We start from the raw sequence: 57671 nt of genomic DNA on the forward strand, positions 1-57671 counted from the left end.
AAAAACTGCCATCCCGGTCGCGTGGGATATCCAGCCGCAGCGGACCATCTCCGGTCAAAACGGTTTTTCCACTCTTGCCATTGCGCTGATTAGTTTCATCCTCCGGGCGCTGCGCGCCCGGGGGATAGCCCAAGTGGTGGCCGAGTTCAGCGGTCAAGGCTCGTTCAATCAGGGCCTTCTTGAACGCTGCCGAGGCGTCCTCGATGGCTTCCGCTGTCATCAGCCCCTCACCAAACTGCTCAAGCAGCTCTTTGGGGATTTTGGGCAGGTCACGCAGGGGTTTCTTTTTGGTTGGCATACATGCACCTCTTACTCATGTTATGCCCGAACACAAAATTTCTGACACTCCCCTTGCTCCCGCGCCACGGTTTTTTGCGCGGTGGGCTACTGCACCAACTGATTGATCTCGATGATCGGCAACAGCACCGCCATGACGATCACCAGCACCACACCGCCCATGACCACGATCATCAGTGGCTCCAGCAGCGCAGTCATCCCCATGGCCCGGCGTTCGATGTCTCGGGACAGGGTTTGCGCGGCGCGTTCGAGCATCGGTGGCAGGCAGCCGGTTTTCTCGCCGCTGGCGATCAGGTGGATCAGCACCGGCGGGAAGACTTTTTCCACCCGCAGCGCCGCCGCCAGGTTGACCCCTTCGCGGACCTTGGCGGTGGCCTCGCTGACGCTCTGGCTCAGGCGGTCGTTGGACAGGGTCTGGCGTGCGGCTTCGAGCGCTCGCAGCAACGGCACCCCGGCTCCGCCGAGAATCGCCAGGGTCGAGGCAAAGCGCGCGGTGTTGAGGCCCAGTACGAAACGTCCGATCAGCGGCAGGCGCAACACCCGCGCGTGCCAGTTCAGCCGCGCCGCCGGTTTGCGCAAGTACATGCGCCAACTCCAGAACCCACCGGCCAACACGCCAAAACACAACCAGCCCCAGGCCCGAATGAAATCACTGGCGGTGAGCATCGCCACGGTCAGCGCGGGCAGGTCCTGGCGGGCCTGGGAAAATGCACTGACCACCTGGGGCACCACGTAGCTGAGCAGGAAAATCACGATGGCGACCGACACCAGCCCCACCACCCCGGGGTAGATGAACGCCGTGAGGATCTTGCCCCGCAGGTTGTTGCGCTCTTCGATGTAGTCCGCCAATCGCTCCATCACCTGGGCCAGATCGCCGGACTCTTCACCGGCGGCAATCAACGCCCGATAGATTTCCGGAAAATCCCGGGGGCGTGCCGCCAGGGCTTCGGCCAGGCGCATGCCGCTGCGCACATCGGCGCGCACCGCGCTCAAGGTCTGGGCGATGTGCTTGCGCTCGGCCTGTTCCACCGTGGCGCTCAACGCGGCTTCCAACGGCAGGCTCGCGCCCAGCAGGCTCGCCAGTTGCCGGGTGGCCCAGGCCAGGTCGTTGTCCGAGAGTTTGGCGCTGAACAATCCACCGCCGTTGGCCGGTGTCGTGTTGCGCTCGACCTGCACCTGCAATGCCGTCAGCCCGCGACTGCGCAACAGGTTGAAGGCCGCCCCCTGGCTGTCGGCTTCCAAGTGTCCGGATTCGATCTTGCCCTGGGCGTCGGCGGCCTCGAAACGGTATCGATTCATCAGGCGTCCCGTGTCACGCGCAGGATTTCTTCAGGGGCTGTGGTGCCACTGCGCACCCAGCGCTCGCCATCCTCGCGCATGCTGAACATGCCGGCCTGGCGAGCGGCGGCGCGCAGTGCCTGCTCCCCTGCCCCCTGGTGAATCAGCGTGCGGATGTCATCGTCGATGCAGAACAGTTCATGGATCCCGGTACGCCCGCTGTAGCCGGTCTGGTTGCAGCTCGGGCACCCCACCGGGCGCCAGGTGCCGGGCGTGGCCGGATCCGGCTGCTTGCACTGCGGGCAGAGCCTGCGCACCAGTCGTTGGGCGAGCACGCCGAGCATCGACGAGGCCAGCAGGAACGGCTCGACCCCCATGTCGATCAGGCGGTTGATGGCCGACACCGCGTCGTTGGTGTGCAGCGTCGCCAGCACCAGGTGACCGGTGAGGGACGCCTGCACGGCGATTTGTGCGGTTTCCAGGTCGCGGATTTCGCCGATCATGATGATGTCCGGGTCCTGGCGCAGGATCGCCCGCAACGCCAGGGCGAAGGTCATGTCGATCTTGGCGTTGACCTGGATCTGGCTGATGCCCGGCAGGTCATATTCCACCGGGTCCTCCACCGTGAGAATGTTGTGGACGCTGGCGTCCAGCCGGGCCAGGGCGGCGTAGAGGCTGGTGGTCTTGCCGCTGCCCGTGGGGCCGGTGACCAGGACGATGCCGTGGGGCTGGCGGATCAGGTGATCGAGCTTGCCCAGTACATCCGGGTCCATCCCCAACGTTTCCAGTTGCAGGCGGCCGGCCTGTTTGTCCAGCAACCGCATCACCACCCGCTCGCCGTGACCGGTGGGCACCGTCGAGACGCGGATATCGATCGGTCGACCGGCGACGCGCAAGGCGATGCGGCCGTCCTGGGGCAGGCGTTTTTCGGCGATGTCGAGCTGGGCCATGATCTTGATCCGCGACACCAGCGCACCGTGCAGGGCCTTGCGCGGCGAAACCACATCGCGCAGGGTGCCGTCGACGCGATAGCGCACCACCGAATGGCTCTCGTAGGGTTCGATGTGGATGTCGCTGGCCTCATCCCGTGCGGCCTGGGTCAACAAGGCATTGATCATGCGAATCACCGGCGCGCCGTCCTGGGTGTCCAGCAGGTCGGTGATCTCGGGGATGTCCTGCATCAGCCGGTCGAGGTCGACTTCGTTCTCCGCCGCGCCCACGACGGCGGCAGCACTACCAGTGTCGGCATAGGCACTGTTGAGCAGCCCATCGAGTTCCTCGTCGCGCACCCGCTCCAGCCGCACTTCGCCGAACTGACGGCGCACTTCACTGATGGACCAGCCCGGCGTGGACGGGCACACCATCAGCACCGCACCGTCCTCGGCCTGCCGCAACACCAGGCGCTGGGCCTTGGCCCAGGCGTATGGGAGGGTGTTCATGCCGACACCTCGGCCCCAAGAAACACACATCCCCCCTGTGGGAGCGAGCTTGCTCGCGATAGCGGTGGGTCAGTTGCAATGAGGTTGAGTGAACTGCCGTCATCGCGAGCAAGCTCGCTCCCACAGTGTCTTGGGCTGGCCTCAGCTTTGTGCATGCCGCTGATGTTCATTAGCGAGTGCCTCCTTCGACCGGCACCGCCTTGATCACCGCCCTGGGCATCTGCGGCCCAGCAGGCGGCGTCCCCGGGATCGCCCTCGCCGAGACTGGCAGTTGCGGGGCCTGCATGTCCGGCATTGCCCAGCTGCGATCCGGTTGCAGCAAGCCCTGGGCGCGGCGCATGAAGTCGTAGCGGTTGAGGGTAATGCCGCGTCCCGCCGCCGTGTCGCGGATGATATAGGGCCGCAGGAACACCATCAGGTTGGTCTTGGTGATCTGCCGCCGTTCGTTGCGAAACAGCGCGCCGATCCCGGGAATGGTCGACAGCCACGGCACCGCGTCGTTGCTCTGGCTGTAGCCATCCTGCAGCAGCCCGCCAAGGACCATGATCTGCCCGTCGTCGAGCAGGATGCTGGTGTCGATGGCGCGCTTGTTGGTGACGATACCCGTGGTGCTCGAAGCGCGATTATCGACGCTGCTGACCTCCTGATAGATGTCGAGCTTGACCGTCCCGCCTTCGGAAATCTGCGGCCGGACATTGAGCTTCAAACCCACCTCCTCGCGGGTCACGGTCTGGAACGGGTTGTTGCTGGTGCCGCCCCCGCCCGTGACGTAGCTGCCGCTGACGAAGGGAATGGTCTGGCCGACGAAAATGCTCGCCGCTTCGTTGTCCAGGGTCAGCAGGTTCGGCGTCGACAGCACATTGGTGCCGCCCTTGCTCTTCAAGGCCCGGGCCAGGACCTTGAGGTCGAGGATCTTGCCGATGCCGGGAATGTCCACGGTGCCGTTGACCAAACCCAGGTTCAGCCCCTGGGGCAAGACATCGATGCTGGTCTTGCCGTTGAGGTTGAGCCCCGTGCCGCCGAGATTGACCCCGCCAATCACGCCGCTGCCACCGAGGTTGCCGGTCTGCCATTGCACGCCGAATTCGCTGGCGTCGTCCTCGCCGACCTCGACGATCAGGCTCTCGATCACCACTTGGGCGCGACGCTGGTCCAGCAGGTCGATGACTTCCCGCAGGTTGCGGTACAGCGGGTCCGGCGCGGAGATCAGCAAGGTGTTGGTGGTGGCGTCGGCCTGGATGGTGACACCGCCGGCGCTGAAAGCGGTGCTCTGTTCGTTTTTTGTCGAAGCGGGGGTTGTCCCGTTGCTGCCCTGGGCGTAGCCGTTGCCGCTGGTCGACGCACTGCCGCTGGTGGTGCTGCTGGTGCCATCGCCACTGCTGCCCTGCCCACTCTGTCCGTTGGTATTGGCGCCCATGCCACTGAGCACCGAGCGCGAGTTGTCGTTGCCCTCGCCTTCGCTTTCCCCGGTGAGCAAACCGCGCAGGGCCTGGGCCAGTTTGCCGGCCTGGGCGTTGCGCAGGTAGACCACGTGCAGGTTGCTCGGGTTGTTCTGAGCGTTGTCGAGCTTGTAGATCAGGTTGCGCGCCAGCTCTGTGCGCTCGGGGCTGCCAGCGCGGATGATGATGGAATTGGAGCGAGGGTCGCCAATCACGTTGATCTTCTGGGTCTGGTCGCCGCCCTGGGTTTCCAGCAGGTCAGAGACCATTTGCGCGATATCGACGGCGATGCCGTTGTGGATCGGCACCACATCGGTGTCGATGGCACTCGGGGTGTCGATGCCTTCGATGAGCTGCGCCACCCGCGACAGGTTTTCGGCGTAATCGGTGACGACAATGGTGTTGTTGCCCGGGTAGGCATTGATCGGATTGTTCGGCGACACGATCGGGCGCAGCACCGGGATCAGGTTCACCGCGTTTTCGTATTGCAGGCGGAAGGTGCGCGTCAGCATGCCGTTGCCGGCCGGTTTGTCGGCACTGTAGATCGGCCCACCCAACAGCTTGGCATCGGCCTCCGGCACCACCTGGGCCACGCCGCCCACGTCTACCACGCTGAAGCCTTGCATGCGCAGCGCGGCCAGCAGCATGTCGTAGGCCTGATGGGCCGGGACCTGGCCTTCGGAAACCAGCGTCAGGTTGCCCTTGACCCGCGGGTCCACCAGGAATTGTTGGCCGGTGGAACGGGACAAGGCCCGCACCACCGCCTGGATATCCGCCTCGACGAAATTCAGCGTCACCGGTTGATCCCCCAGGAGCGTGCGCGCCGGCGCATTGCTGCGGGGTTCTCGGGCACGGGCGGTGAGATCGACCTGATGCCGTACCGCGGGCTTGCGTTCACGCAGGTCCTGGGCCCGCTGGCGATCGAGCAATGCATCGCCGCTGCGCTGGGTACTCCCCAACGGAATACCCAGCTCGCTGTCCACCAGCAACGGTGGCTGCGACGCGGGCGGCGTGCTGTTGCACGCACTCAACGCCAGCAACAACAGCGGCGCGGCCTTGCGCCAATGACGTGGGTATCGGGCCCCTTTCATGAAGCTTCCTTAGCGCTTTGCGCCTGGTCCATGCGGACGGTTCCGGACAGTGTGCCGGCGCTGTTATCGAGGTTGTCGTGGTTATCGGGATTGGCAAGGGCGGTGCGCTGCAAATGGGCTTCGATCACCTCCAAGGAGAATGGCCGTGGATTGCCCAGCAGCCAGTTGATGACCGCCTCCGCCGGAGCCTGGTCGAACGTGAGCTGCCAGGCGCCGGGGCGCTCGGTGCCGGGCGCTTGCAATTGGTAGTGCTGGCTCAAGCCGCTGGCGTCCAGGCTCTGGCGCAAGGCGGCTTCAAGGGGCAGGCCTTGCGCGGGCCCGGCGACGTCACGCAACAGCACTTCGAGGGCCTCGGTCTGCGATCGCAGCTTCGGGGTTTCGGCTTGCCAGTAGGAGATGGTCTTGAGCGGTGGCTGGATCAGCGCGAGCCAGACCAGAAAGCCGCTCAACACCAGCGCGGCCAGGGCCACGGCGGCTTGTTCGCGTACGGCAAGTCCCTGCCAGAACGTGCGCAAACGCGTGCTAAAGGTTTGCCAACGGACCCGCGCCAGTGCCAGGGAGTGCTTATTCATCGTCGGCGTCCGGGGTTTCGTCGGCGTCCTGCGTACCCTGGCCGGCCGGGGCCACCCGCAGGCGCCAGCCCTGGTCGATGGCAGCGACGTCGATGCCGGCCTGGGCCAGGGGGATTTTCCAATCCTCTTCGGCGGCGGTTTTCTGCGCCTCGGCCACCACAGTCAAGCGCAACTCACCGTTCTCGAACACCAACGCCTGGACATTGCCGCTCATGAACGGCATGGCGCTGCCCGCCTGCTGCACCAGGCTGGCAAAGCGTTGGGCCGGGTCGGTCGCCGCACCGCTCTGGCGCGCGGCGATTTGCTGGCGTGCCTGCTGCAATGGGTTGAGGATCACCGGCAACTCAGGAAACGCCTGTTTCACCCGCTGGCTCATCTGCGCCTTGAGCCGTTGGCCCTGGGCCGCTTCGCGGGCGGCATAGAGGTTCAACCCGACCACCCACACCGCCAGCGCTGTCGCGCAGATCGCCACCGCCCGGCCCCAACCACCGCGCTTGACGGCGTTGCGTGCAAGGCCGACATGCAAACCCCAGCCCGGTGCAGGGCCCGTCCAGCGTTGGCCTTGCGCCAAGGTGTCGAGGGAAGATTGTGGCGGCGCGGCGCCGATCCAGTGCAGCCCAGCCCCCGTTTCCAGCAGCCACTCGTCCAACGCCTCCTCCTGCAACGGTTGCACCACGGCGTGTTGCAGGCCATGACGCACCAGCAGATGGTCGTCCTCGATGCAGGCCACCGGCCCCGACAGCACCGGCAAGGCGTAGGCCGCCGGGTAGAGGCCACGCAGTTTCATGCCGGCCTGGTGCACTAGCCGCCCGAGATTGGCGAGGGATTCACGGTCCAGCCAGGCGATCTGCACCTGCCCGCCCATGTCACGTGGGCCATGGGCCACCTGCATGTGTTCGCTGGCGCCGAGCATCAGGGCCTGGGCCGCGCACGTCACCGCTGCGCTGATCTTGGCCGCCGGTAACTGTGGCAACTCCAGGCGGGTCAACACGCTGTCGCGGGGATGAAGGAAACACTCCACCGAAAGGTTTTTACCGCCCTGGCCCAACGCCCGAAGACTGCTGCGGCCTTGCTCGCGGACCTGGCCCTGGCGATCCAGCCAGGCAAACGCCACCGGGCTGTCGAGGTCCAGGCTGCCCAGCGGCGCCAGGGCGATGCGCAAGCGCGTCATACGCCCACCCTCGACCAGATCACCTGGGGCAAGCGGTCCTCGGTGCGTTGCAGCAAAGCCTCCAGTTCGACCCGCCGCTGACCACTGCGCGCCTGCCCCCGCAGGCGGAACCAGTCGCTGGTGATGCCGACCTTGACGCTGGCGGTCTCCAGCTCCGGCATGCGCAGGCGATTGACGAAATCCCCGCGGTTGATAAACCAATGGCCGCCGTCACGCTCCCTGACCAGTGCCTCGGCCCGTTGCAGGGACAGCCCCGGCACGTAGGCGACCAGCACCGGGGCACTGGCAGTGTTGCCATTGAGCCAGGTGTTGGTGGGCAGAATCGTCACGTAAGGCGCCAGTGTGTCCAGTAACCGCGTGGTGACGCCTTTGACGCTGCGCAGGTCTTGCAAGGTGCGCAGCATCGGGCGCGTCGGGGCCAGCGGCGTGTTGTCGGCCTGGGGCGATGTTTCGCGCCCGCTGTTGAAGGTAGTGGCCTGTGGCGCCTGGTCCACCCGCTGCGGATTCAGCAGGCGCGGATAGGCCTCGACCACCCTGTCGACGATACGCGTGCGGACCGTCGCGGCCACGCCCAACTGCTGGCACAGGCGTTCGAAGGCGCGCACTTGCTCCTCGTCCACCCGCTCATTGGCGACGAGGTTGCGCAGGTTGAACTTGCCTTGCTCATCTTCCAACTGGCCTTCGAAGGGTGTGTCGATCTGGCCTGAACCCGGTATCACGATAGGTTTGGCCCAAGGTTGGCCGAAGCGCGTCAGTGGATCGCGCTGCCGGGCATCCCAGAGCAACTGGCGACTCAGTTGCAGGCCACCCTGCAACCGCGCCGAGCCCTGGACACGCAACTGCTCGGCTTCCAGGCTGCGAGTGAACAGGGTCTGGCGGGTCAGCATGCCACCGGCGATGACCGCCACCACGGCGGCGATCAGCAACGCACTGATCACCGCCATGCCGCGCTGCTTCGCCGCGAGGGGCGAATCCGTTCGCATCACGGCCCTTACAACTGCCAGGAGCCAATGTCGGCATTCACACCGTCGCCATCGGGCTGGCCGTCGGCCCCCAGGGAAAAGATATCGACTTCGCCGTTGGCACCGGGGTTGAGGTAGTTGTAGGGGCGGCCCCACGGGTCGTTGGGCAGGCGCTCGAGGTAGGAACGCCAGGTGCCGTTTTTCGCATCGGCCGGTTTCTCCACCAGCACCTTGAGGCCCTGGTTCATGCTGGGGTAACTGCCGTGGTCCAGGCGATACAGCTTCAAGGCTTGCATCAGGCCGCCAATGTCCTGTTTCGCCGCCGTTGCCCGCGCCTGGTCGGGGCGGTCGAGGACCTTGGGCACCACCATCGCCGCCAGGATGCCGAGGATCACCACCACGACCATGATTTCGATCAGGGTGAAACCCCGCTGCCCGCGAGGGCCTTGGGAACGGGCGTTGTAACGGGCGATCTGCATCTCGACGGTCCTTCGCTGGATTCGATTCGAGGCGCAGTGTTGCAAGAAAATATGTCAGTGATATTGAAATTGCTCAGGAGCTTGCGTCGTCAATCGGTCACGAACGCCGGCTACCCTTCAAGACTGCCCTCGCACCCGAGCCCGCGCCATGCCACGCCCTGCTCCGCAAGCCGGCTTCACCCTGATCGAAGTGCTGGTGGCCCTGGCGATCATCGCCGTGGCCATGTCGGCCGCCGTGCGCGTGGCGGCGGTGATGACCCAGAGCAACGGCCTGCTGCGGGACAAATCCATCGCCCTGCTGGCCGCTCGCAGCCAACTGGCGCAGTTGCGCCTGGAAGGCCGTTTTGCCCAGGGTTCCAACGTGTTCGAGTGCGACCAGGGGCGCTTGCTGCTGCTTTGCGAACAGACCCTGCGCCCGGCGGAAAACGGCCGGCTGCTGCGGGTTGAACTGAGCGTGTCGGACCGCAGTCGTGAAGCACCGCCGTTGGCTCGGCTGGAGACGTTGGTCAGCCGGGAAAAACCTTGAGCGATGTGGATTAACACATCCTCTGTGGCGAGGGGTTTAACTGTGGGAGCAAGGCTTGCCCGCGATGCAGGCGCCTCATTTCCTCGGAGACTGTGCCGTCTTCATCGCGGGCAAGCCTTGCTCCCACAGCGAGGGTAAAACCACCGAGTCCGGCAACCGGGCCAGGACCAGTCGGGTCTGTTCGTTGCCACGTTCGATGACCACCGCCTGCGCCTCGATCGCCACCAACCGTACCCCCTGGGCCACGCGTTCACCCACCAGGAAACTGCGCGGCGGCCCGTCGTTGAGGCTGAGGATCGCCACGGCGGCATGGGTGCCGGCCATCACGCCGCTGACCTTGATGTCCACCGGTGCCGGCTGATTGGAGAACCATTGCAACGCCGGGTTATCGGAACGCTCGGCCATGCGCTGCGGGGCGACGTCCGGCGTGCGCGACTCGGCCGACGTGAGCAGCAGCGAAGACCAGGTCGCCACCCCGGCCAATGCTGCCAACAAGCCCACGACCTGGACGATTTGCGCCGGGGACACACGCTCGATAAACGCCATGGCCTGAATCTCCTTTTTTTGATTCCAGCTTGCAGCGTACGCGTCAATTCTCTCCGTTTTATTTCACATCCTTATCATCTTCACCGTGCAGGATGACGCTCACGCAAAGGAGCGCACATGAACCTCGGCAAGCAACGCGGGTTTACCCTGATCGAATTGATGGTGGTGCTGGTGATCATCGGCATCGCCAGTGCCGCCGTGAGCCTGAGCATCAAGCCGGACCCGTTGAAGTTGCTGCGCCAGGATGGCGAACGGCTGGTGCAACTGTTGCAACTGGCCCAGACCGAAGCACGCACCGACGGGCGGCCGATTACCTGGCGCTGGGATGCCAAGGGCTTTGGCTTCAGTCGCCGCGCGGACCGGGGCACCGGGGTCGATCGCTTCGAGGACGACCCGCAACTGCGTCGACGTCGCTGGCAGAGTCCGTCGATGGAGGTGCGGGTGGAACCCAGGCAGCGGGTCGTGTTGAATGCCGAATGGATCGGCGAACCCTTGCAGATCCGCTTGTCGGACGGCCAGAACAGCCTCACGGTGCAACGCAGCGCCGCCGGGCGGGTGCAACTCCAATGAACGCCCGGGAGAAAGGCTTCACTTTGCTGGAGGTGATGGTGGCGATCCTGCTGATGGCGGTGGTCAGCCTGATCGCCTGGCGCGGGCTGGACAGCGTGACCCGTGCCGACAGCCATTTGCAGGCCAGTACCGAGCAGACCGAAGCGCTGCTGCGGGTATTGAACCAACTGGAGCGCGACGTGGCCCTGCGCGCCAGCATCGAGCTGAGTGAACCGGTCAAACCCGGCGTCGACGACCAGCCCTCGACCGCACCGCCCGCCCTCACCGTGCGCAGCACCGAAGGTCGGGGCTTTCGCCTGGATGTGATCCGCGTGGCGGCGGCCCAGGAAGGCGAGCTGCAACGGGTGCGCTGGTGGCTCAAGGGCGACACGCTTTACCGCGCCCAAGGCCAGGCCCGCAACCGCTACCCCCTGCCCGCCCCCGGCCCGGGCGTGGCCGTGCTCAGTGACGTCAGCGACGCCGGCCTGCGCTACTGGGACACGGAAAAAGGCTGGCGCAAACTCAGCGGCAACCGCCAGGAAAACCCGACGGGCATCGAAGTCAGCCTGACTCGCCAGACACCTCAGGGGGCCGAAACCTATCGACAGGTGCTGGGGCCGCTGGATTAGCTCGCGATAGCGGTTGGATCTGTCAAGGATGATGTCGAATGTACCGGCCCCATCGCGAGCAAGCTCGCTCCCACAGGGTTACCGGGTGAGCTCAAGATTTGGGCCCTTGTGGGAGCGAGCTTGCTCGCGATGAGGCCCGCCAGGCAACGCCGGCCTCAGCTCAGCACCACCACTCCACCCGGCAATTCGGTGCATTTGGCGCCGTAGGCATCGCGGATCAACAGCGCCACGCCCGCCAACTGGTCGAGGCGAAACCGTGCCTGGACCTTGCGCTGGCCCAGTTCGCGGTTGAGCAGCAGCAACATGCCGGGACGGTAGCGGTTGATTTCATCGATGACGCTGGCCAGGGTCGCGTCGTTGAACACCAAGACCTGCTCACGCCAGGCAATGGCGGCCGACACATCGGCACGCTTGGGCGCGCCCACCTGGTGAGGCTCGTAAGTCAGTTGCATGCCCGGTTCCAGGCTAAACCGCTGGCCTTGCACCTCGACCTGCACCGCGCCCTCCAGGCAGGTCGCACAAACGCTCTGGTCGGTGTAACGGATATTGAAGCGTGCCCGGGCGGCGCTGATCCAGCCGGCGCCGGCCTGGACGCTGACCACCTGGGCACTGCGCCCCTGCACTTCAATTTCGCCACTGAGCAATTCCAACCCTTGTCCGCCATCGGCCAGCGCGCGGCGGCTGAGACGGGTCTGGGTGTTGAGCTCCAGGCTGACGCCCTCGACCCATTCCACTCGGCGCTGTTCGCCGACGTCGGTGATGTAGTCGGCCCCCAGCCCGGAAACACCGCCGGGCACCGTGGCGCGGATCAGCAGGAAAGCCGCCGATGCCGCGATGGCGCCACCCAATAACGCCCGACGGCCGAAATGCCGAGGCGCCTGCAACGCTACGGCGGCGGGTTGCAGCCCATGCCACAGCGCCTTGGCCTGTTCAAAGGCCTGCGCATGTTCGGGACTTTGCCCGCACCACAGGCGCAAGGCCCGGGCATCGGCCACGGTAGCGCGCCCCGAGGTCAGCAGGATCAGCCAATCTCGGGCCTCGCTGGCCAATCGGGCCTGGGGCGTGGCATCAGGGGAAGCGATGCTGAAGATGTTCAAGCGCACACACACTCATGAAAGGGTCGGGTCTCTACTCTCAAGACGGTTTTCCCGCGCCGGGACCGAACCGCTGAATGACTTTTCTTTCCAGGCGCAGGGCGCAATGCCCCAGCGCCGCCTTGATTTCCTTCTCCACCATGCGGGTGGAAATACCGAAGCGCTGGGAGATTTCCAGGTGCGGCGCTTCTTCCAGGCGCGCGGCGATAAAAATCCTGCGACGGCGCGCCGGCAATTCGTACAAGGCCTTGAGCAAGGTCTGCAACTCCTTCTGCCCACCGACCACCCGCGCCGGGTCCAGCGCCTCATCCGAGACTTGCAGCAATTCCTCGATTTCATCCCCTGTGAGCAAGCGCGCATCGGCCTGCCGACGGTCGGCGGCGATGTTCAGGGCCATGCGATACAGATAGGCACTGGGCTGGGCGATGTCCGGCGGGTCGACCATGCGATCGACCCGCAGGTAGGTTTCATGCAGCACATCGTTGGCCAGTTCCTCGGAGCCCAGGCGCCTGCGCAGGCGCACCCGGAAATCCTCATAGGAGGTGAGGAACAACTTCACCAACGGGCTGCGACCGGTGTCTTTCATCGCCCGGACACCCCTTCCCCTGTCATGCATTCCATGCTTTTTCCTGATGAGTCGGGTAACAAAAGCAGGGTCACCGGCTGGCGCAACGAACTGGGCGCCGGGCGGTCGATCCTGAGGTTCTGCAAACTGTTGACCAGGGCCTTGTCCCGCATCAGGTCGCCCGTGGAACTGACCAGGCGGCTGTGCTGGACCACGCCGTCCCGGCCGATCCACACTTGCAGCACCGCCCGAAAACTGCCCGGGCGGGTCAACGGTGAACGACATAAATTGCGCTGGATAACCGTCTGGATGGCTGCCGCGTAGTTGCTGTCACTCAGGCCCGGGGTGACACCGGCAGGCAGCGGCACCTCGCGGACCCGCACCGGCTGCAACGTGAACGCATCCGCCCGGGCATAGTGCGCCGCCAGCCCGGTGCCGCTGAGCAACACCCGCAAGCCTTCGGAGGGGGGAAACCGTCCCTGCACACCCAGTGTCTGGCGCTGGCTCGACAGCTGGTGGTCCACCAGCACCGCCATGCCCGTCGCGCGACTGAACTGCTCCAGCGCCGTGGTCAGTTCCTGGGGCGCGATGTCCAGGTCCACCAGGCCAACCGCCTGGATCGGCCCGGCCAGCAGACACAGCAACACCATCAGCCACCCCAAGGGCGTCCTGGTCAATCCACGTCCGCGTCCGCCCCCAGCTCTGCCCTGCTGCACGACTGACGTATCCGTTGAAAATCGTCATCCTGAGGGGTGTTTATGAATGTCGTATGACAACTGATACAAATCCTCCAGGCCGCACTAGACTGATGCCCTGACAACGCACCGTCCGCTGCGACGGGCCAGGAGGTCGCAGATGAAACAGTGGATGAACATGATGGCAGGCCTCGGGCTGGTCATGGCCTTGCCCGGGGCCCAGGGTGAAGAAGCCCCCGCCTGTATCGAGGTGACCGTGGGCGATTACAAGACCCCCGACTACAACTGCCTGAGCCGGCAGATGGGCAACGCCCCCCAGGCCGCGAAGGCGGCGCAACGGGCCCAGGACGCCATGAACGTGCCGGTCAACGAACGCGCCCCGAACAGCATCGGCCTGGCCACCCCGGCGGCCACGGGGGTGCGCATGGGCAATACATTCGGCACGTCGGTCAAGCCCCAGCGGCCGCCGACGCCCGGTGACAATTGACCTTTGCCCTACATCAAACCGCGTTATCGTTCATCGCGAGCAAGCTCGCTCCCACATTGATCCGGGAGAAACACAAAACGCCTGTTCAGACCAATCCCATGTGGGAGCGAGCTTGCTCGCGATAGCGGCCTGCCAGGCGCTAAACGACTGAAACTCAGCCACCCGGACTCTGGCGAAAACTCACCGCCAGCCGGTTCCAGCTATTGATGGTGCTGATCGCCAGGGTCAGGTCCACCAGTTCCTCCTCGCTGAAGCAGGCCCGGGCCTGGGCATAGACGTCATCGGGCACCTGGCTTTCAGCCAACAGCGTCACCGCCTCGGTCCAGGCCAGGGCGGCGCGTTCGCGAGCCGTGAAGAAACCGCTGTCGCGCCATACCGCCACCGCGTAGAGCCGCCGCTCGGTCTCGCCCTGGCGTCGCGCCTCCACCGAATGCATGTCGGTACAAAAGGCACAGCCATTGAGTTGCGAAGCGCGGATCTTGATCAGGTGCAGCAGCGCCGGTTCGATACTCAAGCGACTGGTCAGGGCTTCCAGGCCGATCATGGCTCGCATCGCCCCGGGGGATGCAGTGTAGTAATCCAGACGCGGGCTCATGGCGGGCTCCGTGGTATTCGAGGCCTTCACGGTAGGCCCTGATGCCGGGCAATGACAGGTCCAATTCGGCGAAAAAAGCGGGGACAAGTCCAATGGACGGGATTTTCCCTACGCAACTTCTATGCAGTCGCACAATGCGGGTAATCTTGCGCCTTTGACGCTGGCCGCCGAACAATCGCCCAGGAGCTTGCGGGTATGGAACTTCATGTCGTCATCAACGGCCGCAAGGACCTGTCGGGCCAGTTGTATCAACAATTGCGCAGCGCCATCGAGAGTGGCCGCCTGGCCGCCGGCACCCAACTGCCGCCCAGTCGCCTGCTGGCCGAGCAACTGGGTGTCTCGCGCAAGACCGTTTCCGACACCTACGCCCAACTGACCTACGAGAACTTCCTCACCGGCATCATCGGCAAGGGCACCTACGTCAATGCGCGGCCGGCCAAAGTGGTACGCAAGCAAAGCCACCGCGAACTGGCCGGTGCCGAGGTCGTCGAGGCCTGGCGCACCATGCCGGACCTGATGCGCCACCCCACTCTCGAAGGTGCGTTGCGCTACGACTTTATCGGCGGCGCCACCGGCAAGGGCCAGTTTCCGCTGGACGACTGGCGGCGCTGCACCGCCCACGCGCTGCGCCAGATCGCCAGTGCCAAGGGTTTCTACAGCCAGCCCGAAGGCCTGCCGTCGCTGCGCAGTGCCATTGTCCGGCACATCGCGTTTTCCCGCGGGGTCAATTGCCAGGACGAAGACGTCGTGGTGTGCAACGGCGCGCAACAGGCCCTGGACCTGATCTCGCGGGTGTTGACCCGTCCCGGCAGCCTGGTGGCCATGGAAGATCCGGGTTATCCGCCGGCGCGCTTGTTGTTCGGCTCCCAGGGCGCCACGGTGGCCGGGGTGCCAGTGGACGAGCAAGGCATGCGGGTAGACCTGATCCCCGACGGCACGCGGTTGATTTATGTGACGCCCTCCCACCAGTTCCCCCTGGGCATGCCCATGAGCCAGGCCCGCCGCGAGGCCTTGCTGGCCCGAGCCTATGAGCTGGGGGCGATCATCATCGAAGACGACTACGACAGCGAATTCCGCTACGAAGGCCGGCCCGCCGATTCATTGCAGAGCCTGGATGAGCGCGGGATCGTCGCGTACGTCGGCACCTTCTCCAAGACCCTGCTGCCGGAGCTGCGGCTCGGCTACGCGATCCTGCCGCCGGCGATCCTTGAGGCGGTGATCCTGGCCAAGCGTCTCACCGACCAGCACACCTCCACCCTGCCCCAATGGGCACTGGCCAAGTTCATCGCCGAGGGCTGCCTGCTCAAGCACATCCGCCGCTGCCACACCCTGTACGCCGGGCGTCGCGAGCGGATCCTGGCGCGCATGGCCGGGGACTTGTCGCCCTGGTTCGAGGCCGTGCCCACCACCGCGGGCTTTCATATGGCCGTGTTGTGCAAGGTCCCGGTGGACCTGGCGCTGGTGATCGAGCTGGCGAAAAAAGCCGAGGTCGGGCTCTACGGCCTCGATGGTTTTTTCAATGATGTGCCCGTGCGGCCGGGCCTGTTTTTCGGTTTCGGCGCGATCGAAACCCTGGACATCGACATCGCCCTCGACCGTTTACGCGACATTCTGCAGCAGGTGGCCTGAGGATTGGACTGGGCATTTATCCGCCCATTGGCTGTTTGAGCCTCGCGCCGCCAGGCCTATCCTGCACGGGTGTCATTATTCGTGAACACCTCTGTCCGACTTGATTCAGGAGTCTGAAACGATGTCTCGCCAAGTGATCAATACCGTACAGGTGCAAGCCGCCGCCGGTCGCTCGGAAGAACTGGGCCGGCAATTGCAGCAAATCGTCGAGACCCTGCGCGCCCAGCCAGGCTGCGATGCCTACCTGGTCGACCGTTGCCCGGACGATGGCGACCGCTGGAACGTCAGCGCCCGCTGGCACTCGGAAGCGGCCATGCAAGCCCACTTCAACTGTCCGGAAGTGCAAGGCTTCATCAGCCTGATCGACAACCGCCTGGCTCGAAGCGTGGATTTCAATAGCTTTCCGGTTGTCTGAAAGGCGCCGTTTTATTCCTGCCCGGCCAGATTGTGGTGAGGGGATTTATCCCCTCGCCACAACGGTGCAGGCCAGCTAATTGCACTGGCCAGCCCGCTGTAAATTCGTACTCACCCATTGGTCTACCCACCTTCCGAAAGATTGGACGTTTGTTTGCCCCACCCTGGGGCTTAGGGTGAACCCATCGCCGCTCCAGCGCGAAATCACTCGAAATCACCAAGGTCCATGCCCCATGAAAACCCTCTATCTGATCGCCACCCTCAGCCTGCTGCCCGTTACCCATACCTACGCCCACGAAGCCACGCCTTCGGAGAAGGTCACGGTGTTGCAGGAGCAACTGCTGAAAAACGTTCCAGGCAAAAAAGCCATGATGCTGACCGTCAACTATGCCCCCGGCCAATCGTCCATTGCCCACAAACACGAAGGCACGGCCATGGCCTATGTGCTGGAAGGCTCCATCACCTCCCAGGTCAAGGGCGAGCCGGCGAAGACCTACAAGGCCGGGGAGTTCTGGTATGAAGCGGCGGGCTCCGAGCACCTGGTGTCGAAAAACGCCAGCACGAGCCAACCGGCGAAATTGCTGGTGTTCATGGTGATGGGAGAGGATGAAGCGGTATTGATACCGCTGAAGAACTGACAGTCGCACTACAAGCCATCCTGTGGGAGCGAGCTTGCTCGCGATGGCGGTGTATCAGTCAAGTTCAATGTCGCTGACCCACCGCTATCGCGAGCAAGCCCGCTCCCACAGGGGGCACAGTGAATCCTGAAAGCAAAAAAAGCCCCGCATCTCTCAATGCGGGGCTTTTTCATTCAACGCCGGATCAGTTGGCCGTCACGACCGCCTGACCACTCAACGCCAGGTCCAGCAGTTCGCGGTTGGCAACCGCGTACATGGCGTAGTCGGTACCGCTGGCGGCACGGATATCCACCAGCATCGCACGCCAGCGCTCGACCATGCTGTGATGCCGCTCCAGCCATAGCGCCAGGCGGGTTTCCACGTCCTGGGACCCGTCGCCCTCCTGCAGAACCGAGATGGTGATCGCCCGTTGCTGCCAGTCGATGTCGTCGCGGAACGCTTCACGGGCCAGTGCCTGCCAGTTGTTTTCCACCGGCAGTGCGCTGATCTGTTGCAGGTACCAGGTGATGTCCAGGGCGCTGCCCACGGCGAAGTAAGCCTTGGCCACATCGGCGGCGTTCTGGCCGGTGACGTCGGACGCCTCGATGATCGGCAGCAAGGTGTACAGGTGCGTGGTGCCGGCAACCATGCGCGCCAGCAACTCCGGCACGCCAGCGGCCACATAGGCCTGGTAACGGGTCTGCCAGCCTTCACGGGTCGGACCTTCCAGCAGTTCGTCGAGCTTGAGGCCCAACGCGGCCAGGTGCGGACCGAAGTGAGCGACGTCACGGGCCGCGTTCTGCTCGTTGCGACGGCTGCGCAGGAACCAGCGCGTGGCGCGACGCCCCAGGCGCATCAGCTCGTCCATCAGCTCCAGTTGCACGTCGGCCGACACCTGGTGGTCCAGGGCTTCGATCTGCCGGAACCAGTGCGGGAGGTGGAAGATATCGCGCACGATCACATAGGCACCGGCCACGTTCGCCGGGCTCATGCCCGTCGACTCCTTGAGCCGTTGAACGAAGGTGATACCCATGTGGTTGACCAGGTCGTTGGCGATCTGGGTGCTGACGATCTCGCGTTTCAGGCGATGGCGACGCATGGCCTCGGAGAACTTGCTGACCAGCGTCGGCGGGAACGCGGTTTCCATGTCACGGGTCAGGTAATCGTCGTCCGGTACCAAGGAGTTGAGCAGCGCTTCCTTGAGATCGATCTTGCTGTAGGAGATCAGCACCGACAGTTCGGCACGGGTCAGGCCATGGCCCGCCGCGACACGTTCGGCCAGTTGCTCTTCCGTCGGCAGGAACTCGATGGCGCGGTCCAGCTTGCCCCGGGCTTCCAGATCGTTCATCAGGCGCTTGTATTCGGCGATCCGCACGAAGGCGCGGCGTGCCGCCAGGGACAGGGCCTGGGTCTGCTTGTAGTTGTTGCCCAACACCAGGCCACCGACTTCGTCGGTCATGCTCGCCAGCAACTGGTTGCGTTGCTTGTCGGTCATGTCACCGGCCTGCACCACTTCGTTGAGCAGGATCTTGATGTTCACTTCATGGTCGGAGCAGTCCACGCCGCCCGCGTTGTCGATGAAGTCGGTGTTGGTGGCGCCGCCATGCAGGCCGAACTCGACACGACCCAGTTGGGTCATGCCCAGGTTACCGCCCTCGCCCACCACCTTGCAGCGCAGTTCGTTGCCGTTCACGCGCAGCGCATCGTTGGCCTTGTCGCCGACATCGGCGTGGCTTTCGGTGCTGGCCTTGACGTAGGTGCCGATACCGCCGTTCCACAACAGGTCCACCGGCGCCTTGAGCAAGGCGTTGAGCAACTCGGTCGGGGTCAGTTTGTCGGCCTTGATGTCGAAGCGTTCTTTCATCTGCGGCGAGATGGCGATGCTCTTCGCGCTGCGCGAGAAGATACCGCCACCTTCGGACATGATGCTGGTGTCGTAGTCGGTCCAGGCCGAACGCGGCAGATCGAACAGGCGCTTGCGCTCGGCAAAGCTGCTGGCGGGCTCCGGGTTCGGGTCGATGAAGATGTGCAGGTGGTTGAAGGCCGCGACCAGTTGCAGCTTGTCGGACATCAACAGGCCGTTGCCGAACACGTCGCCGGCCATGTCGCCGACGCCCACCACGGTGATGCTGTCTTCCTGGACATTGATGCCGCGCTCGCGGAAGTGGCGCTGCACGCCGACCCACGCGCCCTTGGCGGTGATGCCCATTTTCTTGTGGTCGTAGCCGGCCGAACCGCCGGAGGCGAACGCATCGCCCAGCCAGAAGCCGTAGTCGATGGCAATGCCGTTGGCGATGTCGGAGAAGGTCGCCGTGCCCTTGTCCGCGGCGACCACCAGGTACGGGTCATCGTCGTCATGACGCACGACGTTGGTCGGCGGTACCAGCGCGCCGTCCTTGAGGTTGTCGGTGATGTCCAACAGGCCCGAGATGAAGATGCGGTAGCAGGCGATACCCTCGGCCGCGATCTCGTCCCGGCTCCCGCCCAGCGGCAGGCGACGTGGCAGGAAACCACCCTTGGCGCCCACCGGCACGATCACCGAGTTCTTCACTTGCTGGGCTTTCACCAGGCCCAGCACTTCGGTGCGGTAGTCTTCTTCACGGTCGGACCAGCGCAGGCCACCGCGGGCGACGTTGCCGAAGCGCAGGTGCACGCCTTCGACCCGTGGCGAGTAGACGAAGATCTCGAACTTCGGTACGGGCTTGGGCAGTTCCGGGATCAGGTGCGGGTTGAACTTGAAGCTGAAGTAGGACTTGTTCTGGCCGTTGGCGTCGGTCTGGTAGAAGTTGGTCCGCAGGGTGGCCTTGATCAGGTCCAGGTAGCGACGCAGGATGCGGTCTTCGTTGAGCACCTGGACGTCGTCCAGGGCCGAGAGGATCGCCTGCTCCAGGCGCTGCTGCTTGTCTTCCAGGTCATCGCCGCTGAGCTTGCGCGCCAGGTAGAAGCGGGTCTTGAACAACCGGGTCAGTTCGCGAGCGATGTCGGTGTGGTTGTTCAGGGTGCTGGCGATGTAACCCAGGTCGAAGCCCAGGCGGATCTGCTTCAGGTAACGGGCGTAGGCACGCAGCAGCGCCACGTCGCGCCATGGCAGGCCGGCGGTCAGCACCAGGCGGTTGAACGCATCGTTCTCGGCATCGCCACGCACGATATGGACGAAGGCATCCTGCAAGGTGTCGTTGAGTTGCTGGATGTCCAGGTCCAGGCCTTCGGCGGCGGTGAACGCGAAATCGTGAATCCAGAACTCGCGGCCGTTGGTGTGGCGCAGGCGGTACGGGAATTCACCCAGCACGCGCAGGCCGAGGTTTTCCAGGATCGGCAGCACGTCGGACAGCGCCAGCGGCGTATCGGCGTGATACAGCTTGCAATGCAGCTCGCGCTGGCCGGAGACCTGGCCCAGCGGCTGGTAGAAGCTCATGACCAGCGGGTTCTTTTCGTTCAGGTTCAGCAGGTGCTGCATGTCGACCACGGCCGAGTGCGCGGCAAAGCGCTCGCGGTAGCCGGCCGGGAAGCCTTTCGGGAAATCCGACAGCACGTTGGTGCCCTGGGCTTCGCCGAAGCTTTCGATGACCAGGCTGGCGTAGTCGTCCTTCCAGCTGCGGCAGGCCTGGACCACTTCCTTTTCCAGCAAGACCGGGTCGATGTCGAGACGGTTTTTCGGGTCCACCCGCAGGATCAATTGCACACGGGCCAGCACGGATTCGGAGAAGAAGGTCCAGAACTCGCAGTCCGAGGCCTTCAGGCGATCCATCAGCACTTGCTGGATCTTCTGGCGCACTTCGGTGGAATAGATGTCACGTGGCACGTAGGCCAGGCAGTAGCAGAAACGGCCATACGGGTCTTTGCGCAGGAACACACGGATCTTGTTGCGTTCCTGGATCTGCACGATGGACATGACGGTGCTGAACAGCTCGTCCACCGGGGTCTGGAACAGGTCGTCACGGGGCAGCACTTCGACCACCTGGGCCAGTTCCTTGCCCAGGTGCGCCTTGGGCTGGAAGCCCGAGCGGCGCTCGATTTCCGCGACCTTGCGACGGATGTACGGGATGACCCGCACACTCTCGCCATACACCGAAGAGGTGTACAGGCCCATGAAACGGCATTCCTTGATGACCTTGCCGCTGGCGTCGATTTCGCGGATCGACACGTAGTCCGGGTAGGCCGGACGGTGTACGCGGCTCGGGTGCGCGGCCTTGGCGAACGACAACAGCGTCGGCTCGCGCAGGTAGGCGACGGCGTAGTCTTCGATGCGCAGGTCTTCGGCGGTCAGGCCGGCGCGCAGCAATTTGGTCAGGCCGAGGAACGAGTCGGGATCGTACTCGATGTGACCGCCGTCGGCCTCATCGCGCACCACGAACTCTTCGTAGCCCAGGAAGGTGAAGTGGTTACCCACCAGCCATTCCAGGAAGCTCTTGATCTCGCTCTTTTCATCAGCGTCGATGGCGTAGGCGCTGCTGTCCAGACTGTCGAGGATTTCCTGGACCTTGGCTTTCATCGGTTCGAAATCAGCCACGGCCACGCGCACTTCGCCCAGCACTTGCTCAAGTTCCTTGCTCAGGACGTTGAGTTCGGCGGCGTTGGCGCAGCGGTCGATTTCCAGGTACATCAACGACTCTTGCAGGATGTCGTCGCCCTGGGTGCCTTTTGGCAGGATTTCCAGCAACTCGCCCTTGCTGCCGCGACGCACGCTCAGCACAGTGGTTTGCAGGGTGTGGATGCTGTAGCCGCGACGGTTCAGCTCGGTGCGGACCGAGTCCACCAGGAACGGCAGGTCGTGGTGCAACACTTCCACGGCCGTGTGGGTCGACTGCCAGCCGTGGCGTTCGTAATCGGGGTTGTAGACACGCACCTGCGGTTGCGTGTGATCGAAGCGCTCAAGCAGGCGCCAGGCAGACAGGGTGCAGCCGGCGAGGTCGGACAACCGGCGTTGGGTAAGTTCATCGAGGGAAATGATGCCGAAGAATTGTTCAGCGAACAGCGCCACTTGTGGCAGTGCCTGTTCACTGATGTGCTGCGCCAGTGCCGCTTGCAGTTGGTGCTGGAAGTCGGCTTTGCTGGCTGCGGTGAAGAACGCCATCTGTGGTACTCCGCTTGGGCTTGTTATTGATGAAAGCGTCGCGTGCAACCCCTTGCGGGGCTGTCGGCCACCCCGTTCCTGATTCTCGGGCAGAGGAAACAGGATGACAGGTGGGTGAAGCTGGACAGGACCCGCAGGTCACATCCTTTTCCATGTAATTTCATGTCATGGACACCTGCAAAAACCACCCTGGGGTGGCCTTGGCAGGTGCACATCCGTTGCGCAGCTTAACGAGTGCGACAACCTGCCTGCTTGCAGCGCTGCGACATATTCGGTCATCGGCTAGCGGTACGCCTCGAACAACCCTAGCAGCCTGCGGGACAAACGACACCTGGCGGCGTTAAATCGGCCTGGATCCAGCTAACCCAGCAGAAATTCTCCCAGGCTGGCAAAATCCCCTTTTCGTACCCGCAGGACTCATCGAGCCAGGAACCATCACCATGCAAATGACCACCGCCCTTCTGATCGCCAACCCGTGTGATGAAGAAGAAGACAACATGGCCATGCTCTGCTGCCACAGCGCCCAGGGCGAAATGTTCCTGATGACGCGCTACCCCGACGAAGACGAACTGGAAATAGCCCTCGATGGAGAGCCTTCGACACTGGACGGCGTCAAGGTCACCCTCAGCCCGACCCGCTTGCTGATTGAAATTGCGGCAGCGGATGCCGATGCGCTCAACGGCGACAATGTGCTGGAGATCACCCACGACACCGATGCGGCGGACCTGGCGGAAGTGGAACTGACACTGCAGAACATCCTCAAGGGAACAGGGACCTATATAAGCCAGCTCTGAGATCCGGACACGAACACGCTCCTGTGTCTCGCTCGACAGTTCCTGCACAACCAGCGGGAGCGAACTCCCTCGCCATCGGATCAGTGCATCAGCCTTTATTCGTCTGTCTTCACTAGATTGCCATCGGCGTCATAAACCAGGTACTCGCCACTGTCATTCGGATCCCTCACGTAGTAACGAGCCTCATTGCCGTTATCCGGCACGTCCAGGCTGGTGTAGGACCCCAGTTCCTTGATCACCTTGTTGTCCCGGCTGATCAAGACCAGGCCGGAACCAGCATCGGCCCGGATGGCCGCGGCGTAGTGGGTCTGGAACGCGCTGATCTGGTTGTAATCCAGCGGGACCTGCAACCTGCCCGCCAGGTCGATGGCACCGTAGCGGCCATCGCGTCCGACCACCGCCATGCCGTTGGAAAACGGCGTTACTTCGTCATACGGCAGCTTGATGGGTAGCCGCGCGCCCTGGCGATCGATAAAAGCGAATTTCCGGCTTTTAGTATCCTGCACCAACAGCGGTTGTTGCCCGACAAACCGGCCTATCACGTTGTCACCCTGAAGGTTGATCCGTTTACCTTGCAGGTTGAACACGTCTTGACGACTCCGATCGGCGGAGCTGGCGTAGAGCAAACCCTCCCGGTACTCGATACCCGAGAACTGCGTCGGCAGGATCTCTTTGCCGTCCAGGGTATAGGCGCCGTACAGGCCTTCCATGGCATCGGTTCGCTTGCCGAGACGGGCGACGAATACGTTGTCGGTCACGGTAGGGTCGACGAACTTCATCGGCAACACGAAACGATGACGCTTGGCATCGTAGAGCCCATAAGGGCCGTTGATTTCGCGCTCCACCAACAGCAGGCCACTGCTCAACGCCTCGGTGATGTATTCGAACGGCAGCTCTACGAGCGTGTTGCTACCGGCGGGGAAATAGGCGAGCTGGCTGCGCAACGCCTGCCACTCCGACTCCGGGTCGCTGGACTTCTCCGGGGAAAACAACGCGTAGGTATCGGCCATCTGGCTATCTTGCACCTGCACCCAACGGGGCTTGATCAACCACTGGCCAGCCTGATCGATGAAGCCATAGCGCTCGGCGCTCCGGTCCAGGGCGATGTAACGCGCTTGTGCTGCAAGGACATTGTCGACCTGGGCGAACTCAACGGTGTTGTCTTCCATCGGATCGAGCACATGGATGACGATACGTTGCGGGGTGGCCTCGAATCGATAGTCGACCTCGGTGTTTTTCAACGGCCCCACCTGAGCGGCCAGCGCCTCGGTCAGGCGCTGCAACTGCTGTTGCACCGCCTGGCCGGTCTTGAGCTGCTTGAGATCGTCCTTGGTCTGCAGCAGCGCGTTGTAATACTCATGCAACGCCGCGATATCACTATCGGAGGGGAACGCCCGGGCGTTGTTCCCGTTGCTGTAGAGCGCCCTGCCCGCATCATCCAGCCCCTGTACCACGAAGGTGGACAATTTCGGCGTACTCAACCGCACGGACGCGCTGTCATCACCCAAGGCAGTGAGCTGGAAGGACTGGCCGTCGTCCAGGGTCACTTTGGGGTGATCCTTGTCCAGCACCACTTTCTTGAACGCCGGGTAGCTGCGATAAGCGACCGTGAGACCAAGACTCGCCAGAGATTTGTTCACCGACAGGGCGAAGGTGTCATGGGACGAGATTGTGTCGTCGGACTCGACCTGGGGCGACACCTTGAGCTCGGCGAAGGCTTTTTCGCTGCCATCGCGAAAACGCAAGCGCTGCGGCAGGTACTGCTCGGCCGCCGGCTCCTCCGGCGTGGCGGCGCGCTTCCAGAGCGGATCGAGGCGGCTGGTGTCGAGCCGTACCTCGGACCCCTCGGCAAACAGCCGCTGGGTAAAACGCAGGCCTTGGATCGACGCCAGTTCAGCCTTCAGTTGCGCGCTGGTGAACGGGACAAACAGCGGCTCGTATTGCAACGGCTGCTCGACTTCGGGCTCGGTCGTCGAAAGGGTCAGGCTCAATTGCGCGCCACTGATCAGCTCCAGGGACCTGAGGGTTTCACCGGTGTCCTGAATCAAGTAATTGAGGCGTTTTTCCACCTCGGGCGCTGCCAGCGTACCGATGTCTTCCAGGCCTCCTTGGTTCAGTTGCTCGGCGGCGAAACCTTCATCTACCGGCGCGCCGCTGTGGCGAAACAGGTAATAGGACGCACAGCCCACCACCAACAAGATCACACTCAGTATCGACAGCATTCTCACACGAGGCTGGGTAAAGTTCATGGTGGTTTCGACAGTCAAAGGGCTGGGGAGGAAGGCAGCTAAGCACACGGCCTTGCGCGCTGCAAATCCCCTGGGTGGCCCGGCGCTGATGAAAGTCTGTCTGGATCGTCGCCACTGTCCGACGCAAGCGAACCACCGCCGGTCGTGCCCCCGACACGTCGCCCTTGACGACCGATTGGGTTCTGGTGTTTCCTGAAACCGGTTTCAGAGCCGCTAATAAATCCAATAAGCAGGTTTCAATCCGTGAATTCTTTCTCCGCCGCCCAGCGCAGCCGCGTAACCATGCTTGATGTCGCCGAACGCGCCGGGGTCTCCAAGGCCAGTGTCTCGCGTTTCATTGGCGAAGACCGTGCCCTGCTCTCCGAGGCCATCGCCCGGCGCATCGAGCAGGCCATCAGCGAGCTGGGCTACCGGCCGAACCAGATGGCCCGCGGCCTCAAGCGCGGGCGCACGCGCTTGATCGGCATGTTGGTGGCCGATATCCGCAACCCTTATTCAATTGCCGTGATGCATGGCGTGGAAACCGCCTGTCGTCGCCATGGCTATAGCCTGGTGGTGTGCAACACCGACCGCGACGACGAGCAGGAACGCCAGCACCTGGCCTTGTTGCGCGCCTACAACATCGAAGGGCTGATCGTGAACACCTTGGGTCACCACCGTGACGAACTGTTCGAACTGCGCAGCGAAATGCCCCTGGTGCTGGTGGATCGCAAGGTCGATCGGCTCGACAGCGACCTGGTTGGGCTGGACAACCCGGCGGCCATCGAAATGGCCCTCGATCACCTCGAACAACGGGGCTACCGCGATCTGTTGCTGGTGACCGAACCGTTCGACGGCACCAGTTCGCGAATCGAGCGGGTCGAGAGTTTCAAGGCCGGCATCCAACGACGGCCTGCCCTGGCCGGCACCGTGGTGGAAACCTGCGATCAGTTGACTACGCGTATCAAGACCTTTCTTGCCCAGCCTGGCCATGGCCCCAAGGCGTTGTTCTGCGCCAATGGCATTGCCGCCCTCGCCGCCACGACGGTGTTGCGCGAGCTGGGTTGTCACTTGTTCGACGATGTGGGCCTGATCGCCCTCGATGACTTGGATTGGTACCCCTTGGTGGGCAGCGGCATCACGGCCCTGGCCCAACCGACAGCGCAGATCGGCGCCAGCGCGTTCGAATGCCTGCTCAAGCGCTTGCGCGGTGACAACGGGCCGGTGCGGACCCTGGATTTTGCGGCACGGTTGATTGAGCGTGGGTCGACGCGGGGGAATCTTCGGTGAGTGTAAAAGCCCTATCGCGAGCAAGCTCGCTCCCACACGGGATCTGTGGCGCACTGAAGATCCCTGTGGGAGCGAGCTTGCTCGCGATGAGGCCCTGAAGCACACCCCTTTTTTTGAACGCTTTTTTTAACCCTTTTTTTGAACAAAACTGAAACCGGTTTCAGAGGTACAACAACAATGCACAACCCACCCGTCTCCATCAGTCTTTCCAGCTACGGCGCCGACCTGGTGCGGCAGCATGGCCAAGGCCGTTTCATCGATCTGTTGGCCGCCGCCGGTGCCTCGCGCATCGAATGGCGCGAAGAATTGCTCACCACCGAACAGCCCGCTGAACTGGCCGCCGCTGCCCGGGCCCAGGGGCTGCAGAGTATTTTTTCGTCCCCCCTGGAACTGTGGCTCCCCGGCCAGTCCAGGCCCAACCCCGCCCTGGCGCTGACCCTGCAACGCGGCGAGGCGTTCGGTTCGACCTGGCTGAAAGTCTCCCTCGGTCATTTCACCGACTCCAATGACCTGTCGGCGCTGGCCCAGGTGCTCGCCGCCAGCCCGGTGCAGTTGCTGGTGGAAAACGACCAGACCTTGCAGGGCGGGCGGATAGAACCGTTACAACGGTTCTTCACCGCAGTGGAGCACCAGGGGCTGCCCGTCGCCATGACCTTCGACATTGGCAACTGGCAATGGCAGGACCAATCGGCCGCCGTGGCCGCCCGACAGCTCGGCCGGTATGTGGCGTATGTGCACTGCAAGGCCGTGGCCCGGCGCGCCGACGGCAAACTCGTCGCCGTGCCTCCGGCCATGACCGACCTGCACGTGTGGGAACAACTGCTCAAACACATGCCCGCCGGCGTGATGCGCGCCGCCGAGTACCCGCTGCAAGACGATGACCTGCTGCAATTGACCGCCAGCCATGTCGCCACCCTGTCCCGCCTCGGGCAATCGCGCCAGGAGCCTGCCCATGTCTGAGTTCGATGTGTTGTCGTTCGGCGAAACCATGGCAATGCTGGTGGCCGATCAGCGCGGTGACCTGGCCAGCGTCGACCAGTTTCACAAGCGCATTGCGGGGGCCGACAGCAACGTGGCCATCGGCCTGTCGCGGCTGGGCTTCAAGGTGGCGTGGCTGAGTCGGGTCGGCGCCGATTCCCTGGGGCGCTTCGTGACGCAGACCCTGGAAAACGAGGGCCTGGATTGTCGCCACGTGGCGGTCGACCCGAAGCACCCCACCGGCTTCCAGTTCAAGTCCCTCACCGTCGATGGCAGCGACCCGCAAGTCGAGTATTTCCGGCGCAGCTCGGCGGCCAGTCATCTGTCGATCAGCTCCATCGCGCCTGCGCTGCTTGAGGCCCGTCACGTGCACGCCACCGGCATCGTCCCGGCGCTGTCGGGCACGGCCCGCGAGATGTCCTTCGAATTGATGAGCCGTATGCGCGCGGCCGGCCGCAGCCTGTCGTTCGACCCTAACCTGAGGCCAAGCCTATGGGGCAGCGAGTCGACGATGATCACTGAAATCAATCGCCTCGCCGCCCTCGCCCACTGGGTCTTGCCGGGGCTCGGCGAAGGCCGGCTGCTGACCGGCTTCGACGACCCGGCCGACATCGCCGCGTTCTACCTGGACCAAGGTGCCGAAATCGTCGTGATCAAGCTCGGCGCGGACGGCGCCTATTACCGCACGGCGCTGGACCAGGGCGTCATCCCCGGCGTGCCGGTGGCCCACGTGGTGGACACCGTGGGCGCCGGTGATGGCTTCGCCGTGGGCCTGATCAGCGCATTGCTCGAAGGCCAGGCCATCACCGAGGCCGTACAGCGCGCCAACTGGATTGGCAGCCGCGCGGTGCAGAGCCGTGGGGATATGGAAGGGTTGCCGACGCGCCTTGAGTTATTGGCTGAATTTGAAACCGCCTATCGCGAGCAAGCTCGCTCCCACAGGGGATCGAGTTAGCCCCTGTGGGAGCGAGCTTGCTCGCGATAGAGCCACCACAAACGCACCTGCTGCAACAAAAACAACAAGCTCAGGAGTCAACGACATGCAAACGCTCAACCTCGCCACCCGCCGCTGGTGGTACATCATGCCCATCGTCTTCATCACCTACAGCCTGGCCTACCTCGACCGGGCCAATTATGGATTTGCCGCCGCCTCGGGCATGGCCAAGGACCTGATGATCACCCCAGGGCTTTCGTCGCTGCTGGGCGCCCTGTTTTTCCTCGGCTACTTTTTCTTCCAGGTCCCGGGGGCGATCTACGCGCAAAAGCACAGTGTGAAGAAGCTGATCTTCGTCAGCCTGATCCTCTGGGGTTCGCTGGCCACCCTGACGGGCGTGGTCTCCAATGCCTACTGGCTGATCGTGATCCGTTTCATGCTCGGGGTGGTCGAGGCCGCGGTGATGCCGGCGATGTTGGTGTACCTGTGCCACTGGTTCACCCGGGCCGAACGCTCGCGCGCCAATACCTTCCTGATCCTCGGCAACCCGGTGACCATGCTGTGGATGTCCGTGGTCTCGGGTTACCTGGTGCAGCGATTCGACTGGCGCTGGATGTTCATCATCGAGGGCCTGCCGGCGGTGCTCTGGGCCTTTGTCTGGTGGCGCCTGGCCGATGATCGCCCGGCCCAGGCCAAGTGGCTCAGCGACCAGGAAAAACATGATCTGGAAAGTGCCTTGGCCGCCGAACAGGTCGGCATCAAGGCGGTGAAGAACTACGCCGAAGCCTTCCGCTCTCCCAAGGTGATCATCCTGGCGTTGCAGTTTTTCTGCTGGAGCATCGGCGTCTACGGGTTTGTGTTGTGGTTGCCGTCGATCCTCAAGGCCGGCCTACAGATGAACATGGTCGAGGCCGGGTGGCTGTCGTCCTTGCCGTATCTGGCCGCGGTGATCGGCATGCTGGTGGTGTCCTGGGCGTCGGACAAGGCGCAGAAGCGCAAGCGTTTCGTCTGGCCGCCGCTGCTGATCGCCTCCATCGCGTTCTACGCCTCCTACCTGCTGGGGGCCGAGCACTTCTGGTGGTCCTATGGCTTGCTGGTGGTCGCCGGCGCCTGCATGTACGCGCCCTACGGTCCGTTCTTCGCCATCGTTCCGGAAATCCTCCCGGCCAATGTCGCCGGCGGCGCCATGGCGTTGATCAACAGCATGGGCGCGCTGGGTTCGTTCGGCGGCTCGTACCTGGTGGGCTACCTCAACGGCACCACTGGCTCCCCTGGCATGTCCTTCCTGCTGATGAGCGGCGCCTTGCTGCTGTCGGTCGTGCTGACCCTCGCCCTCAAGCCCGGCGCCAGCGACCGGACCGTCTCCCACCCCGCGACGCCAAACCCGGCGCCCGCCCGTTCCTGAATCGAGACCCATCCATGAAAAAGCACGTGGTGTTGTACAAAACGCTGTCACCTCAATTGATGGCTCGCCTGCAAGCCCAGGCCCAAGTCACGCTCATCGAACGCCTCGATGCCCAAGGCCTGGCACAACTGCGCGCCGCCCTGCCCACGGCCCACGGCCTGCTGGGCGCCAGCCTCAAGCTGGATGCGGCGCTGCTGGACCTGGCGCCGAACCTGCAAGCCATCGCCAGCGTCTCGGTGGGGGTCGACAACTACGACATCGACTACCTGACCGAACGCCGGATCCTGCTGACCAATACCCCGGACGTGCTCACCGAAACCACCGCGGACACCGGTTTCGCCCTGATCCTGGCAACCGCCCGGCGCGTGGTGGAACTGGCCAATCTGGTGCGCAGCGGCGGCTGGCAACAGAGCATCGGCCCCCGTCATTTCGGCATCGACGTCCATGGCAAGACCCTGGGCATCATCGGCATGGGGCGCATCGGCGAAGCCTTGGCCCAGCGCGGGCACTTCGGCTTCGGCATGCCGGTGCTCTACCACAGCCATTCGCCCAAGCCCGCGGTCGAGCAGCGTTTCAACGCACGCTATTGCAGCCTCGAAACATTGTTGCAGCAGGCGGACTTCGTTTGCCTGACCTTGCCCTTGACGGCTGAAACCCAAGGGCTGATCGATGCGCAGGCGTTTGCCCGAATGCGTCCCGAGACCCTCTTCATCAATATCTCCCGAGGCAAAGTGGTGAACGAAGCGGCACTGATCGACGCCCTGCGCAACGGCCAGATCCGTGGTGCGGGGCTGGACGTCTTCGAGCGCGAACCCTTGAGTGCGGATTCGCCGCTGCTGCAACTGGACAACGTGGTGGCGACACCGCACATGGGCTCGGCCACCCAAGAGACCCGGGAAGCGATGGCGCGCTGTGCGGTGGACAACCTGTTGGCGGCATTGGCGGGGGAGCGACCGGCGAATCTGGTGAATGCGGGGGCGTGGGTAGGCTGACGTATTGCCGCCTTCGAATATGCCATCGCAAGCAGGATCGCGATGGCAACCGTGTCCATTCAGACCTGCACGCAACACAACCTTCCCCGGACACCCCCGCCTTATAACACCTCTGCAGCCTTGTCGGATGGCCCTTTTCGATCCGTTCTTAAAATAATATAAACATTCCAAACGACGAAAACAGTAGCGAGAAACAATGCTTTCAACAAACCAGCTACATTCCTACATCGCCCTCCTACTCAACAGCAAGAACAAACCTACGACAGCCTCGGAAGTCCCGCAATAGCCTTCATCCCACCTCAATGTTATTAATTAATCACTTGCGAACACACGCAAGTTGGGCACTCGCGTCGCGACACCCATTAACTACATTGGAGTAAATCGACATGGGCAGGAAACGCTCTGAAATAAATAATACCTTCTTTGGTCTGCCACAGGCATTAGGTTTTTCTGAAGGCCTCCTCGAAACGGAAGCCGATTTTTTTGCGTCACTGATCAATTAAACCAGTGACCGATTAAATATCGGCGAACAGATGCCGGAAGGATCTCCTTCCGGCATCTACTAGCGGAGATCCATATGTCTGAACGAGAACTAGCACCCACCGAAGCGCTATTCAATATCATGTCCACGCTTCATACACTGGGCCTCAGTGCAGTAACACGGTACACGACACCATCCAAGCTGGTAGCGACGGCTGAGTTGTTTGATGGCAACGATAATCTAGTTGAATCGGGGGCTGGCAAGGGACCAGACTCACTCATAGGCGCACTGGCAGAAAGCATTGAACACTTCAGCACCTTTCAGCCGCTTGCTGATTCTCCCCCACGGTATCGCTCCGATAAGATAGCTACTCAAAAAGCCGTCACAGAAGATGGGATTTTTACCAGCCTGCCTCACACCGGAAAATTAATCGAATGCTATAGGCTTACGTCGCTCGACAACAATGAAGAGTTATTCGCCCCTTGCGCCCTTCTATGCCCTGAAACGACGCAATCCGTCCACGAAGATTCGAATTCCGCATTGCATTTTCTATCTCGCTACTCATCAAACTCAGGAATTGCTTTTGGTTGCACAGAGAACGAAGCACTGTTACATGGCACGAACGAAATAATCGAGAGGCATATCCTGTCTCTTTTCTATATGACTATCTGTGGCCTCGGCCCGGCAATAGAACTGTACATACCTTCTACCGCTTTGCTTGAAACAGCGCTGAGGGGTCACCCCTCTGCCTTGGCATCAGTGAGAAAACTGCGAGTGATTATTATCAAGGATGTGCTGTCAGTTTATTTTGCCGTGGCATTTCCCAAAGCAGGCCCTGGACCTCACCATCTTTCACCCATTGGCTCCGGATGCTCACTTGAAATCCATACTGCAATCCAAAGGGCAGTAACTGAACAGTTCCAGTCCGAGGACTTATATGATGCAACTGAAGAATCTATAGATAGAGAAGCTTTTGATTTACTATCTCAATCAAAGCACCTTAAACATCTAATTGACTTCGCACCAGTCACAAGTGCGACACTTCCTATTATTGATATTCCTGCGCACACCGGCTCCGTGACAGTTTCCGCACAATTAGAAACACTGCAAAAAAACCTATCAAATACAGGATTGAAAATATTCCGTCGAACCGTAGCCCGTTTTTCAAGCAACAGCCTTGTCACTCAAGTTTATATCCCAGGACTTGAGCGCTTCAATATCATTCGAAGCGGTCGCTTGGTGGCGCCTCAGCACGTGTTGCGCGGTTGAACTACCGAAACACGAATCGACCAGGAGCGAGTACATGCACAGCATCCGCACAATGATAAAAAACGCCTATAAAAAACACACCAAACTCCTAGCAGTGACCATAGTCACGATCATCGCACTCAAACTCATCACACTCGCCCCGCCACTGTTACTTGGAACCATCATCGACACCCTGCAAGGCAACAGAAACCCAGCATCCAGCACGCTGCTCGCACTGACGACAGGCTTGATTGTCGCGGGATGTATTCATGCCATCATCACTCCGCTGCAAATCCATGCGCTGTCCAAGCTGGTACAAAGCATTATCATGAATGCGTCCATCGAGTGGATCACCGAACTCATGGGCAAGGAGTTTTCGTTATTCAATTCCTGGAGGATCGGCCACTTCATCAAATCGGTCGAGCGCGGAATTACTGCTCACGAACAACTGCTAACGTTCATTGTGACCATTGCGCTCCCCGTACTCTTGGAGTTCCTAGTTGTTGGGGCGGCTTTTATTTATATTGGGGGCAGTGAAATCTTTTTGAGCATGACGGCGTTCGGAATCATCTATCTGGCTGCTACCCATAAAATCATCAGATGGCGGAGAAAGCACATCGATGCAGTCAATGAACAGGAAGATGAATTAAGTGCCCACCTCTACAACACCCTCAACGCAGGAAAAGTCATAAAACTGGAAAGCACCATACCTACGGCCCTGCGCCCGTTGAACGCGGCGTTCGGAGGCTATGCCAACGCTGCGGTGACTACAGCATCATCGGGCGGCCTGCTGAGCACCGCCAAGATACTGTTCATCAGCCTTTCCACTGGGGGATTGCTCTACTGGGGCGTCGTGGACCAACTGTCGGGTCAGCCCAGTATCAGTGTCGGGCAGTTGGTTGCCATTTTTTCAATCGCGGGGAGCTATCTGCTCAGTATTTCGACCTTGACTGAAGGGTATCGTGTTCTTGATCAGTTCCTTGCAGACCAGCATCAATTTCAAGGTCTGCTATCACTTCCGGATTTCGATCGCAGCAATCGGCTGGCGTGGGTCGATTTCCAGCGGTCCTCAGTCCTGGAACTCGGCCCCTGCGAAGTGGCAGGAGCAGGACCGCTTCGCCTGTCGATCAAGCGCTCCCTGGCATTTACTCAAGGGCAGTCAGTGGCCGTTACGGGCCCTAGCGGTGCAGGCAAAACCACTTTTCTGGAAGTGCTCGCCGGACTTGATGCATCAACGCGAGACCAACTGAGTATCGACTCGGCACCGGTCTCACTTTTGACCGGTCAAGCTCACCTGGACGCCTTGAGATACTGTCCCCAACAACCACGGTTTCTGGAAGGCTTTTTTGAACAATCGGTTCTGTTCGGAGGCAACGCATCGCCGATTTTGTCCAGAGCCATACGGCAACTGGAGCTGGATGAGATCGTGGCAACACGGCAGATCAGCGAAAATGCCGCGAATATTTCCGGAGGTGAAGCCAAACGCCTCTCGCTGCTGCGCCTGATCAACAAGCCCGGAAAATTCAATATGTTCGACGAGCCAAGCGCATCCATCGAACCCAGGCTGACCACGCCCCTTTGGGACCTGTTATTCGACGTTTTTGCCGGTCAGGGGTTGATATGTGTCACCCATGACGTTGACCACCTGCATCGGTTTGACCGGGTCATTGTGATGCATGACGGGGCAATCGTGGACGATGGTCCGTGGCGGGAGTTGGTCGACAGGCCTGCGGTCAGGCTGCTGGTGGATGAGATTCGGATGCAGAGCTAGCGAAACAGGGTGGTGGATCTGCTGCCGTCATCGCGAGCGGGCTCGCTCCCACATTGGGGCTGTGGCAACACCCAGATTCTGGGCCCACCACAGACTCTGCGGCTTGCCCAGGATTTAAGGAATGTCACAACTCCGTTGTGGCGAGGGAGATCCCGCAGCCTGCGATGAGGCTGCGCTGTCGCGCAGAGAACATGCCGATAAATCGGCAAATAATTTATCTTTAAAATCGATGAGATAAATTTTTGTTCTATAAGAGCTTGCTCCCGCTCGGCTGCGCAGCAGTCGCAGACCCGGCGAACGCGGTGTGTCCGGAAAACCGCGCCGGCACGGTTTGAGGCTGCTGTGCCCGAAGCGTCGGACCGTCCCAGCGGGAGCAAGCTCCCTCGCCACAGGGTTAATGTGCTTGCCCGATGGTATTCGCTCTGGATCAGAGCGAATACCCATCCACTATCTTTTTTGAAACCGGCTTCGCGCTTGATAGCCGGTTATATGGCCTCATCATTAATGTATTCATTGATCAACGCCTCGACTTCATCCGCTGACTTGCAGAACCCGGTAATCGGCTCCCCATTCGAGTCCACTCCTTGAAATGTATTGTCATAGGGCTGATAGGCAGGGTCGTATTGACGAATTATGTACCCTTTGAAGGGACGATCTTTTGGGTAGTCCATAACAGTTCCCTCTCGTTATTGGGATGGTTCTTCAGGTGCTAACCTGATGCCGGCTAATCTATAACTCGTGCCAAATTGAGCGTCTACTGTCAGGACTGACAGGTACCGACAAGCTAACGTCGTTCCCTTCACACGAACCAACGGCCGGAATTTCGTCCGACTGTTGTCGCAGCTCCAATGTGGGAGCCTGCTCCGGGCGGCGACTTGACGATAGCGGTGGTTCAGCTCCATCTATGTTGAATGTACCGCCGCCATCGCGAGCAAGCTCGGCTCCCACAAGTTTTGCGGTTTGCCCAGGATTTAAGGAATGACACAAGTCCCTTGTGGCGAGGGAGTTATGTCGGCTGACGGGTTTCGATGTTGTCCAGTGCACGGTTCGCCAGCAGGCTGCCCAGTTCGATCAGTTGCTGAATGCCCAAGAGGAAATGCCGGCGTGAACCGTCCAGGTCGAAGGCCAGGTCATTGACCATGGCATTGGCCGAAGCCAGGGTTTCGCTGAGGTTGGCAAGCAGGCTTTCGGTGTCGATGTCTTTGTTTACGGTGAAGAGTTGGCCAGGCGCAGGTTCTGCTTCGGCTTTGTCCGGTTTGGGGTTCAGGTAATGGTCGAGGACTCGGTCGGTGACTTCGTCGTGTTTTTGGGACTTGGTTTTTGGGCGCGATGAGGTTGGTTCGGTGTTCGGTGGGTTTGGAGTTGCTTTGAACATTGATAAAGCTCCAGGTGAGAAATTGGAGCCATCCCTCTCGCTACCAAACGAATGGGTGATGGCCATACGGAGGTTGGTAGACCGGTCACCTGACAACCCGGCGCATCCGAAGACGCCCTACGCATGGCCACCATAAAACAGAGGGCGAAGAGCCCCTTGCATTCAATGGACTGCGCGTCAGGAGAGCCGGGCTACCAAACCCGATCGCTGATTCATCAGCGACCCGGAAACGATAGAATCTGCCTCCCAAGCGCACAAGCCGGCGGATTCTGGCGCAGTTGTAGGCAATGGCGCAAGACAACGTAGCCTGTTCCAGAGCACTCCTACATCCCGATAAACACCCCTTCACTTTGTGAGTGCTTCGCACTCAAGCGGGAGCAAGCTCCCTCGCCACGGGGTAAGTGCGCCTGGCCGGGTGGGATTCATGGCAAGCAAACCCACCCCCACAATCTTTCCAAGCCGATCACAATTCACACGGCCAATCAAAATCCCGTTAGTCGCCACCCCCCGCCATGCATTAAAGTAACGCCCCCAGCCCCGGCGTTATCCGAACGCCTGGGGCCACCCTTTCCAGGAACAGTCACCGATGGAACATCGTGAAGCGCTGCTTGCGCTGCGAACCTTTCTTTCAACGCAGATTCTCGGCCAGGAAAAACTCATCGAGCGCCTGCTCATCGCTTTGCTCGCCGACGGTCATATGCTGGTGGAAGGCGCGCCTGGGCTGGCCAAGACCAAGGCCATCAAAGAGCTGGCCGAGGGCATCGAGGCGCAGTTCCATCGTATCCAGTTCACCCCTGACCTGCTGCCCGCCGACATTACCGGCACGGAAATCTACCGGCCGGAAACCGGCAGTTTCGTGTTCCAGCAAGGGCCGATCTTCCATAACCTGGTGTTGGCGGACGAAATCAACCGTGCCCCGGCCAAAGTCCAGTCGGCCCTGCTCGAAGCCATGGCCGAACGCCAGGTCAGCGTCGGGCGCAGCACGTATGAACTGTCGCCGCTGTTCCTGGTGATGGCCACGCAGAACCCGATCGAGCAGGAAGGCACCTACCCGCTGCCCGAAGCCCAGCTCGACCGATTCCTGATGCACGTCAAGATCGGCTTTCCCGATGCTGCCGTGGAACGCCGCATCCTACAGCAGGCCCGGGGTGAAGCGCTGAACGGCGAGACCAAGCCCGAGCGCCGCGTGAGCCAGCAGGCGATCTTCTCCGCACGCAAGGAAATCCTCGGGTTGTACATGGCCGACGCCGTGGAGGAGTACCTGGTGCAACTGATCATGGCCACCCGCAACCCGGCCAAGTTCGATCCGGAAATGGCCGAATGGATCGCCTACGGCGCCAGTCCGCGGGGTTCCATCGCCCTTGACCGCTGCGCCCGTGCCCATGCCTGGCTGGCCGGGCGCGACTTTGTCAGCCCGGAAGATATCCAGGCCGTGCTGTTCGACGTGCTGCGCCATCGCATCATCCTGTCGTTCGAAGCCGAGGCCGCCGGCATCGACCAGGACCGGGTCGTGCAGCGGATTCTCGACGTCGTCGCTGTCGCTTGAGCATGAGTCATGAATAACCCCCTGGCGCCCGCACCGGGCATCCGCGTCAGCCTTTCGGAGCTGATCGAGATGCGCCATCGCGTGCGCGAGGTGCAACTGTTCTCGACACCGGGCCAGCGCAGCCCGCTGATCGGCCTGCACCACTCCAAGCTGCGCGGGCGCGGGGTGGATTTCGACCAGGTGCGGGTCTACCAGGCCGGCGACGACGTGCGCACCATCGACTGGCGCGTCACCGCCCGGACCCAGGAGCCTCACACCAAGCTGTTCCACGAAGAGCGGGAGCGGCCGATCTTCATCATGATCGAGCAAAGCCACCGGCTGTTCTTCGGCTCGGGGCTGATGTTCAAGTCGGTACTCGCCGCCCAGGCCGCCAGCCTGATCGGCTGGGCCGCGCTGGGGCATAACGACCGGGTCGGCGGCCTGGTGTTCGGTAACAACACCCATTACGAGGTCAAGCCCCGGCGCAGCAAGCAGAGCCTGTTGCAATTGCTCAACCGTCTGGTGCGGGTCAATCAGTCATTGCACACCGAGGGCGAGCCGGACCGCGACTCGTTCGGCATCGCCCTGCGTCGGGCCCGGGAAGTGCTGCGGCCCGGCAGCCTGGTGATCGTGATTTGCGACGAGCGTGCGTTGTCCGACAGCGCCGAACAGCAACTGAGCCTGCTGTCGCGCCATTGCGACCTGTTGCTGCTGCCGCTGTCGGACCCGCTGGATCATGCCTTGCCCGCCGCCGGTTTGCTGCGCTTCGCCCAGCGTGGTGCGCAGTTGGAGCTCGACACCCTGAATTTCGAACTGCGCCAGGCCTATCGCGCCCAGGCCGAGGCACGCCAGGCGCGTTGGGAATTGCTGGCGCAAAAGCTGCGAATACTGATGATGCCCCTGAGCACCCAGGGCGACATGGTCGAGCAGTTGCGCGACTACCTGAACCCCAAGCGGGCCGGGAAAAGCCGATGAGCAGTCTCGATCAATTGCAGCCGCTGATGGCGCCACCGCCCATTGGCTTCTGGCCGCCCGCGCCGGGCTGGTGGTTGCTACTGCTGATGCTACCGTTGCTGGGCCTGGGGCTGTGGCAATTGCGCCGATTCATTCCCGCCAAGCGCACCGCCGAACGCAGCGAGCAACCCCTGGACCCGGTGCGCCTGGCCGCCCTGGCCGAACTCGCCCGGCTGCCCAAACCCTACGACGGCGCGCCGGCCGGTGCCTGGTTGCAGCAACTCAACGGGCTGCTCAAGCGCCTGTGTCGCAACCACTACCCCTACAGCCAGAGCCATACCCTCAACGGGCGCAAATGGCTGGCCTTCCTGGATAACCGTTGCCCAGCCGCTGGCTTGACGCGTTGGATGATACTGGTGGAAGGCGCCTACAAGCCCGAATGCAAGCTCGATGACAAAGCCATCGCCGGCCTGACCCAGGCGGTCGAAATCTGGATTCGCAAGCATGTTTGAATTCGCCTGGCCGTGGGTGTTCGCCCTGTTGCCGCTGCCCTGGCTGATGCGCCTGGTGCTGCCGGCGGCCGACAGTGGCGAGCCGGCGCTCAAGGTCAGCTTCCTCGGCGACCTGGAAGGCCTGGTGGGCCGTCGGGCCCGGGCCAATCTGCCGACCTGGCGGCAACAAGCGCCCTTTATCCTGCTCTGGCTGCTGTTGCTGATCGCCGCTGCACGACCGCAGTGGCTGGGGGAACCGCTGCCCATTGCCGCCAGCGGTCGCGACCTGCTGGTGGCGGTGGACGTCTCGGGCTCCATGGACTTTCCCGACATGCAGTGGAAGGACGAAGACGTCAGTCGCCTCGCGCTGGTCCAGCACATGCTCGGGGATTTTCTCGAAGGCCGCGAAGGTGACCGGGTCGGGCTGATCCTGTTCGGCAGCCAGGCCTACTTGCAGGCACCGCTGACCTTCGACCGCCGCACCGTGCGTCGTTGGCTCGACGAGGCGCGCATCGGCATCGCCGGCAAGAATACCGCCATCGGCGACGCCATCGGCCTGGCCCTCAAGCGCCTGCGCCAGCGTCCGGCCCACAGTCGCGTACTGATCCTGGTCACCGACGGCGCCAACAACGGCGGCGAAATCGACCCGCTGACCGCCGCGCGGCTGGCCGCCGACGAAGGCGTGAAAATCTACCCGATCGGCATTGGTGCCGACCCGGAACAAAGTGGCACGGCGGGCTTCCTCGGCGTCAACCCGAGCCTGGACCTCGACGAGGCGTCGCTCAAGGACATTGCCCAAGTCACGGGCGGTCGCTATTTTCGTGCCCAGGATGGTGAGCAATTGCTGGCGATCAAGACCACCCTCGACCAGCTCGAACCGGTGACCCAGCAACCGACCCAGGCACGCCCTGCCCTGGCGCTGTATCACTGGCCCCTGGCCGCTGCGCTGCTGTTGAGCCTATGGCTGGTGGTCCGGGCGCGCTGGCCGGACAATCCACTGCAACGCCTGTTCAACCAGCCGCTGTTCCAGCCGTCCCAACATACCGAGTGGCGCCAGCGGCTCAAGCGCCTGCGCTTGCGGAGGCGTCGATGATCGCCCTCTGGCCACACTGGCTGCGCCCCTGGTTCGTGTTACTGCTGCCGTTGCTGGGCTGGTTGCTCTGGCAACTGTGGCATCGGCAAAAACGGGTGGGCCGCTGGCAGATGATCCTGCCGCCGGCCTTTCATGCGGTACTGCTCAGCGGCGGCAGTGGTCGGGAAAGCCGGCTGCCGTGGATTGCCCTGGGCCTGGGCTGGCTGTTGATCGTGCTGGCGTTGCTGGGGCCAAGCTGGGCGCGGGTCGAACAGACCAGCCAGAAACCCGCCGATCCGCTGGTAGTGATACTGGAACTGACCCCGGAAATGCTCGCCACCGATGTCCCGCCCACGCGCCTGGAACAGGCCCGGCGCAAGGTGCTGGACCTGTTGCAGAACCGCAGCGATGCCCAGACCGCGATCATCGTCTATGCCGGCAGCGCGCACACGCTGGTGCCGCTGTCCGACGACCTGGCCACCAGCACCAACCTGCTCGAAGCCCTCGCGCCGTCGATCATGCCCCAAAGCGGCCATCGCGCCGACCTGGCCGTTCATAAGGCCATGGCCCTGCTGGACCAGGGTGAACTCGGCCACGGTCGGATCCTGCTGATCGGTTCGTCGTTGAACGAGCAGGAACGTGAAGGCATCCGCCAGGTTCTGGACGGTTCCGCCACACAATGGCTGATGCTGGGCATCGGTACCCGCGAAGGCGCACCGGTGGCCCAGGACGATGGCAGTTACCTCAAGGACGCCCAGGGTTCGATCCTGGTACCGCGCCTGGACAACCCGGGCCTCAAGGCCTTCGCCAACGAGCTGGACGGCCGCTACCGGCCGGCGCGGCTGGACGACAGCGACCTGCGCGGCCTGGGTCTGCTGGACGGTCCTCGCCATCTGCGCAGCGACGGCCAGACGTTGCGCCTGGACACCTGGGCCGACCAGGGTTATTGGCTGCTCCTACCCTTGTTGCTGCTGGCCGCTTGCGCCGGGCGTCGAGGCTGGCTGTTCTGCCTGCCGCTGCTGTTCGTCTTGCCGCAAACCGGCCACGCTTTCGAATTCCAGGACTTGTGGTTGCGCCCCGACCAACAGGGCCAGCACTTGCTCAAGCAAAAGCGCCCCGCCGAAGCCGCCGCCCACTTCGAAGACAGCCAATGGCAAGGCGTCGCCCTGTACGAAGCCGGCCAATACAGCGAAGCCGCCCGGCGCTTCGCCGAAGGCAACGACGCCCGTGCCCACTACAATCGTGGCAATGCCCTGGCCCGAAGCGGTGAGCTGGAAGCCGCACTGGACGCCTATGAACAAGCCCTGGAATTGCAACCCGACCTGCGCCCGGCCCAGACCAACAAGGCCCTGGTGCAGAACCTGTTGAACGAACAGGCACCACCGACGCCAGAGCCCAAGCCCGCCGAACGCGAGGATCCGGGCCAGGCCGAGCAAACGCCGGATAGCACTTCGACGAGTCAATCTTCCGAAGCGGGCCAGCCCTCCGCCGAGGCAACCGCAACACCGGACGAGTCCCAGCCGCCACGGACCGCGCAAGCGCCCACCGCCCAGGATGTGCCGGGCAGCGAGCTGCCTGACGAGCAGACCACCACGCCGCCGCTGCGTCCCGCCGCCGGCCAGCGCAATGAAGAAGAACAACGCCAGGCCATGGAACAATGGCTGCGCCAGATCCCGGACAATCCCGGCGAGTTGCTCAGGCGTAAATTCTGGTATGAACAGCAAAGCCATCAGGCCCAGGGAAAAACCCCATGACCCGCTTCACCGCCTACCTCCTCGTCTTGCTGCTCTGGGCCTCTGGAACCCAGGCTGCACAGCTGACGGCCAGTGTGGACCGCAGCCGCCTGAACTCCGGGGAAACGGTAGAGCTGACCCTGGAATCCAACGACGCCACGTTGTTCGGCAAACCCGACCTGGGCCCGCTCCAGGCCTTGTTCGATGTGCGCGGCACCCGTCAGGTCAACCAGTTGACGACCCTTGACGGCGAGAACCGCGCCACCACCCGCTGGATCGTCACCCTGCTGCCGCGCCAAAGCGGTACCGTGATCATTCCCCCGCTGCAACTGGGCGAAGTGACCAGCCAGCCGATCACCTTGCAAGTCATCGAAAGCGAAACCCGCAATGCGTCCGGGACCCTGGCACCGGTGTTCATCGAGGCCAGCCTCGACCAGACCCAGGTGTATGTGCAGGCCCAGGCAATCCTGACGTTGCGCATCTACCATTCGGTGTCGCTGTACGACGACAGCAGCCTGACGCCGCTGCACATCCCCGATGCCCGCACCGAACAACTGGGCGAATCGCGCACCTATGAAAAAGTCATCAACGATGTGCGCCACGGCGTGATCGAACTGCGTTATGGCATCTACCCGCAGCGCAGCGGCGAACTGACGATCCCGGCCCAGACCTTCAGCGCCACCCTGGTCGAACCGGTGGCCCAGGACGCAGCCCCTTCGGGCCCCAAGCCCGGCCAATTGATGCGGGTAAGCTCCGAGCTACTGCAGTTGAGCGTCAAGCCCAAGCCCGCCAGCTACCCGGCCGACGTGCCTTGGTTGCCGGCACGCAGCCTGTCCTTGAGCGAGAGTTGGAGCCCGGAGCCGACCCACAGCCAGGTGGGCGATTCCCTGACCCGCAGCCTGACCCTGGAAGCCGAAGGCCTGGCCAGCGCCCAATTACCACCGCTGCCGGCCACTGAGATCAATGGCCTGCGACGTTATCCGGACCAGCCGGTACTCAGCAGCCGCAGCAGTGAACGCGGGTTGGTGGGCAGCCGCGAAGACCGCGAGGCGCTGGTGCCCAACCGCAGCGGCACCATCGAGCTGCCACCGGTGGAAGTGGTCTGGTGGAACACCCTGGAAGATCACCTGGACCGCACCAGCCTCCCGGCACGGACCCTGCAGGTGGCGAACAATCCGAGCCTGATGGTGGATACGCCCGCCGGCACGGCGCAGATCGTGACGACGGTCGACAGCGAGACCCTGTGGTATTGGCAACTGAGCAGCCTGATCCTGGCCTGCACGACGCTGCTCGGCTTTGGCTTGTGGTGGCGCGCCCGTTGGCAACCGGCCATCTTGCGCTCGACCCAGGCCGGACCGAGCCCGCGCACCCTGCTGGACGACCTCAAGCGCGCCTGCCTGGCCAACGACCCCCACGCCACCCGCCAGGCCCTGGACGCCTGGGCCCGCCAGCAACCGGAAACCCTGGCCGACATGGCGGCGCGTTTCGTGCCGCTGTCCGACGCCCTGGACGGCCTCAACGGCGCGCTCTACAGCGAGACCGGCCAGCATTGGCAAGGCGAAGACCTGTGGCGAGCCATCCGCACCATCCCGCCTACCGAAGGGGCGCTGGACTCGGCCGGTGATTCCGGGTTGCCGCCGCTTTACCCCAAATAAACCCGGTTTCCTGGGGAGCTGTGGCTTTTGTGGCGAGGGAGCTTGCTCCCGCTGGGCTGCGCAGCGGCCCCTTTTTGCGATTGCTGCGCAATCGAGCGGGAGCAAGCTCCCTCGCCACAGGGGCGTGTTCAAATAGATCCATGAAGTTGAACAAGTCCTCCCCCCCGTTTCCCAGTAAACTCTCCTTCTTTTAGCCGCCCTTCTCTTCACCGCGGCCATCATCTGTTTTCTGGAGTTTGCCTTGCGTCTGTTTCACACCTCCGACTGGCACCTGGGGCAAAACCTGCACGGTCAGGAACGGGATTTCGAACACGCCTGTTTTCTCGACTGGCTGCTGCGTCAGCTGACCCACGAAAAACCCGACGCGCTGCTGATCGCCGGCGACATCTTCGACACCGTCAACCCGCCGGTCAAAGCCCAGGAGCGGCTCTACGACTTCATCGTCAGCGCCCATGAGCAAAACGCCAACCTGACCATCGTGATGATCGCCGGCAACCATGACTCCGGCTCGCGCATCGAGCTGCCTGCGCCGCTGATGCGACGCTTGCGCACCCACGCCCTGGGCCGGGTGTTGTGGCTGGACGACGGCCAACTGGACGTCGAGCGCCTGTTGTTGCCATTGCCCGATGCCAAGGGCAAGGTCAAGGCGTGGTGCCTGGCCCTGCCGTTCCTGCGTCCCGCCGAAGTCACCGGCGCGCAACTGGGCGACGACTACCTGCGAGGTATCGGTCAGGTGCATGAGTGGCTGATCGCCGCGGCCAACGGCAAGCGCAAGAAAGGCCAGGCGCTGATTGCCATCAGTCATGCGCACATGGCCGGCGGTTCGGTGTCCGAGGACTCCGAGCGCAGCCTGATCATCGGCAACGCCGAGGCCCTGCCCGCCAGCCTGTTCGGCCCGAGCATCAGCTACGTCGCCCTCGGCCATTTGCACAAACCGCAGAAGGTCAACGGCGAAGAGCGCATCCGCTACAGCGGCTCGCCGATCCCGCTGTCATTCTCGGAAATTGGCTACCAGCATCAGATTCTCGACATCACCCTGGACGGCGAAACCCTGGTCAAGGTCGAGCCTCGCCTGATTCCCCGGGCCGTCAACCTGCAACGCCTGGGCCCGGCTCCCCTGGCCGATATCCTTGGGCAACTCAAGGCGCTGCCCGACATCGACCTGCTGGCCGATGTCCAGCGCCAACCCTGGCTGGAAGTGCGGGTGCGCCTCGACGAACCGCAGCCGGACCTGCGCCACCAGGTTGAAACCGCACTGCAAGGCAAGGCCGTGCGCCTGGTACGGATCGCCGCCGAATACGCCGGCAACGGTGGCGCCGGCAGTGCCGATGACGGCAACGCGCTGGTGGAACTGGACCAACTCAGCCCGCAGGAACTGTTCAGCCGCGCCTGGCAGGACACCTACGGCAACGAAGTGGATGAACAGACCCTCAAGGACTTTGCCGTGCTGTTGCAAGACGTGCAGATGGAGAGCGAGCAACCATGAAGATCCTCGCGATCCGCCTGAAAAACCTGGCGTCCCTGGCCGGGCCGTTTGAAATCGATTTCACCGCAGAACCCTTGGCCAGCGCCGGCCTGTTCGCCATTACCGGCCCCACCGGCGCCGGCAAGAGCACGCTGCTCGACGCCTTGTGCCTGGCGCTGTTCGGCGCCGTGCCGCGCCTCAACAATACCGGTCGCGATGCCAAGGTGCCGGACGTCGATGGCGAGATTGCCACGGGCGATCCGCGCACGCTGCTGCGCCGTGGCACCGGCGATGGCTTTGCCGAAGTGGATTTTCGCGGTATCGACGGGCGCCGCTACCGGGCCCGCTGGGAAGCCAATCGCGCCCGGGAAAAGGCCGGCGGCAAGTTGCAAGCCAGCCGTCAGAGCCTGCGGGACCTGGATAACGATCAACTGCTGGCGAGCCAGAAAGGCGAATACAAGGCTCAGCTCGAAGCCGCCCTGGGCCTGAACTTCGAGCAGTTCACCCGCGCCGTGTTGCTGGCCCAGAGCGAGTTCAGCGCGTTCCTCAAGGCCGACGACAACGACCGCAGCGAACTGCTGGAAAAACTCACCGACACCGCCCTGTATACCCGCCTCGGCCGCCGCGCCTTCGACAAAGCCAAGCAAGCCAAGGAAACCCACAAACAGCTGCAGGACCAGGCCACTGGTGTCACCCCGCTGGCCCCCGAAGCCCGGGCCGAGCTCGACCAGCGCTTCAACGACGCCCAGCAACACCTCAAGGCCCAACAGGCGCAACTCAAGCAGCTGGAGCTGCAACACACCTGGCTGCGCGACCTGCGCCAATTGCAGGATGAACACGCCAGCGCCGCCGAACAGCTGCAACAGGCCCAGGCCGATTGGAACGCCCTGGCCGACGAACGCCTGAAACTGACCCGCCTGGAACAGTTGGCGCCCCAGCGCCATCAGTTCATCCGCCAGGCGGAACTGAGCCGACAGCTCGAACCCTTGGCCGCGCAAATCCAGCAGCTCACCCAGCAGCAAATCGATCTGCATCAACAGCAAGCCGAACTGGAAAAAGGCCTGGGCGTCACGCAACTGGCATTGGCCGCGGCCCGGCAACAAAGCAGCGACAACGCGCCGTTATTGCGCCAGGCTTTCGAGGCACAAAGCACCCTCGCCCGCCTCGTCAAGGACGCCAGCCAAGCCGCCGAGCACCAAGACCAGACGCAACAGGCCTGCACCGAAGGCCAGCGCGCCATCGACACCTTGCTCGAACAGCAGAAACAGGTGGCCGAGCGCTTGCAGCGAATCGCCGGCGAGCTTGAACAAAGTACGCATCTGGCATCACTGAGCGACGCCTGGAACGCCTATCGCGACCGCCTCCAACAACTGATGCTGATCGGCAATCGCCTGAACCAGGGCCAGGCCGAACTCTCCATGCTGGAGCAAGGCGCCGCCCGTGCCGCCGAGGAACTGGCCAGCCGCCGGCAAGACCTTGAGGTGCTGTACAAGGAAGCCGGCGCCGAGCCGGAGGCCGTGGCCGAACAGATCCAATTGCTCGGCACCCTGCTGCAAGACAACCGCAAGCAACTGCGCGCCTTCGAAGACCTGACCCGGCTGTGGGCCAGTCAGCAAGAGCTGGACAACCGGGGTGCCGAGCTTGAGCGACGCCAACAACAGGCGTTGCAGGAACGTGACCGCCTGGTGCGCGAGGGTGGCGAAGCCAAGGCCGAGCTGACCATCGCTGAACAGACCCTGACCGTGACCCGCGAACTGCTGGAGCGCCAGCGCCTGGCCCGCAGCGAAAGCGTCGAACAACTGCGCGCACAGTTGCAGGACGAGCAGCCCTGCCCGGTGTGTGGCAGCGTCGAGCATCCTTATCATCAGCCCGAAGCCCTGCTGGAAAACCTCGGACGCTTCGATGAAGCCGAAGAAGCCAACGCCCGCAAAGCCGTCGAGCGGCTCAATGAAACAGTCATCGACCTGCGGGCGCAATACAGCGGGGTCATTGCCCAGCTCAAGGAACTCAAACAACAACAGGAACAGCTTGCCAGCCAGCAACAGGGCCTGGCCCCCAGCCTGGAGGCCCACCCGTTGTCGGCGCAACTGCTGGCCCAGGATTCGGGCAAGCGCGACGCCTGGCTGGCCCAACAGAACAGCCAATTGCACCTGCGCATCAGCCAGGACGAACAACGCCAAGCCGCCCTGCTGACCCTGCAGCAGGATGCCGCACGCCTGGGCCAGCGCTTGCGCGAGGCCGAAACGGCCGCCCAGCAGGCGTCACACCACCTGGGCAACCAGCAGCAAGAGCTGGCCCGCGACCGTCAGCGCCTGGACGAGGAATTGAACCACTTCAGCGCCCTGCTGCCGGCGGACACCTTGCAGGCCTTGCGCAGCGAACCCGCCGCGACCTTCCTGCAGCTCGACCAGCAGATTGCCCAACGCCTGGAGCAACTGGAACAGCAGCGCGACGAACTGGACGAACAACGCCAGCGCCAGCAGACCCTGGAGAAAGAGCAGGACCGCCAACAGACCCGCGTCCAGCAACTGGAAGCGGCGCGCCTGCAATTCAGCGCCCTGAGCGAGCAACAGCAAGCCTGCCAGGAGAAACTCGCGCAATTGCTCGGCGAGCACCTCAGCGCCGAACAATGGCAACAACAACTCGACCTGCGCCTGGAACAGACCCGGGAGGCCGAGGCGACGGCCAATCGGCAGTTGCAGCAAGTGCGCAACAGCCTTGTGCAACTGGCCGCCGAACTCAAGGCCCGCCAGGAGCAGGCGCAATCCCTGGACCACGAACGTCAGGCATTGACCACGGGTATCGCGCAGTGGCGCACCGGCCATCCTGAACTGGACGATGCCGCCCTCGAAGCGCTGCTCAGCCTGGACGAGCAACACGTCAGCCAGTTGCGCCAGCGCTTGCTCAACAGCGAAAAAGCCATCGAACAGGCCAGCGTATTGCTCACCGAACGCGAGCAGCGCCTGCACAACCACCAGGCCCAGCACAACGGCAACCTGGCGCCCGAGCGACTCGCCGAAGCCCTCGCCGAACTGCAAGCTCAATTCGCCGTCAGCGAACAGCGTTGCGCCGAACTGCGTGCCGAACAGGCCGAGGACCAGCGTCGGCAGAACGCCAACCAAGCCCTGGCCCAGCAGATCGAACAGGCCTACGCCGAATACCAGCGCTGGGCACGCCTCGATGCCCTGATCGGCTCGGCTACCGGCGACCGCTTCCGCAAGCTGGCCCAGGCCTACAACCTCGACTTGCTGGTGCATCACGCCAATGCCCAACTGCGGCAACTGGTGCGCCGCTACCGGCTCAAGCGCGGTGGCAGCATGCTCGGTCTGCTGGTAATGGATACGGAAATGGGGGATGAACTGCGCTCGGTGCATTCGTTGTCCGGTGGCGAAACCTTCCTGGTCTCCCTCGCCCTGGCCTTGGGCCTGGCCTCGATGGCGTCCAGCACATTGAAGATCGAATCGCTGTTCATCGACGAAGGCTTCGGCAGCCTCGACCCCGAATCGCTGCAACTGGCGATGGACGCCCTCGACGGCTTGCAGGCCCAAGGCCGCAAGGTCGCGGTGATTTCCCACGTGCAGGAAATGCACGAGCGGATCCCGGTGCAGATCCAGGTGCGACGCCAGGGCAACGGGTTGAGCACCGTGGAGGTGAAATGAGCCGCGCCACGCTCTACTCCTTCCGCCGCTGCCCCTATGCGATGCGGGCGCGCATGGCCTTGCGCTACAGCGCGGTCGAGGTGGCGATTGTCGAAGTCAGCCTGAAGGCCAAGCCCGCCGAGATGCTCGCCCTCTCCAGCAAAGGCACGGTGCCGGTGCTGCAGGTCGATGGCCGGGTGATCGATGAAAGCCTGGAGATCATGAGCTGGGCCTTGGCCCAGCACGACCCGCAAGACTGGCGGCTACGGGACAACGCCGACGGCCAGGCGTTGACGGCGGCGTTGATCGAGGAAAACGACCAGGTGTTCAAGCTGCACTTGAATCGCTACAAATACCCCGAGCGCCACCCCGAGTACCCGAAGGAGTATTACCGTAGCGAGGGCGAAGACTTTCTGCGCCGCCTGGAGGCACTGCTTGCAACCCGGCCGTTTCTGGCGGCGGCGCACCAGAGCCTGGCGGACGTGGCAGTGATGCCCTTCATACGGCAATTCGCCCACGTCGACCGCGACTGGTTTGCCCAGGCGCCCTACCCGCATTTGCAGCAGTGGTTGCAGCGGTTCCTGGAGTCCGAGCTGTTCGTGGCGATCATGGCCAAGTAACGCCCTACCGCTCGTTCCCACGCTCTGCGTGGGAATGCATCCCGTGACGCTCTGCGTCACCTCGCAGAAGCGGAACGCGGAGCGTCCCTGGCGGCATTCCCACGCAGAGCGTGGGAACGATCGACATCAATCGTGCAGAAAACTCAGCAATCGCTCACGCGCCACTTCCAACTCACCGGTATCCGGTTGGGCCGCCGAGACAATCGGCGTGGAGTAGAGAAACAGCAACATCACTGCCAGACGCATTGCCATGGTGTCGATCCTTGTCCGCAAAGGAGTCAATTTGTCAGCGTCAAATTTAAACACATGGCCAAGTGATATTACAGCTGGATTTTTTCCAGAAACGGCGAAGCCTGCGATCTTTTCTCTTTCACCCGGTGTTCAGTGAAGATGAAAAGATCGCAGGCTTCAGGCGTTGCGCAAGATTTCAGTGTTGGGTCTTGTGGTCCAGCGCCGCATAGAAGTTGGCGCTTTGTTGCAGGTATTTCTCGGTGTAGCTCTGGGTACGGTTTTTCTTGTCGCTGATCTCGACATTGGCACTGGCGGGCAGCGCCACGGTGGCAGAGATGGCGGAAGCGGCGATCACGGAGAAGAGATTCAGATTCATGGCGGTAGACCTCGGATTCAGTTGGCTGACTTGCCCGGTTGGGCCGTGGAGCAAACTTACGCGCCGAGGCGTCTCGCTTTGAAATGCTTTGTAGTACTAGCGAATATCAGTCTCGTTGATACAACGGCGCAGGCCTTGAAAAACAAGGCCTGCGGTCTATTGACGCAGCATGAACTTCAAGTCGCTCGGTGCATCCATCGGCATTTTCTGCACGGTTTTACCCAGCAGGCCGGTCTTCGGATCGCGCTCGACCACCACGATCTGGTTGCTCTTCTGATTGGCAATCAGCAGGAATTTTCCGCTCGGGTCGAGGCTGAACTCCCGCGGATGATCGCCTTCGACCGAGCGCCGCTGCAGCTCTTTGAGCGTGCCCGCAGCCGGGTCAATGGCGAACACCAGCACTTCGTTGGTGGTGCCACGGTTACTGACGTAAAGGAACTTGCCGTCCCTGGAAGCATGCAGCGCAGCAGCCGCCCTGCCCGGCTGGGGTTTGCCGGCGGCCAGGTCGACCAGTTGGCGCTGGGTCAGGCGGCCGTCCTGGTAATCGAACACCGCCACTTGCGCGCTCATTTCCATGGTCAGCCAGGCGTGCTTGCCGTCAGCGCTGAACAGCAGGTGACGCGGTCCGCTGCCAGGTGGCAATTGCACGAAGGCCGGATCGGCGGCAGTCAGCGGCAGCTCGGGATTGGCCTTGGGGTCGTAGCGGTAGATGAACACCTTGTCCGCCCCCAGGTCGTTGGCGAACACGTACTTGCCATCGGGCGACGAGACCGCCGAGTGCACGTGGGCCGACATCTGCCGCTCGGGATTGACCCGGCTCGGTTGATGGCTGCTCAACTGCACCACCGGCGACAGCTTGCCGTCGGCGCCCACCGGCAATACCGCCAGGGTGCCGCCCGGGTCTTCCAGCACCGAATAGTTGCTGACCAGCAGATGCCGGCCATCGCCGCTGAGGCTGGAATGCGTCGGCTCGTTGCCCAGGGATTGCACCTGGTTGATCAGGCTGATGGCATGGGTCTTCGGGTCGATGGCGTAGCTGCTGACCTTGCCCACCGGGTCTTTCTGGCCCGGACCGTTTTCATTGACCACGAACAGCCGGGTCATGTCGCTGGACAGCGTCAGCCATGAAGGATTGTCAGTCTTGATCACTTGCAACGGGTTGGCATCGAGCTGGCCAGTGCGGCTGTCGAACTGCAACCGATAGATGCCCTGGCTCTGGCCGGCGGTGTAGGAACCCACCAGCACTTGATGGCGCTCGCTGGTATCCGCCTGGACGCCCATGGCACCCACGCTGCCGGCCATCAACAATGGCCAGAGCCTACGCATTTTCATCTTCGTCATCCTCATCGTCGTGGCCGCTGGTGGCTTCCACGCATTCCAGACGGTGGTCACCGGAGTCACTGGTGATGATCCAGCGATTCGAGGCCTTGTCGAACGTCGCGGCCTGCATTTGCGCCGGCGTGAAACGCCAGTGCTCGAGGGTGCGACCGTTCATGCACTCGACGTGCAGTTGGCCCTGCTCGTCGAGCTCAAAATTGAATGCGTGCAGCTCGTCGATAATCAGCATGTCGCAGGTTTCGAGGGCATGCAGCAGGGTGTTGGTTACGGCAGTCATGGTAATCAGTCGGTCATTGGGAAAGTAGCCATGATAACCCAATGGGCGAGTGGACCTTGGGCCATCACTTCAGAAGCGATGTTGACCGGGCGATCGCCATCGCGAGCAAGCTCGCTCCCACAATTAGGATTCAGCGAATACAAATCTTGCATTCATAAAAGATCCAGTGTGGGAGCGAGCTTGCTCGCGATGGCGGCAGCCCATCAACCCTCAATGCAACTGCCCCACCGCGATCCTCAGAGCGCCTCGCGCCCCGGCACCCCATCCACCAACCGCAGGATCCCCAGCGGGTTGGCATTCTTCAGCGGTTCCGGCAGCAGGCTGTCGGGATAGTTCTGGAAGCACACCGGGCGCAGGAAACGATCGATCGCCAATGTGCCCACCGACGTACCCCGGGCATCGGACGTCGCCGGGTAAGGCCCGCCGTGGACCATCGAATCACACACCTCGACACCGGTCGGATAACCGTTGAGCAGGATGCGGCCGACCTTCTGTTCCAGCAGCGGGGTCAATTCGCTGAACCGTTCGAAATCCGCCGGCTCGCCAATCATCGTCGCGGTCAGTTGGCCGTGCAGGCCGTTCAGCGCGGCGGTCAGTTGCGCCTGGTCGGCAACTTCGACAAACACCGTGGTCGGGCCGAACACTTCTTCCTGCAGCGCCTCGTCACCGTTGATCAGCAGGCTGGCATCGGCCTTGAACAGCTGCGGCTGGGCCTGGTTGCCCTGCTGCTCCCGCCCGGCCAGGTGCTCGATGCCCGGGTGAGCCAGCAATTTCTGCAGGCCCTTGCCGTAGCTTTGCAGCGTGCCGGCGTTGAGCATGGTCTGGGGCGCCTGGTCGCCGATCAGCGACGCCACTTGCTGGGTGAAGGCGGTGAATTGCGGCGAACGGATGCCAATCACCAGGCCCGGGTTGGTGCAGAACTGACCGCAGCCCTGCACCACCGAGGCGGTCAAGTCACGCGCGACGCTCTCGGCGCGGGTTTCCAGCGCTTGCGGCAACACGATCACCGGGTTGATGCTCGACATTTCGGCGAACACCGGAATCGGCTGCGGCCGTGCGGCCGCCATGTCGCACAGGGCACGCCCGCCCTTGAGGGACCCGGTGAAGCCCACGGCCTGGATCGCCGGGTGCTTGACCAGCCATTCGCCGACACCACCGCCGTAGATCATATTGAACACGCCAGCCGGCATCGCGGTTTTTTCCGCCGCGCGGATGATCGCATCGGCCACGTGCTCGGCCGTCGCCATGTGGCCGCTGTGGGCCTTGAACACCACTGGGCAACCGGCCGCCAGGGCCGACGCCGTGTCGCCACCGGCGGTGGAAAACGCCAGGGGGAAGTTACTGGCGCCGAACACCGCCACCGGCCCCAGGCCGATGCGGTATTGACGCAGGTCCGGACGCGGTAACGGCGTGCGCTCAGGCAATGCCCGGTCGATGCGCGCACCGTAGAAATCGCCTCGGCGCAAGACCTTGGCGAACAGGCGCATCTGGCCGCTGGTGCGACCGCGCTCGCCCTGGATCCGTGCCGCCGGCAACGCGGTTTCACGGCAGACCACGGCCACGAATTCATCGCCCAAGGCGTCCAGTTCATCGGCAATGGCCTCGAGGAACTCGGCCCGGCGCACCGCGCTCAGGCTCCGGTAGGCCGGATAAGCCGCAGCCGCGGCCTTGGCGGCCGCATCGACTTCTTCGGCCGTGGCCTGGATGAAATCATGGGGCAAGGCCTCGCCGGTACTGGCGTCGACGCTTTGCAGGCGGGTCTGGCCGGCCGCGCTGCGCGCCCCGCCGATGTAGTTGTGGCCAAGGATCTGGTTCATCGCAAGTCTCCTTTAAAGTGTGCCGATAGTACCCGGGTTGAACACCGCGTCTACCGGGGCAATGCCGTTGACCAGCGGCGCGCCGAATTCAGCCTGGCTGATTTCGAACACATCCCCCGGCTGGGTGCGGATGCCGTCGGCGAACGACAGGGTCGCGGTGCCGAAGAAGTGAACGTGCACGTCCCCCGGGCGCAGGAACTGACTGTACTTGAAGTGGTGGAACTCCAGGTTCTCGAGGCTGTGGCACATGTTCGCCTCGCCGCTGAGGAACTCGTTCTGCCACAGCACTTCGCCATTGCGCAGGATACGACTGGTTCCGGAAAGATGTTGAGGCAGTTCACCGACGCGAAGTTCCGGGCCAAAACTGCAACTGCGCAATTTCGAGTGGGCCAGGTACAGGTAATTCTTGCGTTCCATCACGTGGTCGGAAAACTCGTTGCCCACGGCGAAGCCCAGGCGATAGGGCTTGCCGTCATGGCCGATGACATACAGGCCGCTGATTTCCGGCTCTTCGCCGGCGTCTTCGGCAAAGGGCGGCAGCGGGAACGGATGGCCCGGGCGGACCACGATGCTGCCGTCGCCCTTGTAGAACCATTCCGGTTGCACGCCGGCCTGCCCGGCCTGGGGTTTACCGCCCTCCACGCCCCACTTGAAGATGCGCATGGTGTCGGTCATGGTCGCTTCGTCGCCGGCCTGCTGGTGCATCTTGTCCCGGGCCGAGGCGCTGCCCAGGTGGGTCAGGCCGGTACCGCTGACCAACAGGTGCGCCGGGTCCGGATGGTCCAGCGGTGGCAGGATGCGCAGCTCAGCGAGCAGCTGTGCGTAATCATGACCGGCGCCCAGGCCCAGGCTGTCGACCTGCTGTTCAAGTTTCACACCCGCCTCGATGGCCGCCAGCGCCAGCTCGCGCACGGTGCCGACACCCTGCACTTCGCGCACCTGATCGCCCTCGACCACACCGACGCGGCGTTCGCCGTTACTCAATTCGAACTGAACTAAACGCATATCTTTTCTCCTTGTAAGCAAAACTTGAATTCGGTGCAGTCCCTTGTGGGAGCGAGCTTGCTCGCGATAGCAGTCTCACATTCACCGATGATGTCGACCGTCAGTCCGCCATCGCGAGCAAGCTCGCTCCCACAGTTAAGTGCAGTGGCCTCAGGTACGCGTCGCCCCCCGGGCGCTGGCGGCGAACTGATCCGCCGGCAGCACATGCTTGCGCTCCAGCAGGCGATAGACCACGCCGGTCAACACCAGGCCGCACACCATCACACCGGACAGGAAATACAGGCCCGAGGCCAGGTTGCCGGTGTACTCCTTCAGCGCACCGATCACGAACGGACCGATGTAACCGCCCAGGTTGCCCACTGAGTTGATCAGCGCAATACCCGCCGCCGCACTGGCGCCGGCAAAGAAACGCCCCGGCAAGGTCCAGAACACCGCCGTGCAGGAAAACAGCGCGAACGCCACCAGGCACAGCGCCGCCAGTTGCAACACCGGCACCGACAACCAGGCGCTGAGGAACAGGCCAATGGCGCCCAATACATAGAGCACGGCCAGGTGACCGTAGCGGTCGTTCAAGCGGTCGGAACTGCGGGGAATGATCAGCAGGCCGACGATGCCGAAGATGTATGGCACCGACGAGACGAAGCCGGTCACCAGGTCGCTGCCACCGAACTGCTTGATCAGCGTCGGCAGCCACAGGCCCAGGCCGTAGATGCTCAAGGTCACCGGCAGATAGAACAGCGCCAGCAGCAGGACACGCTTGTCCTTCAGGGCGTGCAGCGGATTGCCGTGACGGGTCTGGCCGTATTCCTGCAGGTCTTTTTTCAGCTCACCGGTCAGCCAGTCCTTCTCGGCCTGGTCCATCCAGTTCACTTGTTGCGGACCATCCGGCAGGTAACGCAGCACCGGCCACGTCAGCAGCACCGCCGGCAGGCCGATGACGATGAACAGCCACTGCCAGCCGTGCAAGCCGAGGATCCCGTCCATGCCCAGCAAGCCGCCGGACACCGGGCCGGTGATCATCATTGCAATAGGTTGGGACAGAATGAACAGGCCCAGGATCTTGCCACGATGGCGCACCGGGAACCACTGGGTGATGTAGTACAGCACGCCCGGAAAGAACCCGGCTTCGGCCGCGCCCAACAGAAAGCGCATGACATAGAAGCTATGCGGGCCCTGCACGAACGCCATGCCGATGGTAATGGCGCCCCAGGTGATCATGATCCGGGCGAACCAGCGTCGGGCACCGAAGCGCTCCAGCATCAGGTTGCTGGGGATCTCCAGCAGGAAGTAACCGATGAAAAACAGCCCGGCACCCAGGCCATAGGCGGCGTCGCCAATACCGATGTCGGCGCCCATGTGCAGCTTGGCGAAGCCCACCGCGGAGCGGTCCACGTAGGCGATCAGGTACAGCAGGATCAGGAAAGGAATTAGTTTCAGCGTGATGCGACGAATAAGCCGCAATTCCTGGCTCATGGGACCGGTCTCCGATTGTTGTTGTTATGGAACCTCGGGGGATTTCTCTCGCGAATGACCGCCAGGACAACCCCTCCGTTGAATCGGACTATATAGTAATACTATTTACCCAACAACACTTCCAAAGCGCGCAATTTGCGCTTATGTTACGCTCAAGCTCGAACAATATAGTCATACAATAAGAGAATCGATCATGTCTGATAAGAAACCCTCCCTGCGCTCGGCCCAATGGTTTGGCACCGCCGACAAAAACGGCTTCATGTACCGCAGCTGGATGAAAAATCAGGGCATCGCCGACCATCAGTTCCACGGCAAGCCGATCATCGGCATCTGCAACACCTGGTCGGAGCTGACGCCGTGCAACGCGCACTTCCGGCAGATCGCCGAGCACGTCAAGCGCGGCGTGATCGAAGCCGGGGGCTTTCCAGTGGAATTCCCGGTGTTCTCCAACGGCGAATCGAACCTGCGCCCCACCGCCATGCTGACCCGCAACCTGGCGAGCATGGACGTGGAAGAAGCGATTCGCGGCAACCCGATTGACGGCGTCGTGCTGCTCACCGGGTGCGACAAGACCACCCCTGCGTTGCTGATGGGCGCCGCCAGCTGCGACGTCCCGGCCATCGTCGTCACCGGCGGGCCGATGCTCAACGGCAAGCACAAGGGCCAGGACATTGGCTCCGGCACCGTGGTCTGGCAATTGAGCGAACAGGTCAAGGCCGGCACCATCACCATCGACGACTTCCTCGCGGCCGAGGGCGGCATGTCCCGCTCGGCCGGCACCTGCAACACCATGGGCACGGCCTCGACCATGGCCTGCATGGCCGAAGCCCTCGGCACCTCCCTGCCCCACAACGCGGCGATTCCGGCGGTGGATGCACGGCGTTATGTGCTGGCCCACATGTCCGGCATGCGCGCCGTGGAAATGGTCCGTGAAGACCTCAAGCTGTCGAAGATCCTGACCAAGGAAGCCTTCGAAAACGCCATCCGCGTCAACGCCGCCATCGGCGGCTCGACCAACGCAGTGATCCACCTCAAGGCCATTGCCGGACGCATCGGCGTGCAGCTGGACCTGGACGACTGGACCCGCATCGGTCGCGGCATGCCGACCATCGTCGACCTGCAGCCGTCCGGGCGCTTTTTGATGGAAGAGTTCTACTACGCCGGCGGTCTGCCCGCCGTGCTGCGGCGTCTCGGCGAAGCCAACCTGATCCCCAACCCGAATGCCCTAACCGTCAACGGCAAGAGCATCGGCGAGAACACCAAGGACGCACCGATCTATGGCCAGGATGAGGTGATCCGCACCCTGGACAACCCGATCCGCGCCGACGGCGGTATCTGCGTGCTGCGCGGCAACCTGGCGCCATTGGGAGCGGTGCTCAAGCCGTCCGCCGCCACCGCCGAACTGATGCAACATCGCGGTCGCGCCGTGGTGTTCGAGAACTTCGACGAGTACAAGGCCCGGATCAACGACCCGGAACTGGACGTGGACGCCAACTCGATCCTGGTGATGAAGAACTGCGGGCCCAAGGGTTATCCGGGCATGGCCGAAGTGGGCAACATGGGCTTGCCGGCCAAGCTGCTGGCCCAGGGCGTGACGGACATGGTGCGGATTTCCGATGCGCGCATGAGCGGCACCGCCTACGGCACCGTGGTGCTGCACGTGGCACCGGAAGCAGCGGCCGGCGGACCTCTGGCGGCGGTGAAGGAAGGCGACTGGATCGAGCTCGACTGCGCCAGCGGCCGCCTGCACCTGGACATCCCGGACGCCGAACTCGCCGCGCGCCTGGCCGACATCGCTCCCCCGCAGCAACTGCTGGTGGGCGGCTATCGCCAGTTGTACATCGACCACGTGTTGCAAGCGGACCAGGGTTGTGACTTCGACTTCCTGGTGGGCTGCCGCGGCGCCGAAGTACCACGCCACTCCCACTGAGCCCATCCATCCCCTGTGGGAGCGAGCTTGCTCGCGATGGCGGTGTGACAGCCAACTTAGATGTTGAATGTTCAACCGCTATCGCGAGCAAGCTCGCTCCCACAGTAGGTCGGCGTCAGCATTGAATCGCACTAGCGACCCGCCATCGCCGCGCCTGCTATCATGCGCAACACCCCCTCGCACAGGATCGCGCCGCGCCCCATGGATTACCGTAAACCCTCCGACCGCAAGAGCATGCACGCGCGCATCGTCCAGGAACTGGGCATGCAGATCGTTTCCGGACGCTTCAAACCGGACGATAAATTGCCCGCCGAAGCCTTGTTGTGCGAAGAGTATGCGGTCAGCCGCCCGGTGCTGCGCGAAGCCACGCGGGTGCTGGTCGCCAAGGGCCTGGTGTATTCGCGTCCGCGCGTGGGCACGGTGGTCA

General features: G+C 62.8%; 50 protein-coding genes (1 of these 50 running past the window's edge). 26 read left to right on the top strand and 24 right to left on the bottom strand.

Features of this window, described 5'->3' with window-relative positions:
• The 8 genes from BM321_RS23365 to gspG all read right to left on the bottom strand — a co-directional run.
• Nucleotides 1-298, bottom strand: a 298-nt coding sequence (locus BM321_RS23365; RefSeq protein WP_139236213.1) for a transposase, incomplete at its 3' end; no start/stop codon positions are given.
• Between the two features lie 86 nt (nucleotides 299-384).
• Entirely contained in the window at nucleotides 385-1596 is a 1212-nt protein-coding gene (gene gspF, locus BM321_RS23370; protein WP_060742025.1) for a type II secretion system inner membrane protein GspF, read from the bottom strand.
• Nucleotides 1596-3014 (bottom strand): type II secretion system ATPase GspE, encoded by a 1419-nt coding sequence (gene gspE, locus BM321_RS23375; protein WP_092327825.1) that lies wholly within the window; start codon nucleotides 3012-3014, stop codon nucleotides 1596-1598. The genes gspF and gspE overlap by 1 nt, the downstream gene beginning before the upstream one ends.
• A 169-nt stretch (nucleotides 3015-3183) precedes the next feature.
• Complete coding sequence (gspD, locus tag BM321_RS23380; RefSeq protein WP_092445028.1) at nucleotides 3184-5544, bottom strand: type II secretion system secretin GspD; 2361 nt, start codon at nucleotides 5542-5544, stop codon at nucleotides 3184-3186.
• The gene (gene gspM, locus BM321_RS23385) at nucleotides 5541-6116 is read right to left on the bottom strand and encodes a type II secretion system protein GspM (protein ID WP_092445030.1); all 576 of its coding nucleotides are present in this window, start codon (nucleotides 6114-6116) and stop codon (nucleotides 5541-5543) included. The genes gspD and gspM overlap by 4 nt, the downstream gene beginning before the upstream one ends.
• Entirely contained in the window at nucleotides 6109-7287 is a 1179-nt protein-coding gene (gene gspL, locus BM321_RS23390) for a type II secretion system protein GspL (protein WP_092445032.1), read from the bottom strand. Before gspL ends, gspM begins: the two co-directional genes overlap by 8 nt.
• Nucleotides 7284-8270, bottom strand: a complete 987-nt coding sequence (gene gspK / locus BM321_RS23395; RefSeq protein WP_092445034.1) for a type II secretion system minor pseudopilin GspK — start codon at nucleotides 8268-8270, stop codon at nucleotides 7284-7286. The genes gspL and gspK overlap by 4 nt, the downstream gene beginning before the upstream one ends.
• A gap of 8 nt (nucleotides 8271-8278) precedes the next feature.
• Nucleotides 8279-8728, bottom strand: a complete 450-nt coding sequence (gene gspG / locus BM321_RS23400) for a type II secretion system major pseudopilin GspG (RefSeq protein WP_060742020.1) — start codon at nucleotides 8726-8728, stop codon at nucleotides 8279-8281.
• Between the two features lie 148 nt (nucleotides 8729-8876).
• On the opposite strand from gspG, the gene gspI reads away from it, so the two are divergent.
• Nucleotides 8877-9254 carry a type II secretion system minor pseudopilin GspI gene (gene gspI / locus BM321_RS23405; protein ID WP_092445036.1) on the top strand — a complete coding sequence of 126 codons (378 nt, stop codon included), beginning with the start codon at nucleotides 8877-8879 and terminating at the stop codon, nucleotides 9252-9254.
• 75 nt (nucleotides 9255-9329) lie between these two features.
• Here gspI and BM321_RS23410 read toward each other — a convergent pair whose 3' ends face one another.
• Nucleotides 9330-9800 (bottom strand): type II secretion system protein N, encoded by a 471-nt coding sequence (locus tag BM321_RS23410; RefSeq protein WP_092445038.1) that lies wholly within the window; start codon nucleotides 9798-9800, stop codon nucleotides 9330-9332.
• Nucleotides 9801-9917: 117 nt separating this feature from the next.
• Here BM321_RS23410 and gspH point away from each other — a divergent pair, with 117 nt between their 5' ends.
• Nucleotides 9918-10370: a type II secretion system minor pseudopilin GspH gene (gene gspH / locus BM321_RS23415; protein ID WP_092445040.1), complete on the top strand. Its 453-nt coding sequence runs from the start codon at nucleotides 9918-9920 to the stop codon at nucleotides 10368-10370.
• Nucleotides 10367-10978, top strand: a complete 612-nt coding sequence (locus tag BM321_RS23420; RefSeq protein WP_092445042.1) for a PulJ/GspJ family protein — start codon at nucleotides 10367-10369, stop codon at nucleotides 10976-10978. The genes gspH and BM321_RS23420 overlap by 4 nt, the downstream gene beginning before the upstream one ends.
• 155 nt (nucleotides 10979-11133) lie before the next feature.
• Here the strand turns inward: BM321_RS23420 and BM321_RS23425 are convergent, their stop codons facing one another.
• From BM321_RS23425 to BM321_RS23435, 3 genes are read right to left on the bottom strand one after another with little or no spacing between them, the layout of a single operon-like run.
• Nucleotides 11134-12075 carry a FecR family protein gene (locus BM321_RS23425; protein WP_092445112.1) on the bottom strand — a complete coding sequence of 314 codons (942 nt, stop codon included), beginning with the start codon at nucleotides 12073-12075 and terminating at the stop codon, nucleotides 11134-11136.
• A gap of 37 nt (nucleotides 12076-12112) precedes the next feature.
• Nucleotides 12113-12658: a sigma-70 family RNA polymerase sigma factor gene (locus BM321_RS23430; protein ID WP_092327813.1), complete on the bottom strand. Its 546-nt coding sequence runs from the start codon at nucleotides 12656-12658 to the stop codon at nucleotides 12113-12115.
• Nucleotides 12655-13287 carry a secretin and TonB N-terminal domain-containing protein gene (locus BM321_RS23435; protein ID WP_092445044.1) on the bottom strand — a complete coding sequence of 211 codons (633 nt, stop codon included), beginning with the start codon at nucleotides 13285-13287 and terminating at the stop codon, nucleotides 12655-12657. Before BM321_RS23435 ends, BM321_RS23430 begins: the two co-directional genes overlap by 4 nt.
• Nucleotides 13288-13492: 205 nt before the next feature.
• Between BM321_RS23435 and BM321_RS23440 the strand changes: the two genes are divergently transcribed.
• Nucleotides 13493-13819 (top strand): hypothetical protein, encoded by a 327-nt coding sequence (locus BM321_RS23440; RefSeq protein WP_092445046.1) that lies wholly within the window; start codon nucleotides 13493-13495, stop codon nucleotides 13817-13819.
• Between the two features lie 154 nt (nucleotides 13820-13973).
• Here BM321_RS23440 and BM321_RS23445 read toward each other — a convergent pair whose 3' ends face one another.
• A complete protein-coding gene (locus BM321_RS23445) occupies nucleotides 13974-14414 on the bottom strand; it encodes a carboxymuconolactone decarboxylase family protein (protein WP_072404481.1) in 441 nt (146 codons plus the stop codon).
• A gap of 195 nt (nucleotides 14415-14609) precedes the next feature.
• Here BM321_RS23445 and BM321_RS23450 point away from each other — a divergent pair, with 195 nt between their 5' ends.
• The 3 genes from BM321_RS23450 to BM321_RS23460 all read left to right on the top strand — a co-directional run bounded on the left by BM321_RS23450 (nucleotide 14610) and on the right by BM321_RS23460 (nucleotide 17095).
• Nucleotides 14610-16043 carry a MocR-like pyridoxine biosynthesis transcription factor PdxR gene (locus BM321_RS23450; RefSeq protein WP_092445048.1) on the top strand — a complete coding sequence of 478 codons (1434 nt, stop codon included), beginning with the start codon at nucleotides 14610-14612 and terminating at the stop codon, nucleotides 16041-16043.
• 121 nt (nucleotides 16044-16164) lie between these two features.
• The gene (locus tag BM321_RS23455; protein ID WP_092327806.1) at nucleotides 16165-16458 is read left to right on the top strand and encodes a putative quinol monooxygenase; all 294 of its coding nucleotides are present in this window, start codon (nucleotides 16165-16167) and stop codon (nucleotides 16456-16458) included.
• Between the two features lie 232 nt (nucleotides 16459-16690).
• A complete protein-coding gene (locus BM321_RS23460) occupies nucleotides 16691-17095 on the top strand; it encodes a cupin domain-containing protein (protein WP_092445050.1) in 405 nt (134 codons plus the stop codon).
• A gap of 184 nt (nucleotides 17096-17279) precedes the next feature.
• Here BM321_RS23460 and BM321_RS23465 read toward each other — a convergent pair whose 3' ends face one another.
• The gene (locus BM321_RS23465) at nucleotides 17280-22148 is read right to left on the bottom strand and encodes an NAD-glutamate dehydrogenase (RefSeq protein ID WP_092445052.1); all 4869 of its coding nucleotides are present in this window, start codon (nucleotides 22146-22148) and stop codon (nucleotides 17280-17282) included.
• 440 nt (nucleotides 22149-22588) lie between these two features.
• On the opposite strand from BM321_RS23465, the gene BM321_RS23470 reads away from it, so the two are divergent.
• Nucleotides 22589-22942, top strand: a complete 354-nt coding sequence (locus BM321_RS23470; RefSeq protein ID WP_092445054.1) for a hypothetical protein — start codon at nucleotides 22589-22591, stop codon at nucleotides 22940-22942.
• A 95-nt stretch (nucleotides 22943-23037) separates the two neighbouring features.
• On the opposite strand, the gene BM321_RS23475 is transcribed toward BM321_RS23470, so the two are convergent.
• Entirely contained in the window at nucleotides 23038-25191 is a 2154-nt protein-coding gene (locus BM321_RS23475; protein WP_092445056.1) for a WG repeat-containing protein, read from the bottom strand.
• A 243-nt stretch (nucleotides 25192-25434) separates the two neighbouring features.
• Between BM321_RS23475 and BM321_RS23480 the strand changes: the two genes are divergently transcribed.
• The 7 genes from BM321_RS23480 to BM321_RS23510 all read left to right on the top strand — a co-directional run bounded on the left by BM321_RS23480 (nucleotide 25435) and on the right by BM321_RS23510 (nucleotide 34269).
• Nucleotides 25435-26460, top strand: coding sequence for a LacI family DNA-binding transcriptional regulator (locus BM321_RS23480; protein WP_092445058.1), 1026 nt, complete (start codon nucleotides 25435-25437; stop codon nucleotides 26458-26460).
• 177 nt (nucleotides 26461-26637) lie between these two features.
• Nucleotides 26638-27420 carry an apurinic/apyrimidinic endonuclease family protein gene (locus BM321_RS23485; RefSeq protein WP_092327797.1) on the top strand — a complete coding sequence of 261 codons (783 nt, stop codon included), beginning with the start codon at nucleotides 26638-26640 and terminating at the stop codon, nucleotides 27418-27420.
• Nucleotides 27413-28393, top strand: coding sequence for a sugar kinase (locus BM321_RS23490; RefSeq protein ID WP_092445060.1), 981 nt, complete (start codon nucleotides 27413-27415; stop codon nucleotides 28391-28393). The genes BM321_RS23485 and BM321_RS23490 overlap by 8 nt, the downstream gene beginning before the upstream one ends.
• 85 nt (nucleotides 28394-28478) lie before the next feature.
• Entirely contained in the window at nucleotides 28479-29777 is a 1299-nt protein-coding gene (locus BM321_RS23495; RefSeq protein ID WP_092198274.1) for an MFS transporter, read from the top strand.
• A 14-nt stretch (nucleotides 29778-29791) separates the two neighbouring features.
• A complete protein-coding gene (locus tag BM321_RS23500; protein WP_092445062.1) occupies nucleotides 29792-30769 on the top strand; it encodes a 2-hydroxyacid dehydrogenase in 978 nt (325 codons plus the stop codon).
• 577 nt (nucleotides 30770-31346) lie between these two features.
• Nucleotides 31347-32519 (top strand): YcaO-like family protein, encoded by a 1173-nt coding sequence (locus tag BM321_RS23505; protein WP_256573474.1) that lies wholly within the window; start codon nucleotides 31347-31349, stop codon nucleotides 32517-32519.
• A 34-nt stretch (nucleotides 32520-32553) separates the two neighbouring features.
• Nucleotides 32554-34269, top strand: a complete 1716-nt coding sequence (locus BM321_RS23510) for an ATP-binding cassette domain-containing protein (RefSeq protein WP_092445064.1) — start codon at nucleotides 32554-32556, stop codon at nucleotides 34267-34269.
• Nucleotides 34270-35275: 1006 nt separating this feature from the next.
• Here BM321_RS23510 and BM321_RS23520 read toward each other — a convergent pair.
• On the bottom strand, nucleotides 35276-35644 hold the full coding sequence (locus BM321_RS23520; protein ID WP_092445068.1) for a DUF6124 family protein: 369 nt from the start codon (nucleotides 35642-35644) through the stop codon (nucleotides 35276-35278).
• Between the two features lie 586 nt (nucleotides 35645-36230).
• Between BM321_RS23520 and BM321_RS23525 the strand changes: the two genes are divergently transcribed.
• The 9 genes from BM321_RS23525 to BM321_RS23565 all read left to right on the top strand — a co-directional run bounded on the left by BM321_RS23525 (nucleotide 36231) and on the right by BM321_RS23565 (nucleotide 48797).
• Complete coding sequence (locus tag BM321_RS23525; RefSeq protein ID WP_039589986.1) at nucleotides 36231-37190, top strand: AAA family ATPase; 960 nt, start codon at nucleotides 36231-36233, stop codon at nucleotides 37188-37190.
• Nucleotides 37191-37199: 9 nt separating this feature from the next.
• Entirely contained in the window at nucleotides 37200-38144 is a 945-nt protein-coding gene (locus BM321_RS23530) for a DUF58 domain-containing protein (protein ID WP_092252313.1), read from the top strand.
• A complete protein-coding gene (locus BM321_RS23535) occupies nucleotides 38141-38635 on the top strand; it encodes a DUF4381 domain-containing protein (RefSeq protein WP_072404505.1) in 495 nt (164 codons plus the stop codon). The genes BM321_RS23530 and BM321_RS23535 overlap by 4 nt, the downstream gene beginning before the upstream one ends.
• Nucleotides 38628-39707 (top strand): vWA domain-containing protein, encoded by a 1080-nt coding sequence (locus BM321_RS23540; protein ID WP_092445070.1) that lies wholly within the window; start codon nucleotides 38628-38630, stop codon nucleotides 39705-39707. Before BM321_RS23535 ends, BM321_RS23540 begins: the two co-directional genes overlap by 8 nt.
• On the top strand, nucleotides 39704-41440 hold the full coding sequence (locus BM321_RS23545) for a tetratricopeptide repeat protein (protein ID WP_092445072.1): 1737 nt from the start codon (nucleotides 39704-39706) through the stop codon (nucleotides 41438-41440). The genes BM321_RS23540 and BM321_RS23545 overlap by 4 nt, the downstream gene beginning before the upstream one ends.
• On the top strand, nucleotides 41437-43074 hold the full coding sequence (locus BM321_RS23550; RefSeq protein ID WP_092445074.1) for a BatD family protein: 1638 nt from the start codon (nucleotides 41437-41439) through the stop codon (nucleotides 43072-43074). Before BM321_RS23545 ends, BM321_RS23550 begins: the two co-directional genes overlap by 4 nt.
• A 241-nt stretch (nucleotides 43075-43315) precedes the next feature.
• Nucleotides 43316-44560: an exonuclease SbcCD subunit D C-terminal domain-containing protein gene (locus tag BM321_RS23555; protein ID WP_092445076.1), complete on the top strand. Its 1245-nt coding sequence runs from the start codon at nucleotides 43316-43318 to the stop codon at nucleotides 44558-44560.
• Complete coding sequence (locus tag BM321_RS23560) at nucleotides 44557-48198, top strand: AAA family ATPase (RefSeq protein WP_092445078.1); 3642 nt, start codon at nucleotides 44557-44559, stop codon at nucleotides 48196-48198. Before BM321_RS23555 ends, BM321_RS23560 begins: the two co-directional genes overlap by 4 nt.
• A complete protein-coding gene (locus BM321_RS23565; protein WP_092445080.1) occupies nucleotides 48195-48797 on the top strand; it encodes a glutathione S-transferase in 603 nt (200 codons plus the stop codon). Before BM321_RS23560 ends, BM321_RS23565 begins: the two co-directional genes overlap by 4 nt.
• 126 nt (nucleotides 48798-48923) lie before the next feature.
• Here BM321_RS23565 and BM321_RS31070 read toward each other — a convergent pair whose 3' ends face one another.
• From BM321_RS31070 to BM321_RS23595, 8 genes are all read right to left on the bottom strand, one after another.
• The gene (locus tag BM321_RS31070) at nucleotides 48924-49049 is read right to left on the bottom strand and encodes a hypothetical protein (RefSeq protein WP_256573475.1); all 126 of its coding nucleotides are present in this window, start codon (nucleotides 49047-49049) and stop codon (nucleotides 48924-48926) included.
• A gap of 175 nt (nucleotides 49050-49224) precedes the next feature.
• Nucleotides 49225-49404, bottom strand: a complete 180-nt coding sequence (locus BM321_RS23570; protein ID WP_092165391.1) for a hypothetical protein — start codon at nucleotides 49402-49404, stop codon at nucleotides 49225-49227.
• A gap of 156 nt (nucleotides 49405-49560) precedes the next feature.
• Nucleotides 49561-50736 (bottom strand): lactonase family protein, encoded by a 1176-nt coding sequence (locus tag BM321_RS23575; protein WP_092445082.1) that lies wholly within the window; start codon nucleotides 50734-50736, stop codon nucleotides 49561-49563.
• On the bottom strand, nucleotides 50723-51019 hold the full coding sequence (locus BM321_RS23580) for a DUF5629 family protein (RefSeq protein WP_175534958.1): 297 nt from the start codon (nucleotides 51017-51019) through the stop codon (nucleotides 50723-50725). The genes BM321_RS23575 and BM321_RS23580 overlap by 14 nt, the downstream gene beginning before the upstream one ends.
• Nucleotides 51020-51024: 5 nt before the next feature.
• The gene (locus BM321_RS30600; RefSeq protein WP_175459478.1) at nucleotides 51025-51171 is read right to left on the bottom strand and encodes a hypothetical protein; all 147 of its coding nucleotides are present in this window, start codon (nucleotides 51169-51171) and stop codon (nucleotides 51025-51027) included.
• 84 nt (nucleotides 51172-51255) lie between these two features.
• On the bottom strand, nucleotides 51256-52836 hold the full coding sequence (locus BM321_RS23585) for an aldehyde dehydrogenase (NADP(+)) (protein WP_092327777.1): 1581 nt from the start codon (nucleotides 52834-52836) through the stop codon (nucleotides 51256-51258).
• 12 nt (nucleotides 52837-52848) lie between these two features.
• Nucleotides 52849-53841, bottom strand: coding sequence for an AraD1 family protein (gene araD1, locus BM321_RS23590; RefSeq protein ID WP_092327775.1), 993 nt, complete (start codon nucleotides 53839-53841; stop codon nucleotides 52849-52851).
• Between the two features lie 150 nt (nucleotides 53842-53991).
• Nucleotides 53992-55314, bottom strand: coding sequence for an MFS transporter (locus BM321_RS23595; protein ID WP_092445086.1), 1323 nt, complete (start codon nucleotides 55312-55314; stop codon nucleotides 53992-53994).
• Between the two features lie 193 nt (nucleotides 55315-55507).
• On the opposite strand from BM321_RS23595, the gene BM321_RS23600 reads away from it, so the two are divergent.
• Entirely contained in the window at nucleotides 55508-57244 is a 1737-nt protein-coding gene (locus BM321_RS23600) for an IlvD/Edd family dehydratase (RefSeq protein ID WP_092198223.1), read from the top strand.
• Between the two features lie 201 nt (nucleotides 57245-57445).
• Nucleotides 57446-57671, top strand: partial view of a FadR/GntR family transcriptional regulator gene (locus tag BM321_RS23605; RefSeq protein WP_060741988.1) — the start only. The gene runs 494 nt beyond the window's last position; the window shows 226 of its 720 coding nt (coding positions 1-226); its start codon is at nucleotides 57446-57448; the stop codon falls past the right edge of the window.

Origin of the sequence: Pseudomonas sp. NFIX10, from assembly GCF_900111955.1 — a bacterium.
Lineage (GTDB): Bacteria > Pseudomonadota > Gammaproteobacteria > Pseudomonadales > Pseudomonadaceae > Aquipseudomonas > Aquipseudomonas fluorescens_AA.

Coding starts and splice junctions, on each gene's coding strand:
- BM321_RS23575 (WP_092445082.1), bottom strand. CDS start 50,736: ATGAAAATGCGTAGGCTCTGGCCATTGTTGATGGCCGGCAGCGTGGGT.
- gspI (WP_092445036.1), top strand. CDS start 8,877: ATGCCACGCCCTGCTCCGCAAGCCGGCTTCACCCTGATCGAAGTGCTG.
- BM321_RS23565 (WP_092445080.1), top strand. CDS start 48,195: ATGAGCCGCGCCACGCTCTACTCCTTCCGCCGCTGCCCCTATGCGATG.
- BM321_RS23470 (WP_092445054.1), top strand. CDS start 22,589: ATGCAAATGACCACCGCCCTTCTGATCGCCAACCCGTGTGATGAAGAA.
- BM321_RS30600 (WP_175459478.1), bottom strand. CDS start 51,171: ATGCAAGATTTGTATTCGCTGAATCCTAATTGTGGGAGCGAGCTTGCT.
- BM321_RS23500 (WP_092445062.1), top strand. CDS start 29,792: ATGAAAAAGCACGTGGTGTTGTACAAAACGCTGTCACCTCAATTGATG.
- BM321_RS23570 (WP_092165391.1), bottom strand. CDS start 49,404: ATGAATCTGAATCTCTTCTCCGTGATCGCCGCTTCCGCCATCTCTGCC.
- gspD (WP_092445028.1), bottom strand. CDS start 5,544: ATGAAAGGGGCCCGATACCCACGTCATTGGCGCAAGGCCGCGCCGCTG.
- BM321_RS23460 (WP_092445050.1), top strand. CDS start 16,691: ATGAAAACCCTCTATCTGATCGCCACCCTCAGCCTGCTGCCCGTTACC.
- BM321_RS23545 (WP_092445072.1), top strand. CDS start 39,704: ATGATCGCCCTCTGGCCACACTGGCTGCGCCCCTGGTTCGTGTTACTG.
- BM321_RS23600 (WP_092198223.1), top strand. CDS start 55,508: ATGTCTGATAAGAAACCCTCCCTGCGCTCGGCCCAATGGTTTGGCACC.
- BM321_RS23585 (WP_092327777.1), bottom strand. CDS start 52,836: ATGAACCAGATCCTTGGCCACAACTACATCGGCGGGGCGCGCAGCGCG.
- BM321_RS23540 (WP_092445070.1), top strand. CDS start 38,628: ATGTTTGAATTCGCCTGGCCGTGGGTGTTCGCCCTGTTGCCGCTGCCC.
- BM321_RS23435 (WP_092445044.1), bottom strand. CDS start 13,287: ATGGTGTTGCTGTGTCTGCTGGCCGGGCCGATCCAGGCGGTTGGCCTG.
- gspE (WP_092327825.1), bottom strand. CDS start 3,014: ATGAACACCCTCCCATACGCCTGGGCCAAGGCCCAGCGCCTGGTGTTG.
- gspH (WP_092445040.1), top strand. CDS start 9,918: ATGAACCTCGGCAAGCAACGCGGGTTTACCCTGATCGAATTGATGGTG.
- BM321_RS23495 (WP_092198274.1), top strand. CDS start 28,479: ATGCAAACGCTCAACCTCGCCACCCGCCGCTGGTGGTACATCATGCCC.
- BM321_RS23560 (WP_092445078.1), top strand. CDS start 44,557: ATGAAGATCCTCGCGATCCGCCTGAAAAACCTGGCGTCCCTGGCCGGG.
- gspF (WP_060742025.1), bottom strand. CDS start 1,596: ATGAATCGATACCGTTTCGAGGCCGCCGACGCCCAGGGCAAGATCGAA.
- BM321_RS23445 (WP_072404481.1), bottom strand. CDS start 14,414: ATGAGCCCGCGTCTGGATTACTACACTGCATCCCCCGGGGCGATGCGA.
- BM321_RS23475 (WP_092445056.1), bottom strand. CDS start 25,191: ATGAACTTTACCCAGCCTCGTGTGAGAATGCTGTCGATACTGAGTGTG.
- gspG (WP_060742020.1), bottom strand. CDS start 8,728: ATGCAGATCGCCCGTTACAACGCCCGTTCCCAAGGCCCTCGCGGGCAG.
- BM321_RS23420 (WP_092445042.1), top strand. CDS start 10,367: ATGAACGCCCGGGAGAAAGGCTTCACTTTGCTGGAGGTGATGGTGGCG.
- BM321_RS23450 (WP_092445048.1), top strand. CDS start 14,610: ATGGAACTTCATGTCGTCATCAACGGCCGCAAGGACCTGTCGGGCCAG.
- BM321_RS23430 (WP_092327813.1), bottom strand. CDS start 12,658: ATGAAAGACACCGGTCGCAGCCCGTTGGTGAAGTTGTTCCTCACCTCC.
- BM321_RS23505 (WP_256573474.1), top strand. CDS start 31,347: ATGTCTGAACGAGAACTAGCACCCACCGAAGCGCTATTCAATATCATG.
- BM321_RS23440 (WP_092445046.1), top strand. CDS start 13,493: ATGAAACAGTGGATGAACATGATGGCAGGCCTCGGGCTGGTCATGGCC.
- BM321_RS23530 (WP_092252313.1), top strand. CDS start 37,200: ATGAATAACCCCCTGGCGCCCGCACCGGGCATCCGCGTCAGCCTTTCG.
- BM321_RS23510 (WP_092445064.1), top strand. CDS start 32,554: ATGCACAGCATCCGCACAATGATAAAAAACGCCTATAAAAAACACACC.
- gspL (WP_092445032.1), bottom strand. CDS start 7,287: ATGACGCGCTTGCGCATCGCCCTGGCGCCGCTGGGCAGCCTGGACCTC.
- gspK (WP_092445034.1), bottom strand. CDS start 8,270: ATGCGAACGGATTCGCCCCTCGCGGCGAAGCAGCGCGGCATGGCGGTG.
- BM321_RS23410 (WP_092445038.1), bottom strand. CDS start 9,800: ATGGCGTTTATCGAGCGTGTGTCCCCGGCGCAAATCGTCCAGGTCGTG.
- BM321_RS23550 (WP_092445074.1), top strand. CDS start 41,437: ATGACCCGCTTCACCGCCTACCTCCTCGTCTTGCTGCTCTGGGCCTCT.
- BM321_RS31070 (WP_256573475.1), bottom strand. CDS start 49,049: ATGGCAATGCGTCTGGCAGTGATGTTGCTGTTTCTCTACTCCACGCCG.
- BM321_RS23490 (WP_092445060.1), top strand. CDS start 27,413: ATGTCTGAGTTCGATGTGTTGTCGTTCGGCGAAACCATGGCAATGCTG.
- BM321_RS23520 (WP_092445068.1), bottom strand. CDS start 35,644: ATGTTCAAAGCAACTCCAAACCCACCGAACACCGAACCAACCTCATCG.
- BM321_RS23465 (WP_092445052.1), bottom strand. CDS start 22,148: ATGGCGTTCTTCACCGCAGCCAGCAAAGCCGACTTCCAGCACCAACTG.
- araD1 (WP_092327775.1), bottom strand. CDS start 53,841: ATGCGTTTAGTTCAGTTCGAATTGAGTAACGGCGAACGCCGCGTCGGT.
- BM321_RS23535 (WP_072404505.1), top strand. CDS start 38,141: ATGAGCAGTCTCGATCAATTGCAGCCGCTGATGGCGCCACCGCCCATT.
- BM321_RS23580 (WP_175534958.1), bottom strand. CDS start 51,019: ATGACTGCCGTAACCAACACCCTGCTGCATGCCCTCGAAACCTGCGAC.
- BM321_RS23595 (WP_092445086.1), bottom strand. CDS start 55,314: ATGAGCCAGGAATTGCGGCTTATTCGTCGCATCACGCTGAAACTAATT.
- BM321_RS23455 (WP_092327806.1), top strand. CDS start 16,165: ATGTCTCGCCAAGTGATCAATACCGTACAGGTGCAAGCCGCCGCCGGT.
- BM321_RS23525 (WP_039589986.1), top strand. CDS start 36,231: ATGGAACATCGTGAAGCGCTGCTTGCGCTGCGAACCTTTCTTTCAACG.
- gspM (WP_092445030.1), bottom strand. CDS start 6,116: ATGAATAAGCACTCCCTGGCACTGGCGCGGGTCCGTTGGCAAACCTTT.
- BM321_RS23485 (WP_092327797.1), top strand. CDS start 26,638: ATGCACAACCCACCCGTCTCCATCAGTCTTTCCAGCTACGGCGCCGAC.